Source organism: Exiguobacterium sp. ZWU0009, assembly GCF_000798935.2.
GTDB lineage: Bacteria > Bacillota > Bacilli > Exiguobacteriales > Exiguobacteriaceae > Exiguobacterium_A > Exiguobacterium_A acetylicum.
Genome location: NZ_CP018057.1, coordinates 2043004 through 2100674, shown reverse-complemented (window position 1 = coordinate 2100674; position 57671 = coordinate 2043004). Strand labels below are relative to the sequence as shown.

Below are 57671 nucleotides of genomic sequence, written 5' to 3'. Positions count from 1 at the left end.
TGGATCCGACGAGCTTCGACTACTATGTCATCGAAGTCAATCCACGTGTCTCACGCTCGTCTGCACTCGCGTCAAAAGCAACGGGTTACCCAATCGCAAAACTGGCTGCGAAAATTGCCGTCGGGTATGCCTTATCCGAATTAAAGAACCCGATCACCGAGACAAGTTTTGCTTCCTTTGAACCGGCACTCGATTATGTTGTCGCCAAGATTCCGCGCTGGCCGTTCGATAAATTCGAAACGGCAGATCGGACACTCGGCACACAGATGAAAGCAACTGGTGAGGTCATGGCAATGGGACGGACGATGGAAGAGGCATTACTGAAAGCCGTTCGTTCACTCGAGATTGGTACAGCGGATTTGTATATGCCACGCTTCATCGAAATGGCAGATGATGCCTTACAACAAGCGATTCGCCAAGCGACGGACGATCGACTCTTCGCCTTGTACGCGGGCTTCGTCCGCGGTTACAGCGTCGAACAGATTCATGACTGGACGGCGATTGATCGCCTGTTCCTAGAGAAGTTGCACCATATTTGGCAGCTCGAGCAATCGGTCGCAGCTGGTTTGACACCTGAACTGCTCCTGCATGTGAAGCGGTATGGATTCAGTGACCCGATGCTCGCCCGAATCACCGGACGAACGGAAACGGAAATTCGCCGGATGCGTGAAGCACAAGCGATTCATCCGGTCTATAAGATGGTCGATACGTGTGCGGCAGAGTTCGCGTCCGATACGCCTTACTACTACGGAACATACGAACGTGAAAATGAAGCGATCGCGACGAACCGTTCTTCGATTCTCGTCTTAGGATCAGGTCCGATCCGGATTGGTCAAGGAGTCGAGTTCGATTATGCGACAGTCCATTCGATTCAAGCGATTCGACAAGCCGGATACGAAGCAATCATCGTCAACAACAATCCAGAAACGGTGTCGACCGACTTCTCGATTTCCGATCGGCTTTACTTTGAACCATTGACGACAGAGGATGTGCTAGAAGTCATCCGAAACGAACGTCCACTCGGTGTTATCGTCCAGTTCGGTGGACAGACAGCGATCAACTTAGCCGAGTCATTAGCAGCAGAAGGTGTAAAAATCCTCGGGACATCGCTTGAGGATCTTGACCGAGCTGAGGACCGGAAGCAGTTCGAAGCAGCGTTGACGGCGCTCGACATTCCACAGCCTCCAGGTCAAACGGCCGTCACGGTCGAAGAAGCGGTCACGGCAGCGGCGTCACTCGGTTACCCAGTCCTCGTTCGTCCATCGTATGTCCTCGGCGGTCGGGCAATGGAAATCGTCTATGCTCAAGAAGAACTCGAACATTACATGAAACACGCGGTCATCGCCTCACCGGAACGACCGGTCCTCGTCGACCGCTACCTGACAGGAATCGAACTCGAAGTCGACGCGATCTGTGACGGAACGGATGTCGTCATTCCAGGCATCATGGAGCATATCGAACGTGCCGGTGTTCACTCGGGTGACTCGATCGGTGTCTATCCGCCACAACGTGTGTCCCAAGACATCAAGGATCGGATCGTCGACTACACGACACGGATCGCGAAAGCATTCGGCATCAAAGGCTTACTCAACATCCAGTTCGTCTACGCGGACGGCGCCCTCTATGTCCTTGAAGTTAATCCGCGTGCCAGCCGGACGGTGCCATTCATCTCGAAAGTGACGGGACTTCCGGTCGCGCGTCTCGCAACGGACATCATTCTCGGTGAGACACTCGCTTCTTATGGGTTAACTAGTGGTGTACTACCGGAAGAACCACTCGTCTCGGTCAAAGTACCGGTCTTCTCATTTGCGAAGCTTAAAGAAGTTGATCCGACACTCGGACCGGAGATGAAATCAACCGGTGAAGTCATCGGAACGGACCGGACGCTTGAAAAAGCGCTCTATAAAGGGTTGCTCGCATCAGGGATGGCAATTCCAGAGCACGGTCGTGTCCTCTTGACGGTCGCAGATCCAGATAAAGCAGAAATGACGGATCTTGCACGACGCTTTGCCTCACTGGGATTCACGCTACTTGCAACGGAAGGAACGGCAGCCTACTTGACGGAACAAGGATTACCGGTCCAGACGGTCGGCAAAATCGACTCGTCTTCCGAATCGATGCTCGACGTGATTGAAAAAGGAGAAATCGAATATGTCATCAATACGATGAGTCGGGACTCACAAGTCACAAAAGACGGCTTCATCATTCGCCGGGCAGCAGCCGAGAATCAAGTCGTCTGTCTGACATCACTCGATACAGCGGAAGCAATTCTACGTGTCATCGAAAGTCGCTCGTTTGAAGCCAGTGCAATCCAAGCCTTCACACATGAAAAGAAAGTGGTGATCCAATGAAGCAACTCTTGACGGTCGTCTCTCGACGAACGGTAGCTCAAGGTGCGACAGAACTCGTCTGTCGCCTCGAGCAACCTCAGGACATCGCGCCAGGGCGATTCATGCATCTGCGCGTCGGTCCACTCTTACGCCGACCGATCTCGATTGCCCGGGTCGATCGTGACTTGATCACGTTTCTCTTTAAAGAAATCGGACAAGGAACAGCAGAACTGGCTTCTTTGCGTCCGGATGATACGATCGATGCCCTCGGACCGCTTGGAAACGGGTTTCCGATTGCTGCTATCCATCCCGCTCAACGCGTCGTCCTCGTTGGTGGTGGGATCGGTGTCCCGCCGCTGTATGAGACGATGCGCCAACTTGTCGCCCGGGGCGTGACATGTGAAGCGATTCTAGGATTTGATACGGCAACAAGTGTTTTTTACGAAGCGGAATTCCAAGCACTCGGTAAGACGACGGTTACGACCGTCGATGGAACGCATGGCACGACAGGATTCGTCACGGCAGCCTTACGTCCAGAAAGCTACGACGTCCTACTCGCCTGCGGACCGGAACCGATGTTAAAGTCACTACAGCAACAACCGATCGAGCATAAGTATCTGTCGATTGAAAATCGGATGGGATGCGGCATTGGAGCATGCTTTGCCTGTGTCTGTAAAACACCGACGGGCGGGTACGTTAAGACGTGTTCCGATGGTCCGGTCTTTCGGGCAGAGGAGGTCGTATTATGACGGAACGATTGCGTGTCGAATTACCGGGACTTTCTTTAAAAAATCCGATCATGCCAGCATCCGGATGTTTTGGATTCGGTGAGGAATATGCGAAGTTGTATGATTTATCAGAGCTTGGGGCGATCATGATTAAAGCAGCGACGGGGGAAGAACGCTACGGAAACCCGACGCCGCGTGTCGCAGAGAGTGGCATGGGGATGTTGAATGCGATCGGTCTCCAAAACCCAGGTGTCGATGGCATCCTAACGAATAAATTGCCTTTCCTCGAGACGTTCGATACGGCAATTATTGCCAATGTCGCAGGTTCGACACCGGAAGAATATGAGCTCGTCGCGGAGAAAATGAGTCGGCATCCTGGCATTCATGCACTGGAATTAAATATTTCCTGTCCGAACGTCAAATCGGGTGGGATTCAATTTGGGACGGATCCGTTGCTTGCTGCTGAGTTGACACGACGTGTGAAACGGGTCTCGACTAAACCGGTTTACGTCAAACTATCACCGAACGTCACCTCGATCGTCGAGATGGCTCGTGCCGTCGAGAACGCTGGTGCAGATGGTCTGACGATGATCAATACACTCGTTGGGATGCGAATCGATGTCCGGACGGGGCAGCCAATCCTTGCCAATCGGATTGGTGGATTATCTGGTCCGTCAATCAAACCAGTCGCGATTCGGATGATTCATGATGTTGCACAAGTCGTCTCGATCCCGATCATCGGCATGGGTGGCGTGATGGAGGTCGATGACGTCTTGGAAATGATTTACGCTGGGGCTTCGGCTGTTGCCGTCGGTACTGCAAACTTCGTCAATCCATACATCTGTCAAGAATTGATTCAGCAGTTACCGGAACGCATGGACGAACTGGGTATCGATCATATTTTAGACATTAGGGGGAAAGCATATGAATCAACTTTACATCGCGCTTGATTTTCCGACCGAAGCAGAAGTCTTTTCGTTTCTCGAACGGTTCGAAACGACACGACCGGCCGTAAAAGTCGGGATGGAATTGTTTTATGCAGCAGGCGGAACGTTCGTCCGTAAACTCGTCGAGCGTGGACATGCGGTATTCCTCGATGTCAAAGTCCACGACATTCCAGAAACGGCGCGCCGGACGATGCGTATCATCGGACAGCTAGGCGTCGATCTGACGAACGTCCATGTTGCCGGTGGGAGAGAGATGATGATCGCGGCGCGAGAAGGACTGCGTGAGACGAACGCCGAGACACAACTGATTGGCGTGACTCAGTTGACATCGACGGATGAAGCGATGTTACGCGATTTAAAGATTGAAGGAGCGATGCCGACTGTCGTTCGTGAGTATGCGCAACTCGCAGAAGCAGCGGGACTAGATGGTATCGTTTGTTCAGCACTCGATCTTCCGGAATTAGTTCCAGCCTGTCGAGCAGATTTTCGGTTCGTCACACCCGGCATTCGTCCGACGAACAGTCAAGCGGATGATCAAAAGCGTGTCGCGACCGTTCTTGACGCTCGTCAAAATGGAGCGTCGGATTTAGTGATCGGTCGTCCGATTACACGTGCTGAACATCCCGAACAGGTCTATCAGATGTTACTTGAACAATGGAAGGGGCAATTCTCATGGTAAATCCAATCGCTAGTGCGTTACTCCGTATTGAAGCCGTCACCTTATCGCCAAACGATCCATACACATGGGCGAGTGGACTTCGTTCACCAATCTATTGTGATAATCGTTTGACGCTCTCGTACCCGGAAGTTCGTTCGTTGATTGCGGATGCACTCGCAGAGAAAGTGAAGCGACTTGCAGTCGATGTGATTGCGGGAACCGCGACGGCAGGTATTCCACACGCAGCATTCGTCGCGGAACGATTAGGATTACCGATGGTCTACGTACGTAGTGGCAACAAGAAACACGGTAAAGGGAATCAAATCGAAGGTGTCATTCAGCCTGGACAACGTGTCGTCGTCATCGAAGATTTATTATCGACCGGGATGTCTGCGATCGAGGCAGCGGAAGCCTTGCAAGCGAAAGGGGCAGATGTCGTTCGCATTCAAGCGATCTTCTCATACGGGATGGAGCGCTTGTCAAACAATCTCCGCGACGCAAAAATTGAATCGGATGCATTACTGACGTTTGAAGCGTTACTCGAAACGGCGCAACAACAAGGCGATATTACTATAGAAGAGCAAAAACAGTTGGCGGATTGGTCGAAAGATCCAGTTGCTTGGAGTGAACGTTTTACAGCGAACGTTTAAAATCGATAGATTCCGTCGGACGACCTACGATTTCTCGTGTGAGATTTGGTACACTAGAAAAATAAAGGAGGTCGTCGACTATGGTGACGCATTATCGTGATTATGAACAGTTCAAAAAGGTCGTCCTCCCGTTTTTGCTTGAACGTCCGGATACCGATCAGTTGATTCTTGGCATATTAGAACGTGGGGATGAACCGCTCTTGATGGCAACGGCACAAGAAGGCGATCATCGTCTCGTCATATTGCAAACGATACCCGAGCAAGCCATCGTCGCTGGGGATGTGTTCTCGCAAGAAGGGATCCGAAAGCTTGCGCGAATTCTGGACAGTCCAGGATTCGTCGGAGAACAGGTCATCTTAGCACCGCTTTTACTTCCACATTCCATGTATGAGGTACATATGGAACAGGGGATGTATGCACTGACGAAGGTCAAGATGCCAGATGTTCCGGAAAACGTCGTCTTCCGACCGATTTCGGACGATGAAAGACAACAAGCCTTAGCGTTTGCGTCCGGATTTTTATATGAAGTCGAACCGCGTCCTTCCGAGCGACAGCTTGCACAACTCCATCAGTCGATGACGCGCCACATCCATCAAGGAAGCTTGTTCGGACTGTTTAGTGGAGATATGCTTGTCGCAATGGCGGCAGCGACGCGTCCGACACAAACTGGGATTACGATTTCTTACGTCTATACGCCGAAAGAACTGCGTGGAAATGGGTATGCCTCTTATCTCGTCGCCAAACTATCTGAACATCTACTACAGTCTTATCCGGTCGTGACGCTCTATACCGATTGGTCGAACCAGACAGCGAATAAGATCTATCAGCATGTCGGTTTCGAGTTGGTCGGACGATCCTTACATATCAAGAAACAAGAGCGCTATCGGTGAATATCGAGCCGCCTGTATCTTGGACATGGCTAGACATTGATATGTACAAAAACAGCCGATCATCCTTTTATAAAATAGGATGATCGGCTGTTTCATGTCAAAATGAAATTAATTGAATGTAGCAATGATTTTACCACGGACGTGGCGTTCAGATAGACGTTGCAATCCTTTGACGATGTCTGCTGCTGGAATCTCTTCCGTGACGAGTGGATCGAGTTCTTTTGTTGCGACGAGTTTTAATAACTCGCTTGCCATATGACCGAGGTTTCGGATGGCGCGGTCATTTTCGCTGGCATAAGCAGCCGCGAGTGCCACTTCATGGATTGATGGAGAGAGCGTGAACGGTTTGACGACTGACTGATCAGGACCACCGGCGATGAAGGCAAGTTGTCCTGAGAAAGCAAGACGTCCGAGATCTGCTGTTGCTTCGTCACGACCGACTGTATTGAAAATCAAGTCAGCGCCGCGACCGTTCGTCCAGTCTCGAATGACATCCGTGACATTTTCTTTTTTATAGTCAATGGCAAGATCGGCACCGAGTCGCTTGACCCACTCGTGGTTTTCCGTCGAAGCAGTCGTTGCGACCGAAAGACCAAGGCGTTTCGCGAGTTGAATGCCGATGCCACCAACACCACCTGCACCAGCATGAATGAGGATCGTCTCTTTTCCTGTCGTGTTCATCTTTTGGACGATAGCTTCATAAGCTGTCATACCTGCGCAAAGAATCGCAGCGGCTTCAGCGAATGAGACGTCTTCCGGAATCAGGGCGAGGGCACGTGTATCGACGAGCGCATATTCAGCAAAAGCACCATCGCGTTGCAGGTTCGTATGAATCGCTACACGATCCCCGACTTTTACTTCTGCGCCTGGTCCGATTTGTTCGACGACACCGGCTAGGTCAACGCCCGGAATATGCGGGAACGTCCAAGCTGGATTGTTGGTCGCTTTATAATCGACGGGATTCAACGCGACGGTCTTGACGCGAATCAAAGCTTGTCCTTCTCCTGGCGTTGGCGTTTCGACCTCTTCGAATGTCCATTGATCAATGGCTGTACCTGAGTGATTTAACCATGCTTTCATGTTTAATACGCTCCTTCCGAATACGTGAGTTCATACGAGTGAGAGTAGATTTCGACGAGGTTACCGAATGGATCCTCACAGTAGACCATCCGATACGGCTTGTCTCCAGGGTAGTATTCGCGGATCGGCATCCGTTGTTTGCCGCCGTGGGCGACGATTTTTTCGACGAGTCCTTCGACGTCTGGGTCTTGGATCGCATAATGGAAGATCCCTGTTTTCCAGAATTCGAAATTGTTCTCGGGTTGTTCATTGTTCGGGAACTCGAACAACTCGATTCCGATACGGTCACCTGTCGCCATGTGAGCAATCCGGAATTTGTTCCATCCTGCACCAAAGACATCCGTACACATGACACCGATGGCAGAATCATCTTCGAGGACATCAGATGGTTCCATGATGATATACCAGCCCATCACCTCTTGATAAAAACGGACGGCTTCGTCGAGATTCGGTACAGAAAGACCGATGTGCGAAAAATTACGTGGATACGTCATGCTTAACACTCCTTTTGCAAAATGATTTACGCATACTCTAACTTACGCTACACTCGATTGCATAGTACGCACTTTGAAGTAACTACTCTGGAGGAGAGAACAACATGTCGACAGAACAATTTCCGGTCAATCGGGCGCTCGCCATCATCGGCGGAAAATGGCGTCCACAATTATATTGCACGTTAGAGAACGGTCCGAAACGTTTTTTAGAGTTACAACGTGCCATTCCCGGGATTTCTCGGAAAGTCTTGACTGATCAGTTAAAAGAACTCGAACGTCTCGGAATGATTGAGCGGATTGAGTATGATGAAGCCGTCTTACACGTCGAATACAAATTGACAGAAGCGGCATTTACACTGCAACCAGCCATGAAAGGTTTATGCGCATGGGGGGAAGGGAATCAATTATCCGAATCCTAATCGAGAGGCAGTGAACTAGATGAAGCTAACTTATCATGGACAGTCAACAGTAACGATTGAAACGAATGGTCACCATCTCGTCATCGATCCATTCTTTAGCGGTAATGAAAAAGCGACGACGAATCCAGATGACGTCAAGGCAGATTTTATTTTGCTAACCCATGCCCATGCCGATCATATGCTTGATGCAGAGCGAATCGCGAAAGCCACGGGAGCAACAATCATTGCTACTCATGAACTGGCGACGTATCTAAGTTTCAAAGGGCTCAACGTTCATCCGATGAATCTCGGCGGACAGTTTGAATTTTCGTTTGGTAAGGTGAAGATGACACAGGCATTCCACTCGTCGAGCATCATCGATGAGGAAAAACAGACGATTACGTATATGGGGATGCCGGCTGGATTCTTGCTGACGATCGAAGGGAAAGAAATCTATCATGCAGGCGATACGGCACTGTTCGGGGATTTAGCCCTTTATGGCGCCCATCACGAAATCGATTTAGCCTTCTTACCGATCGGTGATAACTTCACGATGGGTCCGGATGATGCGTTGATCGCTGCAGATATGTTGCAAGCGAAAGCAGTCGTACCGATCCACTACGATACATTTGATTTAATCAAACAAGATGCCAACGCATTCTGTGAAAAGATTGAAGCGCAAGGTCAAACGGGTCATCCACTCGCAATCGGCGAGTCACTCGAATTATAATCCGTTCTTAAGCAAAGGAGAGGAAACGTCAATGTTCCTCTCCTTTTTGTCGATTATTCTTCTGGAATGTCAGTGGTTCATCCGATGACGCTTCCTTCTTCCGCCCGATGGCGAAACGGTGAACTTCTTCTATGATAAGAAGGGGGCTGTTGACAGCCGATTCAGATATTCGGAATAATGGTAGACATGAGATGGAGGGGCTGACATGGAAGAGCATAATAGTAGGAGTGTGCGGAAACGAAAACAATCGTCGTTCACACGCTTGAAAAATAAACAAAAACAAAAGATGGATGCACGGTTGAATCAGATTGGAGAAAAAGGGCCAGTGAAGCGACCGCTTTATTTATACGGTGGTGTCATTCTCGGACTTGTCCTCATCTATTCGATCACATTGCTCGTCTCAACGGAATTGTTATCGCGCGGCGAAACATTCAAAACGACGAATCGCTATAAATCTCTCGCCATCGAGGCGCCGCACGCAACGGTACAATTCGTTCGAAGCACAGACGGAAACGTCCAAATCAAACTCGTCGATAGTGCGTCGAGTGGAAAACGACTGAAAATCAGTACATCGACGAATACGGTGACGGTGACAGGACGAGATGGTTGGCTGTCTCGACTTGGCAATCGTCCGAGCGAAAAAACAGCAGACTACACGATTCAAGTGGGATTACCAAGTTATATGAACCGTGTCGATGTCGATGCCGGTACACTGAAAGGAATGGGCATCTACGCAAAAACGATCGAGATGGACGGAGAAGCGATGAGTCTCGATAAAGTAAAAGGTGATGAGATTACACTGAATGCAACACGTGCGATTACCGTCAAGGAAATGGATGCCGTCCATGCGCAGGTGACAGGCGAGAGTGTCTCTCTATCAGACTACATGGCGAAGTTGAGTCTCGACGTCACAACGATTGACGGCGCGACAAAGCTAAAACCAAACAAAGCAGCCGGTACGATTACGATTGACACGGGAGGCGATGTTAAAGCCTCTGACCGATATACAAAACAAAAGAATAAGGATGAGACGATTTATGAACTGTCGAAACAAGAAAAACCGGAAGTGACAGTCAATAGTGAAGTCGGGCAGGTGACGCTCGAGTGAAATTAAAGTTTCGGATTGGACTTCGGACGATCAAGACCGGTATCGCGGTAGCTCTTGCCCTAAGCATCTCTTGGTATGTCTTCGGTATTTATTCAGGCATGGGAGCCGTCGCGGCAATCGTTGCGATGCAACCGACGATTCATCGGTCGTTCAAAATCGTCTTCAATCGGATTTTCGGAACGGTACTTGGACTGATGTGTGGACTCGCCATCGTTGCGACACTTGGCGCCAATCCACTGACGATCGGACTCGCCGTCGTTGTCTCGCTCGTCCTCAATTCGATGATTGGACGAACGGATATGTCGACGTTCGCCGCTTTTGCAATTGTGTTGATGTTCGAGAGCCCGACCGCCGACTACGTCCACTATGCCTTATCACGGTCGTTGCTGACTGTCGTTGGGGTATTATCTGCTGTCCTCGTCAATTACATCGTCTTCCCACCACATTATGAAGACCGCTTACTGTTACTCGTCAAAAAAACGACGCAACAGTTGATGGAAGATTGGCGCAGCCTTGTGCAAGATGATGGACGCTTGCTTACTGTCCGTAAACAAATTCTCAAGCATGAGGAAATGATGTTGATGCTCCAAGAAGATCAAAAATATCCACTAGTGGCGAGCGGTCAAAGTGAAGCGTTCATTCGACTGAAGGAGCTTGTCGATCTTGAAGACAAGTTGCTCGTCTTGCTTGAAAGCATTGCCAGTCATCGGGATATCCCGATGACAGAAGAACAGGAAAAGACGCTCGGTCAGGAAATTGATTTCTTACTCAGCCATCATTACGATGTCATCTTCTCCCACGAACGAAAACAAGCGATGTTCTCATTCGATCAAGAATTAAGCGAGGCGAAGGATATCATCCATGGGCATTTGCTCGATTACCGGGAACAGTTAGAAAAAATGAAGTAACGATGAAAAAGCGCTGTTTCTCCTAAGTAATATTTAGGAAAAACAGCGCTTTTTTGTGTAGCGTCATTGACGTAAGGATTGGACGACATCTGGATCAGGTGTGACGTAAAGAGTCGTTTGATCCGTATAGATGACGAATCCGGGTTTTGCACCACTCGGTTTTTTGACATAACGTAGTTCCGTGAAGTCGACCGGGACTTGGCTCGACTCACGTGCTTTCGAGAAATAAGCCGCGACAATCGCTGCTTCCTTCAACGTCGTCTCGTCAGGTGTATCACTTTGAATGATGACGTGCGATCCCGGGATATCCTTCGTGTGTAGCCACGTATCGGACCGTCGACCGAACTTGAACGTCGCGTAATCATTTTGTTTATTGTTCTTTCCGACGAAGAATGGAAGACCAGTCGAAGAACGGTATGCTTCGAGTTGTGGGAGCTGTGGTTTCTTTTTCTTCTTTTGTCGTTCGCGCAGATAACCTTCTTCGACGAGTTCCTCGCGCATTTCCCGAATGTCTTCCGGGGACGCGACGTCGAGCTGTGCAAGCAAACCTTCAAAATATGCAATCTCAGCTTGGTTCTTCTCGAGCTGACGCGCGACTTCGACTTTGGCGGTTTTTAATTTGTTATACCGTTTGTAGTAACGTTGCGCGTTCTCATTCGGTGAAAAGCGAGGGTCGAGCGAAATCGTGATCTCAGCGCCGTCTGGGTCATAGTAATCGACGACTGTCGCTTCCTTCATCCCACGTTCGAGCTGATACAGATAGGTCGTCAGTAATTCCCCTTTATGTTTCCACTCATCCATCCGTAGCGTCGCTTCTAAATCTTTTTCGAGTTTCGAGCGTTTTAGAATATTTTTATCATATTCACTCTTGATGAACCGTTCGAGATCAGCTGCTTGTTGTTTGACGCGATCGCGGTTCGCTTTTTGATGGAAGAAGGCATCGAGGACTTGACCACTCGTCTCGAACATCTTTTCATCGATGATGGATCCTTCCGTTAAGCGGACGGGGGCGAAGCGTTCCTTACCACCCTCCATCCGTTGTAAGACATAAGGACCATCGAGTTCCTTCAGGACATCTTGAAAAGCAGATGCAAGATTTGTCCGGTTGGCAAGACCTGCCCGTGTCACGATCTCTTTTGCGATTTGCGGGGATAGACCACTGAACAGACCAAGTAACTGGCGATCGAGTTTCCCGGCGTTCCAGTCGATCCGGTGAAGCGCCTTTTCGATATCTCCTGTAAGCGGATCAACTTTATCCTGTGCTGGTGGAAGTTGATAAGTCATGCCCGGCATGATCGTCCGGAAGGTATTTTGACTGAGGGGCAAGTGTTTGATCGCATCGAGAATCTTATCTTGTCCATCGGTCAAAATGATGTTCGAGTGACGTCCCATCAACTCGACATAGATTTTTTTCGCTTCCTCATCACCGAGTTCGTTCCGTGACCGGACGCGTAAGACGATGATCCGGTCGCGTTCGAGTTGTTCGATTGATTCGATGAATCCGCCTTCGACATGTTTGCGGAGCATCATGCAGAAGAGTGGGGGTTCACTCGGGTTGCTGACTGCTTCCGACGTAATGTGCATCCGTGCATACATGGCATTCGCAGAGGCGAGCAATAGTACGTTTTTTCGCTCGGCCCGGACCTGGAATACTAAATCCAATGTGTAAGGTTGGTATACCTTGTTGATCCGTCCTCCGACGAGCGGTTGGAGTTCTTCGACGACACGTGTCGTCATCAATCCGTCAAAAGCCATACGATTACCTTCTTTCTTGATTTCGTTCTCACTTTCTAAAGGTAACAGAAATGGCATCGTTATGGTATGATAAAGCAGTCGAGCTAAAAAAGATGACTTGCGAACTTCCCGTCTCTACTGCTAATATGAAACAATGTGAAGTTTGTGAGATGGAGGGGTTTTGAAGTGATTTTCAAAGAGCGTGGCTTATTACTCGTATTATCTGGTCCAAGTGGTGTCGGAAAGGGAACGGTCTGTCGTGCCTTGCGCGAAGATCAGGATAATGATCTGCATTACTCGGTATCCTGTACGACGCGCCAACCGCGCGAAGGAGAAGTAGATGGTGTTCACTATTTCTTTAAATCGCGTGAAGAATTCGAAGAGATGATTGCGAACAATCAACTCTTGGAATATGCTGAATTCGTAGGGAATTATTATGGAACACCTGTCGAGTGGGTGAACCAGATCCTAGATGAAGGAAAAGATGTCATTCTCGAAATCGAAGTTCAAGGGGCCATGCAGGTCAAAGAACATTTTCCGGAAGCTGTCTTCTTATTCCTTGCACCTCCAAGCCTCCAAGAATTGCGGAACCGCCTCGTAGGGCGTGGAACGGAATCGGAGGAAGTCATCAAGCAACGTCTTCTCGTCGCTAAGGAAGAGATCGAGATGATGGATGCGTATGACTATGTCGTGACGAACGACGAAATTCATAAAGCCTGTGATCGAATTCAAGCGATCGTCACAGCGGAACATTGCAGTCGGGAACGTGTCGCGTCCCTATATAAAAAAGCCATGGAGGTTAAGTGATATGTTATATCCATCAGTTGATAAGCTTCAAAAGAAAGTACCGTCGAAATATACGATCGTTACAGTTGCCGCTAAGCGTGCACGTCAAATCCAAGACGGGAAACGCGTGAAAGTCACGAACCCAAAATCGCATAAACCGGTCGGGAAAGCTTTAGAAGAGCTTTATTTCGAAGAAGTATCCGTCACGAACCAACCGCAAGACTAATTTTGAAGCAGCCACTTGTCATCGTGGCTGTTTTTTTCAATAAGGAGGACACCTACATGTTAACCAACCGAAACATTCTACTGTGTGTCGGCGGTGGAATCGCTTCCTATAAATCAGCAGCACTCGCTTCAAAACTCGTTCAAGCAGGGGCACACGTCCAAGTTGCAATGACGCGTAATGCACAACAATTCGTCGGTAAGACGACGTTTGAAGCACTGACGCGAAAAGCGGTCTATGATGATGTCTTCATCGAGCATGATCCGTCAAAGATCGCCCATATCGATTTAGCGGACGAAGCGGACTTAATCGTCGTCGCACCAGCGACAGCGAACTTGATCGCAAAACTCGCACACGGGATCGCAGATGACTTCATTACGACAACGATCCTCGCCGCGACGTGTCCCGTCATCGTCGCACCGGCGATGAATGTCAACATGCTCGAACATCCGGCGACAGTCCGCAATATCGAACAACTCAAGCAGGATGGTGTCCAGGTGATTGCACCGGGAGTCGGAAATCTCGCATGTGGTTGGGTCGGGAAAGGTCGTTTACCTGAACCGGAAGACTTAGTCGCAACACTCTCAACGTTCTTTGAAGATAAGTATTTAGCCGGGCGAAAAGTCTTGATCAGTGCAGGTCCGACAGTTGAACGGATTGATCCGGTCCGTTACTTGACGAATGACTCTTCAGGAAAGACGGGAATTGCACTTGCGGAAGCAGCGAGAGACGCAGGAGCAGATGTCACGCTCGTCCATGGACCCCTTCGGATCGGATTACCGACCGGCATATCGACGATTGCCGTTGAGTCGGGAGAAGAGATGCTCGAAGCCATGTTACGTGATTATGAGACGCAAGACATCGTCATCATGTCCGCTGCCGTAGCTGACTATCGACCGTCTGTCCAGTACGATCAGAAGCAAAAGAAAATTCACGGACCATTGCGGATTGAACTCGAGGAGACGACGGATATTCTGAAGACGCTCGGTGAGCAGAAACAACACCAACTATTAGTCGGATTTGCAGCGGAGACGACGGATGTCGAGACGTTCGCGAAACAGAAACTCATCCGAAAGAAGGCGGATTTCATCGTCGCGAATGATGTCTCTCGTTCTGACATCGGATTTGTCAGCGACGAAAACGAGGTTGTCGTCTTCGGGAAGAATGATTCCGTCACGCGATACGATCAACAATTGAAATCGACGCTCGCTAAATCGCTCATGCGCCAATTTGCGGAGGCATTGGCATGATAGCCGAAGTCATCGTCGATGTCGCAGCGGCCACCGTTGATCGTCCGTTTGATTACGCCGTGCCGAAACTCTGGCAAGAGTTGATCGTTCCCGGGATGCGCGTCGAGGTACCATTCGGTCCACGGGCGTTGCTTGGAATCGTCGTTGGAACAAAAGCTACGTCTGATCTGACGAACGTCAAATCAATCGTTCGTGTTCTCGATGAGACCCCGACCTATACGGAAGAATTACTCGAGTTGTCGGCGTATTTATCAGAAACGACCTTGTGTTTTCAGGCGACGGCGTTGCTTGCGATGCTGCCGGCTGCCTTAAAGGTGAGTTATGATAAACTGGTCATAGTCGAGTCGGGCCCACTTCGGGCATATCATGGTAAGAAAATGAGTCAATTACCAACGGAAGTCCAACAAATCATTTTAACAGCGGCGAAACAAGCTGATGTGACGCTTCAACCGGTCATTCGCGAGAAAAAGACGTCTAAAACCGATAAACGGATTCGTCTCCTCGAGGAGCAAGCAACCTTTACAAAACAAGCGAGCCAACAAGCGGCACTTTATGCGTATATCCAAGAATTTCCGAATGCGTTGTGGAGTGAAATCAAGCAGGCGACGGGCGCAACGAGCGCGACGTTGAACGCCCTCGATAAAAAGGGCATCGTTCAAGTCGAGACGATCGATGTGCGGCGAAATCCTTACGAGCATCTCGTCCAAGATATCTTTGTGCCGTCTTCTTTGACGGAAAAGCAACAGGAAGCCGTCTCGGCGATCACGGCTGAAGCGGAGACCGGAACGTTCTTGTTACATGGCGTAACAGGAAGTGGTAAGACGGAAGTCTATCTTGAATCGATTCATGCACAACTCGAACGCGGTAGACAAGCGATCTTGCTCGTTCCTGAAATCAGTCTGACGCCGATGATGGTCAAACGCTTCAAACGTCGTTTCGGAGAACGGGTCGCTGTCTTGCATAGCGGTCTATCGCTTGGAGAAAAGTATGATGAGTGGCGCAAAATCGCCCAAGGCGAGGTTGATGTCGTTGTCGGTGCACGGTCCGCCGTGTTTGCGCCGCTGACGAATATCGGAATCATTATTCTCGATGAAGAACATGAAACAACCTATAAACAAGAAGAGAATCCGCGTTATCATACGCGCGATGTCGCGAAGTGGCGGGCGGCTTATCATCGTTGTCCCGTCGTGCTCGGAAGTGCAACACCGTTACTCGAAACGTATGCGCGGGCACAAAAAGGGGTTTATCATTACTTACCGCTTCGTGAACGATTTGGTGGGGAATTACCGCCTGTCGACATCGTTGATATGCGTAAAGAGCTTGAACGAGGCAATCGTACTCCGTTCAGTCTTGCACTCATCGAAGGCATCAAAGAACGAATCGAGCGCGGCGAACAGACGGTCTTGCTTTTGAACCGTCGTGGGTACACGACATTCGTCTTATGTCGGGATTGCGGTGAGACGTTGCAATGTCCACATTGTGCCGTTAATTTAACGTATCATCAGCACGAAGATCGCTTGAAGTGCCACTATTGTGGATTCGAGGCAGCGATGCCGAAAACTTGTCCGTCCTGTGAATCTACGAAGATTCGTCAGTTCGGAACGGGGACGCAAAAGATCGAGGAAGAGTTGGCGCATTTGATTCCGGAAGCGCGCATTATCCGGATGGATCAGGATACGACGTCTCGTAAAGGTGCACATGAGAAGTTACTCGATGCCTTCGAGCGTAAGGAAGGGAACATTCTTCTCGGGACACAGATGATCGCCAAAGGTCTCGACTTTCCAAATGTCACGCTCGTAGGGGTGCTCGCTGCCGATGCGACGCTCGGTATTCCGGATTTTCGGGCAAGTGAGCGAACGTTCCAGTTGATCACGCAAGTGTCGGGTCGTGCCGGGCGGGGGCAACTCGCCGGACAGTCGATCATCCAGACCTATAATCCGGAGCACTACGTCATTCAGACGGCAAAACAGCATGATTTCGAAACGTTCTATAAGCGCGAGATGCAGTTGCGCAAACTCGGGGGACACCCTCCATTCTGGTTCCTTGGTTTAATCACGGTCTCAGCGACACATCCACTCGAAGCACAAGCAGAAGCGCAACAGATTGCTTCCGAGCTGCGGGCTTTCGAGTCAGAGGACTTAGTCGTCAATGGACCGTTCGATGCGCCACTTGCTCGACTGAAGAATATGTACCGACAACAGGTCTTAATTAAACATAAAGGGCAGGAAGATGTCCGGACACATCTCCGTGATATCTTAGCCCGTCGTCAAAAGTCAAAAACACAAGTCGCGATCGACTTGAATCCATTTGTATTCATGTGAGGTGTCTGTATGTATAAAGTAGTAGAAGTACCTAATGACGTATTACGACAGGTGTGTGAACCTGTCACGAAGTTCGATAAAAAACTTGGTAAGATGATCGACCGGATGTTCGATACGATGTATGAATATGATGGTGTCGGCTTAGCGGCACCGCAAATCAATCAACCGATCCGTGTAGCGGTCGTCCATACGGATGATGAGACAGGACCGATTGAGCTGATCAATCCGGAAATCATCGAAGCCGATGGTTCACAGATTGATGACGAAGGATGTCTCAGCATGCCAGGTGTTTTCGGACCGGTCGAACGGTTCGACCGCATCGTCGTCAAGTCGCAAGATCGTCTTGGACGGACGGTCAAAATCAAAGCAAACGGCTTTTTTGCACGTGCGATCCAGCACGAGATGGATCATTTAGACGGTGTCCTGTTCACGGATAAACTCGTCGAGCAAGAAAAGCCGCGCGTCGTCTTCATGGGGACGCCTGAATTTGCGGCAGGAACGCTACGTGAAGTCATCGATGCCGGGTATGACGTCGTCGGTGTCGTCTCACAACCAGATAAGCCGGTCGGACGAAAACGAGAAGTCAAACCGACACCAGTGAAACTCGTCGCGATGGAACACGATATTCCCGTGTTGCAACCGAAACGGATTCGTGAAGACTATCAGGACGTCCTTGATTTAAAACCAGATCTTATTATCACGGCAGCTTACGGTCAGATTGTACCGACAGCTATTTTGGAAGCACCACGTTTTGGGGCAATCAATGTCCATGCGTCACTCTTACCGAAATATCGTGGCGGTGCCCCGATTCATCAAGCAATCATTGATGGCGAAAAAGAGACGGGCGTGACGATCATGTATATGGTCGATCGACTTGACGCCGGTGATATGTTGTCAAAAATCATCGTTCCGATCGAAGAGAACGATACAGTCGGAACGATGTTCGAAAAATTAGCGGACGCAGGAGCGCGGCTGTTGCTTGAAACGTTGCCGCGTCTGTTAGCAGGTGAATTGACACCGGAAGCGCAAGTCGAGGCAGAAGCGACGTTTGCGCCGAATATCTCACGGGAACGGGAACGGCTTGATTTTACGTTACCGGGTGAGACACTCTATGATCAAATCCGAGGAATGAATCCTTTCCCGAGTACGTATACGATGCTTGGAAATGATCGTTTAAAAGTCTTTTTCGCAACGAAAGTCAAAGGAACGGGACGACCGGGTGAAATCATCGCTTTAGAAGCAGATGGTCCCGTCATCGCAACGGGTTCTGAAACAGCGTTGAAGCTGATCGACTTACAACCGTCCGGTAAAAAACGAATGGATGGTGCCACGTTCATGCGCGGGATCGGTCAATCGCTTGAACTCGGACAACAAGTAGGTGAGAACGCATGAATGTACGCGACGCAGCAGTAACGACACTGATGAAAATCGGTCAAGGTGGTGCCTTCTCGACAATCACCGTTCACCAGATGCTTGAAAAGCGTGCTATCTCAGCGTCAGATGTCGGTTTGTTCACGGAACTCGTCTACGGGACACTTAGTCGTGAGTTGACGCTTGATTACATTTTGGAGCCATATTTAGCAAAACAGAAAAAACTTGATCCGTTCATGCGTCCGTTGTTACGGATGAGTGTGTATCAGTTGTTTTATCTTGATCGTGTACCGGATCATGCCGTCATCCATGAAGCTGTTGAGATTGCTAAAAAACGTGGAAAAGTCCATGTCTCGAAAGTCGTCAACGGAGTGCTCCGGAATGTATTACGGGCGGGAATGCCTCATTTCGCTGAGATTGAGCCTGTTGCAAAACGGATCAGTATCGAAACGAGTCACCCGCAGTGGCTCGTCGAACGCTGGCTTGAACTGTTTGGTCCGGAAGAAACGCTTCAGATCTGTCAATTGAATAACACGCCTGCACCGGTCACGGTTCGTATCAATCGGACGAAGACGACGCGAGAGGAAGCGATCGAGCTTCTACTCGACCAAGGTGTGACGGCAAAACCATCTACGGTAGCGCCAGACGGTCTCGAAATCGAACGAGGAAGCGTTCAAAAAACCGATTTGATCAATCGCGGATACCTATCTTTGCAGGATGAGAGCTCGATGCTTGTCGCTCGTGCACTTGGTGCAGAAGCATCTGATCATGTACTCGACAGCTGTGCTGCACCTGGTGGGAAAGCGATGCACATTGCTGAAGGTTTGACGACGGGTACACTACAGGCACTTGATCTTCATCCACATAAGATTAAACTGATTGAACAGCAAGCGACACGATTAGGTCTTACGACTGTTCAAGCAGAAGCGTTAGATGCACGTAAAGCAGGGGAACGCTTTGAAGTAGAATCTTTTGATCGAATTCTTGTTGACGCACCTTGTTCAGGACTCGGTGTCATTCGGAGAAAACCAGATATCAAATGGACGAAACGTCCGGAACAGCTCGAGCAACTGCCGAAAATCCAACGAGATATTCTGACAGCTGTCTTACCACTCGTTAAAAAGGGTGGAACCTTCGTCTATTCGACTTGTACGATTGATCCGACAGAAAACGAGGAGCAGACAGCGTTCATTCTCGATCAAGGGTTCGATTTTGACACATCCTTCGCGGCACGCATGCCAGAATCCGTGCGACATCTGATCGGGGATCGAGCAGAACTCAAGTTGTTACCGACGACAGTTGGAACGGACGGCTTCTATATTGCCGCGTTTAAAAAACGAGAAGATTGACACGAACGGAGGACTGTCATGGAGTTAGCTCACCTTTCGACTACTGGGAAAGTCAGGACTAAAAATGAGGATACGGTATTACTCGTCGGGAACGCCGAACGTGGTCTTGCCGTCGTTGCGGATGGTATGGGAGGTCATGCTGCTGGCGATATCGCAAGTGCGATCGTTCGCGAGGTATTTGAAGCATCCTTTTCACTCATGCCAAATCGTCCGATGGAATTGTCTGAATGGATAGAACAACGTGTAGCCGAGGCGAATGCCCGGATTCTTCAGTTTTCAAAAGAAGAGCAACTTGCGATCGTCGGAACGACCATTGCCTGTGTCTGCTGGGTCGAGGATTTGCTCGTCATCGGTCATGTTGGAGATAGTAGAGTCTATGCCCTTGAAGGTACGGCGTTAAAACAATTGACGGACGATCATTCTTACGTCAACATGTTACGACAAATGGGGGAGCTTTCGGATGAGGAAGTCGAAAATCATCCACGTAAGAATGTCATCACACGGTCGGTCGGCTCGAACGAAACGGTCGAAGTCGACATTCAAGTCAGAGATGCTCCAGACTATGACCTCGTCCTCGTTTGTAGTGACGGATTGACCGATGAAGTACCAGATGATGTCATCGAACAGATCATCTTACAGGATGAGCCGCTTAATGAGATTGTCGGACGATTGGTGAAAGAAGCGAACGCTCGAGGAGGCGCGGATAATATTACGATTGCCGCCATCCGGTTCAAAGAAAGAAAGAGGGTCTGAATATGCGATACGGAGATCGATTAAATGACCGCTACCGCATAGAACGGCTAGTTGGAAGTGGCGGGATGGCGAATGTCTATCAAGCCTATGATGAGATTTTAAAGCGTCATGTTGCCATTAAGATTTTACGAACTGAATTTTCGCATGACGAACAATTCATTCGTCGATTCGAACGTGAAGCACATGCTGCTACCAGCTTGAATCATCCAAACATCGTTGCCGTCTATGATGTAGGCGAAGAAGATGCCATCTATTACATCGTCATGGAGTATATCGATGGTATGACATTAAAAACATTTTGTGAAAATCAAGCATTACCTGTGCCGCAGGCAGTTGATATCATCGCTCAAATTTGTGATGCAATCGATCACGCCCATGCACACCGGATTATCCATCGCGATATTAAACCGCAAAACATGTTGATTCGAGAAGATGGTACCGTCAAAGTAACGGATTTCGGAATTGCTGTGGCGATGTCGAATGCGACGCTGACGCATACGATGTCCGTTCTTGGGTCCGTGCATTACTTTTCACCGGAACAAGCAAAAGGTAAATTTGCGGATGAGAAGTCGGATATCTATTCACTTGGTGCTGTCTTATACGAACTTGTTACAGGACAAGTGCCGTTCGAAGGGGATTCACCGGTCGCGATTGCGCTGAAGCATCTGCAAGATACACCGTGTCGCCCATCCGTCTTGAATCCGAAAGTGCCACAAGCGCTTGAGAACTGTATCATGCAGGCGCTCGCGAAAGCACCGCATGACCGCCAACAGTCCGTCGCAGCCTTTAAGGCAGATATGGTGACGGCGTTGTCTGACGAACGGGCAAGTGAAGGCATTCGAGGTGCAGAAGAGGATGAGATGGAAAAGACGATGGTCTTGTCACCCGTCCAAGTGCCAGAAGAATCAAAAGCGGAACCAGAATCACCCGCCGTCACGACTGTTCAACCGAAAACACCGGAAAAGAAAAAGAAAAAACGCTGGTGGATCGTTCTCTTATTGCTCGTTTTACTCGGTGGAGCGGCTACGACGTTTGCGATGTGGCCGGATCCAACGGTCACCGTACCATCTGTCGTCAAGACAGATGGAGACGATGCGGAAACGAAGCTTGAGAAACTTGGATTCGTCGTCGAGACGACAGAACGAAATAGCGATACAGTCGATGAAGGCGATGTCATTAGTCAGACACCGCGTGAAAATGCACAAGTCAAAAAGGGTTCGACGGTCAACTTGGTCGTCTCTACAGGTAGTGCTCCGGTCGAAGTACCAGATGTGACAGATGACGCTGAAAAAGAGGCGATTGCAACATTAAAAGAGGCTGGATTCGCAAAAGTCGAGGTCGAACGTGAAAAGTCGGATGAAATTGCGCGAGGTAATGTTATCCGGCAATCGATCTCTGCTGGAACGGAAGTGATTGCAAAAGAACAGACGATTACGATCACTGTCTCGGAAGGAACGTCATCCTTTGAATTGAAAGACTTGACGAACTTATCGAGTGATGAAGCGAAAGCGTATCTCGATGAAATGGGTCTCGACGGTACGTTTGAACAAGAATTCTCGAGTGATGTCAAGCTCGATCAAGTCATCCGTCAATTCCCACAAGCAGGGGCACAAGTCGAACCAAACGACTCTGTGACCGTCTTCATCTCAAAAGGTGAGGAAGAAAAAACGGTGACGGCAACGTTCCCTGAAAAGGTCGTCTATGATGCGGTCAGCGAGAACGAGGACGAGGAACCACCGAAACAAGTCATACGGATTGAGACGGAAGACGCGAAAGGGAAGCGGACCGTCATCGAGGAATCGATTGATCAAGATGAGACATTCGACGTGCCGGTGACGATTGATCCAGGAGAAGAAGGAAAAATTACGATCTATAAAGACGATACGGTGTATCGTTCAAAAACCATCACGTACAATCAAGCAAAAGACGCACAATGAATGTGATGAAAAAGGAGTGCATAGGATGACGGAACAACGCATCGAAGAGAATCGAGAAGGAACGATCATACGTCTGCAGGGTGGCTTTTATGATGTCATGACACCAGAAGGAGAGGTCCGTTCACGGGCAAGAGGGAATTTCCGAAAACGCGGCATCAGTCCAGTCGTCGGAGACGAGGTCGTTCTTCATATCGAAAGTGAGACAGGATATATTCTCGAAGTGAAGGAGCGGGACAACTTTTTAGTACGCCCTCCAGTCGCGAATATCGACCAGGCATTGCTCGTCGTCTCGGCGGCAGAACCTGATTTTTCAGCGCACTTGCTCGACCGATTTCTCGTTTTGATCGAAGCGAAGGAAATTCAACCCGTCATCCTATTGACGAAGATGGATTTGCTGGACGATGTCAAAGGACCGGCTGTCCGAGAGGCGATTGCCGCTTACCGGAAGATTGGGTATACGGTCATCGAGACATCAAGTGAGACGTTGGCAGGTATTGAGCAAGTCCGTCCGTTACTTGCTGGAAAAACAAGCGTTCTCGCCGGACAATCCGGTGTCGGGAAAAGTTCATTGCTCAATGCACTGGAGCCCTCTCTTGATTTAGAAACAAGTGCCATCTCGAAATCACTCGGACGCGGACGTCATACGACTCGCCACGTCACATTGATGCCGCTTGCCGAAGGATTGATTGCCGATACGCCAGGTTTCTCGAACCTCGATTTTCCGTATGATATGGAAATCGAGGATGTACGGTGGAGTTTCCCTGAATTCGTGGCTGTACAAGATGATTGCAAATACCGAGGTTGCTTGCATTTGAATGAACCCGGTTGTGCCGTCAAGGAAGCCGTCGAAGCCCAAGAAATCATGTCCTCTCGTTATGAGAACTATGGTATGTTTATAGACGAAATCAAGAATCGAGCCCGGAGGTATTAAAGATGATTAAAATTGCACCATCTATTTTATCAGCAGATTTTGCGAATCTCGAACGCGATGTTAAAGCAGTCGAAGCAGCAGGCGCGGACTATATCCATTTTGATGTCATGGACGGTCAGTTCGTACCGAACATCTCATTTGGATTACCTGTGCTTAGCAGCTTACGTCAAAAGACGGATATGATTCTCGATGTCCATTTGATGATCGACCAGCCAGAACGTTTCGTCGAGGATTTCGTCAAAGCAGGGGCGGACATCGTGACGTTCCACGTCGAAGCGACGAATCATGTCCATCGTGTCTTGCAACAAATCAAAGCAGCGGGCGCAAAGGCAGGGGTCGTCTTGAATCCCCATACGCCATTATCAACGATTGAACACGTCCTTGAGGATGTCGATATGGTTTTATTGATGACGGTCAATCCGGGCTTCGGTGGACAAGCCTTTATCGAGCGTGTCATGCCGAAACTCGCAGCACTCGCGCAAATGAAAGCAGATCGTGGTCTGACATTTGAAATCGAGATTGACGGTGGCGTCAATCCGGAAACGGCAAAGCTTTGCATCGATAACGGTGCGAACGTTCTCGTCGCAGGATCAGCAATCTACAATGCACCAGATTATGCGGAAGCGATCACTAGCATTCGTCAAGAGGCTGCCGTATAATAAGAACGAGAAAACGAAATATGATGACCGCAAGGGGTGTCGCTTGAAAAGCGGCTGAGAGGAGTCTTTTAGACTTTAACCCTTCGAACCTGTTCCGTTCAAACGGACGTAGGGATGTGGCGCACGCAGGCAGTACGGCGTTCGTCGTACTGCCTTTTTGCGTCCTCTCGTACAATGAAGGAGGAAAAACAGCATGAAACGGTTACAAATGATGATGGAAATTGCCATCTTCGCCAGTCTCGGAGTCGTCTTTGATTTACTGATTCCATTCAAAATGCCACAAGGAGGCTCAATCAGCTTAGCGATGCTACCGATCTTCGTCATGGCATTTCGCCACGGTGTCGTCGGAGGGGTCGTCACGGGAGCGCTTGTCGGTACGATTCAATTGATGTTCGCTCCACAAGTTTTGACGATCGTTCAACCGATACTTGACTATACGATTGCGTATGGTGTCGTCGGATTAAGTGGTCTGTTCGCGCGTCAAGTCAGACTAGCCGCGCGCAATGGACAAAAGAAAAGCTTGATGGCGTTCGTTCTCCTTGCGACGTTATTAGGCGCAGGACTCCGTTATATCTGTCATGTCATCAGTGGAATCGTCTTTTTTGCCGAGTATGCAAAAGGTCCAGTCGTGGAGTACTCTTTTGTCTATAACGCAACGTATATGGTTCCTTCGTACATCTTATGTGGAATCGTAGCAGGAATTCTATTTACGACTGCGCCACGCTTACTCCGTTATTCGGCACGAGGCGTCTGAGATGCGGGCGATTCTCGTCTGTGCCGGTCCGCGAGAAGAAGCGCCGGATTTACGGACGTTTTGTCAGCCAGGTGACTTTATCGTCGGTGTCGACGGTGGTGTTCAGACGATTGAATCGTTTGGGCTGACATGCGACCTGACGATTGGTGATTTTGATTCGCTTGGTTATGTACCAGAAGGGGCAATCGTTCATCCGGCCGAGAAAGATGAAACGGATCTCGAACTGGCACTTCGTACAGTCTCAGAGAAGAAACAGTTTGAGGATACCTTCATTATCGGGGCGACAGGTGGGCGGCTCGACATGACCGTCCAAAATGTCTATTTGTTGAAGCGATACCCAGAGGCACGACTCGTGACGAAACGAGAAGAGGTACGATACTTGGCTGAGGGAACGTATGCAGTCGAAGCAGGGAGCTATCATTATCTTTCGTTCATTCCACTCGTACCGTCGACTTTAAGCTTATCCGGAGTCAAATATCCACTTGATGCACATCCAGTACCGGTCGGAGATTCCTTGACCGTCAGTAATGAATGGTGTGCGTCAGAAGCGAAGGTAGAGCTCCATCAAGGAGAACTATTGATGATGCGGACGCTTAAGGAATAGCACAATCATAGGAAAGAGGCCGTGGATGACTCCGCGGCCTCTTTTTAGATGAAATTATTCTTCGAGTTGAGAAGGGGCGACACGGATGTCGCTTTGAGCGGATAGATGTTTTCCTTTGACGAAGAGATGATAACTTCCCCACATGACAAGGAAGAAAGGAACACCGATGTATAGAGCGATTCGTTGATCCGCTTGAAACGCAAGACTGACGAGGACGACGACGTTAAGTGTCAACGAAATCAGTGGTAACACCGGATAGAGTGGTGTCTTGAATTTCAGTTCGGATACATCGTGTCCGTTTCGGACGAACTGACGACGAAATGCAAGCTGAGAAGCAGAGATTGAAATCCAGCCGACTTGAGCCCCGAGTCCGGCTAAGGACAAGAGCCAAATGAAGACGGTATCTTCTGCGAAAAATGCGGTCAGAAGCGATAACATCGCGAACATCATCGTAAAGAGCAACGCCCGCATCGGCACACCATGTGCATTGACGTAAGATAATTTCTTTGAAATCATCCCTTCTTGCGCCATTGCCCATAACATCCGAGTCGCCGCATATAATCCGGAGTTTCCGACGGACAATAGTGCCGTCAAGACGACGATGTTCATCAAATCAGCAGCGTACGGAATACCGATCGCATCAAAGACCATGATGAACGGACTGCTGACTCCGCCAGCTGTTTCATACGGAATTAATGCACCAACGATCGTAATCGATAAGACGAAGAAGATGAACGTCCGCCAGACTGTATTGCGGATGGCTTTTGGAATCGATTTTTCTGGCGTGTCGGACTCCCCAGCCGCAACACCGATCAATTCCGTTCCTTGGAAGGCGAAGTTGACAGCAATCATCGTCGTCAAGACGCCAAGAATCCCGTTTGGAAACCAACCGCTTGCCGTAAAGTTCGCGAATAACGAGGTTGGACGATCTGCTTCCATCGGTAACCAGCCGAACCAAGCAGCGCCACCTAGAATGATGAAGAAAAGGATCGCGAGGACCTTCAAACTCGAGAACCAGAATTCGGCTTCACCGAATGCTTTGGCTGAGACGGCATTCAGACCGAACAGTAAGACCGTAAAGACGGTACACCAGACGACGACGGGTACATTCGGAAACCAGCGGTCCATCAAACTGCCAGCTGCCGTGATTTCGAGTGCGACCGTCACGGCCCAGCCGAGCCAATAAATCCAACCGACGGCAAAGCCAATTCCTGGTCCAATGAAGCGGGTCGTATAGGTCTGGAAGGACCCCGAGACCGGCATATAGACCGCTAATTCCCCTAGACATAACATCGTCAGATACATGATGGTCCCACCCACGATGTAACTGAGGACCGCCCCGAGAGGTCCTGCTTGTGAAATAGTTAATCCTGACCCTAAAAATAAGCCTGTCCCGATGATTCCCCCGAGTGAGATCATGAACAGGTGTCGACTCGTCATCTCTCGTTTGAGTTGCATGATGACTTCCCCCAATTCTGACAAAATAAAGTACGTTCCTATTGTAAGCGTTTTCAATAAAAGCGACAATTAGTTTATGAGAAAAATAAATGAGGGTATAAAAAAACCGGAAGGGAAGATTCCCATCCGGTGGTTGCGCCTTATACGCGTTCGACTTTACCTGATTTAAGAGCTCGAGCTGAAACCCAAACCTTTTTCGGCTTACCGTCGACGAGGATACGTACTTTTTGTACGTTGACTCCCCAAGTACGTTTTGTTTTGTTCAATGCGTGTGAACGGTTGTTACCCGACTTTGGCGATTTCCCAGTAACGTAGCATTTACGTGCCATGCGTTCCGCCTCCTTTTATGTTGTTTTGCGTTCGTCCTAATAGACACTTTGCTATCTTAGCATGGTGTCAGGGCGGTTGCAACATAAAAAAAGTAGCTGACAAGAAAAAAACTTGACAGACAACCTCGAAATTTAAAATAATGGATGAGGATGATGGTAAAAGTTCATTTGACCGCTACTATTTTTCACTTATTCATTGTATAGTCAGTACGGCGACTTTTCAATAGTAGGTCCTTATAGTAGAATTATGAGAAGAATACAATATTCAAAGGGGGCTACTCAGGTGGCGATCGAGATGAAAACGACCTATGGAAAGATTGATGTAGATAATGATGTCGTTGCGCAACTTGCGGGCGGCGCAGCAATGGAATGTTTTGGTGTCGTTGGTATGGCATCCCAGTCTCAAATCAAGGATGGTCTTGCAGAACTCTTAAAACGCGAGAACTTTGCACGCGGTGTCATCGTTCGACAGGCTTCAGAGCAGGTCCATATCGATATGCATATCATCGTAAGTTATGGAACGAAAATCTCAGAGGTGGCGAATAACGTACAGAGTCGCGTGAAATACACGCTCAGTCAGGCACTAGGTCTTGACGTGACATCTGTGAACATCTTTGTCCAAGGAGTCCGCTTGACGAATGTCTAAGGCGGGAATAGAGGAGGAAACTTTAGTGAGTGTAGATCGTTTAACAGGAGCGCAGTTAGTCAAGATGATTCAAAATGGCGCGGCGAATCTCTATCAAAACGCAGATTTCGTCGATTCATTGAACGTCTTCCCTGTGCCAGATGGTGATACGGGAACGAACATGAATTTGACGATGACTTCAGGTGCAAAAGAAGCAGGTAAATCAACTTCGGATTCTGTATCGGAAGTCGCGAACGTCTTCGCACGTGGATTATTGATGGGAGCACGCGGAAACTCTGGCGTCATCTTAAGCCAATTGTTCCGTGGATTCTCGAAATCAATCGAAGGTAAGACAACGATTGATACGAAGGAATTCGCAGATGCGTTGCAAAAAGGTGTCGATACAGCATACAAAGCAGTCATGAAACCGGTCGAAGGAACAATCTTGACGGTTGCCCGTGAAACAGCTGTCGCTGCTATCGCACAATCTGAGACGACGACGGATTTCTTAGAGTTGATGCGTCAACTCGTCGAAGCGTCGAAAGTATCGCTCGACGGTACACCAGAACTTCTTCCGGTATTAAAAGAAGTAGGCGTCGTTGACTCTGGTGGTCAAGGTCTCGTCTGTATCTATGAAGGATTCCTCGCAACGCTCGAAGGAAAAGAACTCGACAAGCCGCATGCGCCTGTCATGGAAGCACTCGTCGAAGCAGAGCATCACAAAACGGCTCAAAGCTTCATGTCGACGGAAGAAATCCATTACGGTTACTGCACGGAAATCATGGTTCGTTTCCAGGATGACAAACTTGCGAATGCACCGTTCAGCGAAGAAGACTTCCGTAACGAATTAGCGGAATTCGGTGATTCGTTGCTTGTCGTCGCGGATGAAGAACTCCTTAAAGTTCACGTCCACGTCGAAACACCAGGAGAAGTCATCACAAAAGGACAACGTTTCGGTGAACTCGTCGCTGTTAAGATTGAAAACATGCGTCAACAACACTCAACAATCCTTGAAGAAGAAGGCGCGAACCAAGTCACTCCAGTTGCTGCACCGAAGGCAAAAGCGAAAGCAGCCCTCGTGACAGTCGCAATGGGTGAAGGAATCAGTGAACTCTTCAAATCACTCGGTGTCAGTGTCGTCATCGAAGGCGGACAAACGATGAACCCATCAACGGAAGATATCGTTAAGGCGATCGAGGATGCACACGCGGAACACGTTTATGTCTACCCGAACAACTCGAACATCATCATGGCGGCTGAACAAGCAGCATCTGTCGCGAATTGTGGTGTGACGGTCGTGAAATCAAAAACAGTCCCACAAGGTTTAGCAGCAACAATCGTTTATAACCCGGAAGCGACTGTCGAAGAGAACGAAGCGCATATGGCGGATGCGATTGCAGCTGTTAAGTCGGGTCAAGTCACATATGCTGTACGTGATACGAACATCGATGGTGTTGAAATCAAGAAGGACGACCATATGGCGATTGCTGAAAAACAAATCGTCGCTACAGACGGATCAAGTCTTGGTGCTGTCAAGAAACTCGTCGATACACTCGTCACGGAAGATGATGAGATCATCACGGTTCTTTACGGTGAAGGCGTCTCAACAGAAGAAGTTGACGCACTCGTCGCGTACATCGAATCGGTTAATCCGGATGCTGAAGTGGAAGTCCACGACGGTAAACAACCACTTTATTCGTACATTTTAAGCGTCGAATAAAACCATCATACTGAAAAAGGGCGACTAGCCTTTTCACGAATCCCACCATCTGCGATAATAGAGGTGGGATTTCGTTTGTTTCATAGAGAGGGGAAAAGAGATGAAATATCGTAGCGTCTTTGACATCATCGGACCAGTCATGGTTGGTCCATCAAGCTCGCATACAGCGGGAGCTGCACGGATTGGATTGATGGCGGGTAAATTATTCGGGGAAACACCTACTGTCATCCACATCACGTTTTATGGGTCATTTGCTGATACGTATCGCGGACATGGAACGGATGTGGCGATCATTGGCGGGGTTCTCGGATACGACACGTTCGACGACCGGATTCCACAATCGATCGATATCGCGAAGTCGAAAGGGATTGAGATTCATTTCGAGACGAGTGAGGCGTTGACGGATCATCCGAATACGGCACGTGTCCACTTGTCGAATGGATTAGAAGAGTTTGAATTGGTTGGTATTTCAATCGGTGGGGGAACGATTGAGATCACGGAACTAAATGGTGTACCGCTTCGTTTGTCCGGTGGGGGACCGGCACTCGTCGTCTTACACCATGACCGCTTTGGTGCGATTGCAGCCGTGACGAGCATTTTGGCTGATTACGAAATCAACATTGGGCATATGGAAGTGTCACGGCACGAAAAAGGAAAACAAGCACTCATGGCAATTGAGATTGATGACCGGATAACGGCAGAAGTGTTGGAAGAAATCGATCGGTTACCTCAAGTCGAGCGTGCCGTCATGATGGGAGAGTGAAAACATGTTTAAATCCGTAAAAGAACTCGTCGCCATCGCGACGGAACGAAACATTCCGATTTCGGAAGTCATGATCGAGCAAGAGATGACGGTTCGTCACTTAGAGCGGGATGAAGTTTACGCGATGATGGAGCGAAACCTACAAGTCATGGAAGAAGCAGTCGCTCGTTCACTTGATGGTGATGGTGTCCAGTCGGTGACAGGACTAACCGGTGGGGATGCTGTTTTGCTTCAACGGTACCGTGCTTCAGGTAAAGGTTTATCCGGTGATTTATTACTGGACGCCGTTAGTAAGGCAATCGGAACGAATGAAGTCAATGCTGCGATGGGAAAAATTTGTGCGACACCAACGGCAGGGAGTGCCGGCGTCGTGCCAGGTACGTTATTTGCGGTCAAAGATCGCTTAAACCCAACGCGTGAGCAGATGTTACGCTTCTTGTTCACATCCGGTGCGTTCGGCTTCGTCGTCGCGAATAATGCGTCGATTTCCGGAGCAGCTGGTGGCTGTCAGGCAGAAGTTGGTTCAGCAACAGCGATGGCAGCAGCTGCGATCGTTGAGATGGCAGGCGGGACGCCGGATCAGTCAGCGCATGCTTTTGCGATCGCGCTGAAGAACATGCTCGGACTCGTCTGCGATCCTGTTGCAGGACTCGTCGAAGTACCGTGCGTCAAACGAAATGCAATGGGTGGAGCGAATGCCGTCGTCGCTGCCGATATGGCACTCGCTGGAATCACGTCACGGATTCCGTGTGATGAAGTCATCTCAGCCATGCATGAGATTGGTCAGATGATGCCATCTGCGCTTCGCGAGACAGCAAAAGGCGGACTCGCGAATACGCCGACGGGTCGCTGGCTCGAAGCGAAAATCTTCGGAGAGTTATCGAATGAATCCATCACGTGACGTCAAGACGCTAAAAGGTGTCGGACGGGATTTGGCGAAAAAACTAGAAGAGATGAATATTCTCACCGTTGCGGACGTGCTCGAGCACGTCCCGTTTCGTTATGACGACTTCGTGACGGGAAGTCTAACGGAAGCGATTCATGAGGATAAAGTCAAGTTCACGGGTCAAGTCCAGTCTGAACCACTTGTGCGCTATTACGGTAAAGGAAAGAATCGTTTAACGTTCCGACTGCTCGTTGAAGAACGATATAGTGTGACGGTGACGATGTTCAACCGAGCATTCTACAAAGACCAACTACAACTCGGGGCAGAAGTGACGGTCAGTGGCAAATGGGATTTGCACCGAATGACGATCTCTGCGACGGAACTACAATTCGGAGCAATCGAAGGTGAATTGACACCGGTCTATTCGTTACGTGGCGACATGCGGATGAAGACGTTTCGACGCGTCGTCGACTTGGCGTTCAAGGAGACTGAGGCATTGGCTGAACGGATACCGGATAGCATCCGGAAGACATACCGGTTACAAGATCGGATGACGATGCTAAAGGCACTTCATTTCCCGACGAATCGAAAAGAGTTAACGGCAGCTCGTCGGAGCTATGTCTATGAGGAGTGTCTTTATTTTCAGCTGAAGTTACAGGCATTACGTCTTGGACGAAGAAAAGGTCAAGGGATTGCCTTGCCTCTGCACGAAGCGGATATAGCGAATTTCATCAAGAGTCTACCGTTTCCACTGACAGGAGCGCAACAGCGCGTGACAAAAGAAATCCTAGACGACATCAGTCGCGGCGAACGAATGAATCGGTTGTTGCAAGGGGACGTTGGAAGCGGGAAGACCGTCATCGCTGCCATCGCCTTGTTCGCGACGGTTCGTGCCGGAAGACAAGGCGCCTTAATGGTGCCGACCGAAATTTTAGCGGAACAGCATGCAGCGTCGCTCGCCCCATTGCTTGAACCACTTGGGATTCGGGTCGGTCTACTGACGAGTTCGGTTAAAGGGAAAGCACGGGTGCATTTACTAGAAGCCCTCGTGACAGGAGAGATTGACGTCTTGGTCGGAACACATGCGCTGATTCAAGATACCGTCCAGTTCAAGGCATTACACCTCGTCATCACCGATGAACAACATCGCTTCGGTGTCGAACAACGGAAACGACTGCGCGCGAAAGCCGAACAGGCAGATGTATTATATATGACAGCGACACCGATTCCGCGTACGCTTGCGATATCGGTCTTTGGAGATATGGATGTTTCGATCATCGATGAGATGCCGGCGGGACGAAAGGAAATCGAGACCTACTGGGCGAAACCACAACAGATGGAACGCGTTTTCGGGTTCGTCGAGAAAGAATTGTCGCAAGGAAGACAAGCCTACGTCATCACGCCATTGATCGAGGAATCCGAATCACTTGAAGTTCAAAATGCGATTGAATTACATGCGATATTGACCGAGAGGTTCAAGCCCTATCATGTCGGTTTGATGCATGGGCGCTTGACTTCTTCCGAAAAAGACGAAGTCATGCAGGCGTTCAAGGAGAATACCGTTCAAATCCTTGTTTCAACGACTGTCGTCGAGGTCGGCGTGAACGTTCCGAACGCGTCGATCATCGTCATTCATGATGCAGAACGCTTCGGTCTTGCGCAATTACACCAATTAAGAGGACGCGTCGGTCGAGGTGATGCCCAGTCTTATTGTATTCTAATCGCCAATCCCTCTTCCGATACGGGAAAAGAACGGATCAAGACGATGACGGAGACGAACGATGGCTTCAAGCTAGCGGAAAAGGATTTGAAACTGCGCGGAGCCGGAAATTTCTTTGGTACCGAACAAAGTGGTTTACCGCGATTCGTCTTGACTGATCCTGCGCTCGATATACAAGTCATGGAAACTGCGCGACAAGATGCAGTCCGTTTACTGCGATCGGACGCCTTTTGGCAAGCGCCGGAATATGATGTTTTACGTGACTATATCGAACGACAAGGACTACTTGAAGGAGAAAGAATCGAATAATACTTGAAAGTGAACAACAAGGGATATATACTACTGTTAGTACCAGGTAATAATAGTGGTCATCCTTCTTGTGGGAGGAACATACATGCGGGTACCTAAAAAAGAGAGACAACAAGAATTATTACAGACGATCGAGCAAAATCCGTTCATCACGGATGAAGCGCTGGCGACACGATTCCGTGTCAGTATCCAGACGATTCGTCTCGACCGGATGGAATTAAAAATTCCGGAATTACGGGAGCGAATTAAACACGTCGCGACCGAACGGCTGGATGATGTGCGTACGTTGACTGAAAATGAAGTCATTGGTGATATGATTGACCTGAAACTCGATACATCTGCGATCTCGATCCTTGAGATTTTGCCGGAACATGCGTTTAGTCGGAATGCGATCGCCCGCGGACATATTTTGTTTGCGCAGGCAAACTCGCTTGCGATTGCGCTCATCGACGATGAACTCGCGTTGACGACACGTGCGAACGTTCAGTTCACACGCTCCGTTCATGTCGGAGAACGCGTCGTTGCGAAGGCGTTCGTCAGTTCCCATCGTCAAGATGGGCGTTCTGACATCACGGTGGAGAGTTATGTCGGTGAAGAATGTGTCTTCATCGGTGAGTTCACGGTGTATCGAAGTAGTAAGGAGGAATCGAAATGATTTTAGCAGTTGACGCTATGGGGGGCGACCACGCACCCCGTGCCATCGTAGAAGGGGTCGTTGCCTATTTGGCAGAACGTCCAAACGAAGACATCGATATCCGACTAGTCGGAGATGAGTTGAAATTACGCTCATACACAATCGAGGATCCGCGCGTGACGATCGTCCACGCGGCATCCGTCATCACCGGAGAAGATGAACCGGTACGTGCGATTCGCCGCAAGAAAGATAGCTCACTCGTTGTGGCTGCAAACCTGGTGAAATCAGGAGAAGCAGATGCCTTGATTTCAGCAGGAAACACGGGAGCGCTCATGACTGCCGGATTGTTCGTCATCGGTCGAATCGAAGGAGTTGACCGTCCTGCACTGGCCCCGACTTTCCCGACACGTAATGGGAAAGGTGTCGTCATCTTAGATGTTGGCGCCAACCCGGATGCGAAGGCAGAGCATTTGCTCGATTATGCCATCATGGGGTCTGTCTACGCAGAACAAGTTCGCGGCATCACACGTCCGAAAGTCGGACTCCTGAATATCGGATCAGAAGCCGGTAAAGGGAATGCACTGACGAAGGAAACGTATCCGCTACTTGAGACAGCACCGATTCATTTCGTTGGGAACGTCGAGGCGAGAGAAGCGATGAGCGGTGACGTCGATGTCATCGTCACGGAAGGTTTTGCCGGCAATACGTTACTTAAGAGTACAGAAGGGGCTGCCAGTATGATCATGGGTGTCATGAAGGAACAGTTCATGAGCTCGTGGACATCAAAGCTTGCCGCTCTCGTACTGAAACCGAAGTTGAAAAAAATGAAGCAGTTGCTCGCTTATGAAGAATATGGCGGTGCCGGACTATTCGGCATTGCGGCTCCGGTCATCAAGGCGCATGGTTCAAGTAATGCCTACGCATTCAGCCGAGCGCTCGTTCAAGCGGAAAAGATGGTCGAACAAGAAGTCGTTGCCAAAATCGTTCAAGCGAAGGCAACAGAAGCACGTTAAGAAGGAGTGAGACGAGATGGGGAAAACAGTTTGGATGTTTCCAGGACAAGGGTCACAGACGCCTGGAATGGGACAGACGCTTATCACGCAAGACGAGACACGCCAAGCACTCGCTGACCTCGGAACGCGAATTGGTCTGGATCTGACGACGCTGATGACGACAGGGACGAAGGATGAATTGAAAGCGACGGACATCGCTCAACCAGCCATCGTCGCACATAGTGCATTACTCGCACAGCAGTACGCAGCACAAGGACACACACCTGATTTCGTACTCGGACACAGTGTTGGAGAATATAGCGCGCTCGTCGCAGCTTCTGTCATCACACCGTCTGAAGCCGTCTATCTCGTCCGCGAACGCGGAAAACTTATGAATCAAGTCACGGGTGGAACGATGGCGGCAGTCATCGGTATGAATGATGTCGAGGCAGCCCATCACGCGGTCGAATCGATTGCGGCAACGGGAGAGATTGTCCAGATAGCGAACTACAACTGTCCTGGGCAATTCGTCATCTCCGGACAAATTGCAGCGGTCGAATCCGCTACAGCGAAGTTAAAAGAGCTCGGAGCAAAACGTGTCTTACCGCTTGATGTTTCAGGTGCGTTCCATTCGTCACTCATGACACCATTCGCACCACGATTCGAAGACATTCTCGTCTCGTCACCGTTTGAAGCAGCGAAGACGAAATTCATCTCGAACGTCGACAGTGCGTTCCACGATCAACCAGACGAATTGATTCGTTTGCTCGTTCAACAGCTCTATTCACCGGTCCGGTTCGAAGCATGTGTCGAGCGTCTGATTGAAGAGGGTGCAGATACATTCATCGAGTTCGGTCCATCATCTCCATTGAGCGGTCTCGTGAAACGAATCAAAAAAGATGCGAAAATCATCAGCATCACGACACTTGAGCAATTGGAAGCGGAGGGAATTCGTTGAGTAAAGTAGCACTCGTCACTGGCGCGTCACGCGGCATCGGAGCTGCCATCGCGAAGCGATTGGCAACAGATGGTTTCCGTGTCGTCGTCAACTATGCAGGAAGCACGGACAAGGCGGAAGCTGTTGTCCGTGAAATCAAGGAAGCAGGCGGAGAGGCACTCGCGATTCAAGCGAATGTCGCTGAAGCGGATGCTGTCAAACAGATGATCAAACAGACAATCGACACGTTCGGTCAACTGGATTGTGTCGTTAATAATGCCGGCATCACGCGCGATGGTTTGCTAATGCGCATGAAGGAAGCGGATTTCGATGCTGTCATCGATACGAACCTCAAGGGAGCGTTTCTTGTCACGCAAGCTGCGACACGTCCATTGTTAAAAACAAGCGGTCGTATCATCAACATCGCATCAGTCGTCGGTATTTCCGGAAATCCAGGGCAAGCGAACTATGTCGCTGCGAAAGCGGGTCTGATCGGGCTGACGAAATCCGTCGCACGTGAACTCGCTAGTAAAAGCGTCACAGTCAATGCCATCTGTCCAGGCTTTATCGAGACGGACATGACGGATGAATTGACGGAAGAACAGCGGAACCTGTCACTCGGGCAAATTCCGTTGAAACGCTTCGGTCAAACGGACGATATCGCTTCACTCGTCAGTTTCATCGCTTCAGATGAAGCGCGATATATCACAGGACAAACTCTTGCCGTCGATGGCGGCATGACGATGTAACACAACTAACGGTAGTACTTTGCCAAATCGGCAATCATCTTATATACTCAACTCATGGAGGGATTTTAAAATGACAAAAGAACAAATCTTAGTAGACGTACAAGAAGCAATCGCAGAAAAATTAGGTAAAGAACAAAGTGAAATCACACTTGATAAATCGTTCAAAGACGACCTCGGTGCTGACTCTCTAGAAGTCATGGAACTCGTCATGGACTTAGAAGACAAGTTCGAAATCACGATCGAAGATGAGCAAGCAGAAAACTTGAAGACTGTCGGCGATGTCGTCAACTACATCGAAACACAAGTCTGATCATTGAAGCTGACCCACCGCATTTTGCGGTGGGCTTTAGCTGTTTAGGAGGAACTATGACGAATCAAAAAGGACGTCGTGTCCGAAAAGGACCCTATGTAAAACGACGCAAGGATGCTCGGACGCTCGCTCAAATCGAGCAGAAATTCGAAGCGTTACAAGAGCGTCTGAATATCACGTTTTCTAATGTCGAGCTATTAAAACAAGCCTTCACGCACTCTTCGTTCGTCAATGAACAACGCGAGTCAGAAGGGGATAATGAACGCCTAGAATTTTTAGGGGACGCTGTCTTAGAGTTGACGGTGTCACGCTATCTATTCGAACACTACCCGGAACGTTCCGAGGGGGAATTAACGAAATTGCGAGCGGCGATTGTCTGTGAACCGTCACTCGTCCAATTTGCGAATCACTATCAGTTTTCCGATATGATTCTGTTAGGTAAGGGGGAAGAACTGACCGGTGGTCGGAATCGTCCAGCCTTACTTGCGGATGTCTTCGAATCCTTCATTGGCGCCTTGTATCTTGACCAAGGCATCGAAGCAGCCGAACGATTCCTCGCCGAAGCGGTTTTTCCGAAAGTGGCGACAGGCTTTTTTGAAGAACAGACAGATTTCAAGAGTCAATTACAGGAAGCGATTCAACGTGTCGGTTTAGGTGTCATCGAGTATGAAATCATCGAGGAGCGCGGTCCGGCGCATAGTCGGGAATTTATCTCGCGTGTCCAAGTCGCGGATGAGCTTGAAGGGATCGGGACAGGCCGATCGAAAAAAGAGGCAGAACAACAGGCGGCAAAACAAGCCTTACTTGAATTAAAGAAACAGTTTTAAGCAACAAAAGGCCGACCATCTCTCGAATGCGTGAGAGATGATCGGCCTTTATCGTGTGAAGTTCGCTTGATTAGACAGTCTTGAGGGATTTCAGTTCGTCGACGATCGCATCGACCTCTGCAAGTGATAACGAGTCGCGCATCATGACGAACTCATAAATCTCTTTTAAGTCCTCATTTTTTGAGCCGTCGAACTGGTCTGCTTTAATGACCCCTTTGTTGATGATGTTCAATTTATCTAAGATTGCTTCAATCATTTGTTCAATCGTCATCGTGTTATTCGCTCCTCTTCTTCTTGTTTCGCATGATACTACCTTAAAACCTATCATGTTGCTAGCGTTTCGGCTATGGTAAACTGAAAGAAATTCAAAAGAAATTTAAACATACGGGTGATCAAGATGTACTTAAAACGAATTGAAATCAATGGCTTCAAATCATTTGCCAGTCGAACTGAACTAGAATTCCTTCCGGGTGTCACGGCAGTCGTCGGACCGAACGGAAGTGGGAAATCAAATATATCGGACGCTGTCCGTTGGGTGCTCGGAGAACAATCTGCGAAGTCCCTGCGCGGGGCGAAGATGGAAGACGTCATTTTTGCCGGCAGTCTGTCTGAACACCGGAAACAATTTGCTGAAGTGACACTCGTCTTAGACAACGAGTCGGGAACGGTTGCTTTACCGTATCAGGAAATCAGCGTCACGCGTCGTGTCAGCCGCAATGGAGACAGCGATTATTTTTTAAATAAAAAACCATGTCGTCTGAAGGATGTCCTTGATCTGTTCATGGACACAGGCTTGTCACGTGACGCCTTTGCGATCATCGGACAAGGGCGAGTTGAACAAGTCATCTCCGGTAAACCGGAAGAACGTCGTGCTGTCATTGAGGAAGCAGCAGGCGTTTTGAAGTATCGTCATCGCAAGAAGCAAGCAGAGCGGAAATTAAGTGATACGGAAGCGAATCTATCGCGTGTCGATGATATTTTATATGAACTGGGCGGACGAATCGAGCCGTTACGTGAACAAGCGGCGCTCGCGAAAGAGTATCTCGTCGCTCGAGAACGGCATGATGTACTGGAACGTGGCATCTTGGCGCATGAAATCACGACGTATCAGACGGAGCTCGAAACATTGGCGCGTGACATCGCCCAATGTGAAGAACGCCTTGAGTTTCAAAAGGCGACCTACGAAGAGACCGTCGTGTCACGAGAGAAACAAGAATCGATGCTTGAAGAAGAACGACAACAAGAAAACACTTTGCAGGAGCAACTTCGACATGTCTCGACGCGACTTGTTGAGATCCAAGGTGCCCTTAACCTAGCGAAAGAGCGTGAAAAGCACGGAACCGAGACGAAAGAGCGACTCGAACAAGAGGTTGCCGTCGTCGAAGAACGCGTCAAGGAACTGGAACGCGAATTGACGGCTTTACAAGAACGCCAAGCAGAAGTCGATCAGGACGCAAAACGGATCACGGCTGAACGAGAACGAGCCGATCAAGCGCTGACACAAACCGATCGTGATTTTGATAAGGAAGCTGAAACATTACGTTCGGAAGCTTTTGATGTGGCGAGTCGATTAGCTGCGACGAATAATGCCTATAACCGGGCGAAGCAAGATCTCATGCAGGCAGAAGAACAACAACGTTCTTTTACGGCGGATAGCGGTACGAAACAATCGACACGTCGTCAACTCGAGGAAGATGTCGCTCGACTAGAAGCGGATGTTGCTTCGATCCGGACGAAGTTGGACCAAGCAACAGACGAAGAAACAAAGGCACTTGTTGCACGAAATGAACAACAACATGCGTTACGCCAAGTCGAACAGTCCGTTGCGGATTTAGAGCGACGTCGTCATAAAACGGAAGACCGGATTGAATTCCTTGAATCTGTCAAAGCCGACTATAGCGGTTATTTCGGTGCCGTTAAGACGATTTTAAAACAACGAGATCATCACCCAGGTATTCACGGGGCGGTCGCAGAGTTGATTTCGGTTCCGGCGCGGTTTGAAGCGGCAATCGAGACAGCGCTCGGTGGGGCGATGCAAAACATCGTTGTTGATACCGATGCGACTGGACGTCGTCTGATTCAGGAACTCCGACGATTAAATGCCGGTCGAGCGACGTTCATGCCGCTCGCCTCACTCCAAGCACGTGAAGTTAACCGTTCAGTGCGAGAACAAGTCGGGGGGATGTCTGGATTCGTCGGGATCGCAAGTGATCTCGTGACGACGGATGAGTCGTTGACGAAATTAAAGATGAACCTGCTCGGTACGACACTCGTCGTCGACTCACTTGAACAGGCGAACCAAATTGCCCGTTCGACAGGACATCGCTATCGTCTCGTCACGCTCGAAGGAGATGTCGTCAACGTTGGCGGTACGATGACTGGCGGAAGTCGGAAGAAGGGTACCCCATTGTTCAGTCAATCGCGTGAGCTCGACGAGTTAAAAGAGGGACTGACACGCGGGCAAGCGGTCATTCGGGAGCAGATGCGCCGCTTGGAAGATCTGAGAGCGGCGATTCAGACGCTTGATGCTACTGCTCGGACGCGGACAGAAACGATTCAAACATTACAAGGACAACTCGAACAATCGCGCGATACGTTAGCAGATGCGAACCGTCATCTTGCTGTCATGACGTCTGAATTATCGGTTGAAGATCGACAGATGGCACGTGTACTCGAACAAGAACAAGAAGCACGTCGGATCATCGAGACGTCGGAAGTTGAGATCGCAAAATGGACGGAGCGTCAAACAGAGCTCAGACAAGCCTTAGATCGTCTCAAGGATGCTCAAGCCCGTGGCGCCGTTACGATGGACGAACTGAAGAAGGAACAAGCAGAAGCAGTTCTCGAAGAGCGGACGATTCAAATGAAACAAGCGCAACTCACGCAAGATATCGAACGCCTGACGGAACAGGTCAGTCACGCGAAGCTTGAGCGTAGTCATAAACGCCGTGACTTGCGTCATGTCCTTGAAGGATTCGATGAAGCGAAAATCGATGCCTTGCATGCGGAACAGCGTGAACAGGAACAGGAACAACAACGGGTCGAGACCGAACTCGTCGCGATCGGACAACGGATTCAAGTACAAGCAGAATCCTTGCGCTTGATCCGGATCCGCGAAGCGAAGACAAAGGACGATCAACAAACGACGAAACAGACACTCGAGCAACTTCGACTTTCTCAAGGGAAAACAAGTACACGTCTTGAGACAAGACAAGAAATGCTTGAAGAGATGGGATTACTGCTCGAACTGATTGCACCACTCGATCTATCGTATGATGAGGCGAAAGAGGAAATTCATCTGCTCAAACGCCAACTCGAAGAAATCGGCATCGTCAATATCGGTGCGATTGAGGAATTCGCGGAGGTCGATGAACGGTTTACGTTCCTGTCAGCGCAACGGGATGATCTCGTCGCTGCTAAAACGGATCTCTATGGCGTCATCGAAGAGATGGACCGAGAAGTCATTCGGTTGTTCCGTCAAACGTATGATGCTGTCCGTGAACACTTCCGGGAAACATTCCGAGAGCTATTCGGGGGCGGTGAAGCCGATCTAGTCCTCGTTGACCCGAGTGATCTGTTGACGAGTGGAATTGATATTGTCGCGAAACCGCCTGGTAAGAAGCTGCAAAATTTGTCGCTCTTGTCTGGTGGAGAGCGTGCTTTGACGGCAATCGCCTTATTATTTGCGATTCTTAAGACACGTCCCGTTCCATTCTGTGTCCTCGATGAGGTCGAAGCAGCGCTTGATGAAGCGAACGTCGCGCGATTCGGCGAGTTCGTCCATCAGCTAGCACGCGAGACACAGTTCGTCATCATCACTCATCGTAAAGGGACGATGGAGGCAGCAGACGTCCTTTACGGCGTCACGATGCAGCAAAACGGGATATCAGAAGTGTTATCCGTTAAACTAGAAGAGGCACGGCGTACATTAAGTGAAGAACCAAAGGAGATTAAACAATGAGTTTCTTTAAAAAACTGAAAGACCGCTTGACGACTTCGACACAAGAAGTCACGACTAAATTCACGGAAGGCTTGACGAAGACACGTGACGGATTAGCGAGTGCCGTCAATGATCTCGTCTACCGCTTCCGAGAAGTTGATGAAGACTTCTTCGAAGAGTTAGAAGAAGTGTTGATCCAAGCCGACGTCGGTATGACGACGACGATGGATTTGGTCGAGGAATTAAAGACAGAAGTCAAACGACGTAACGTCAAGGATCCAAAACAAGTCCGAGACGTCCTCGTTGAAGTCGTTGCGAAGATGTTAGTCGAAGAAGAAGAGACAGCTCTCGATCTCGATCATGAGCTGAATGTCATCCTGTTCGTTGGTGTCAATGGCGTTGGGAAGACGACGACAATCGGGAAACTTGCGAACCGATTAAAACAAGAAGGCAAGAGCGTGATGTTAGCAGCGGGGGATACGTTCCGGGCGGGTGCGATCGATCAATTGCAAGTCTGGGGTGAACGCTCCGGTGTACCGGTCATCCGCCAAGGCGAAGGGTCCGACCCGGCTGCTGTCGTCTATGACGCCGTCCAAGCAGCAAAAGCACGTAAGGTTGATGTCCTGATTTGTGATACGGCAGGACGTCTTCAAAACAAGGTCAACCTGATGAACGAACTTGAAAAGGTCAAGCGTGTCATCGAACGTGAAATTCCAGGTGCACCCCATGAAGTGTTACTAGCACTTGACGCAACAACAGGGCAAAACGCGATGGTGCAGGCAAAAGCCTTCAAACAAGCGACGAACGTCAGCGGGATCGTCTTGACGAAGCTTGATGGAACGGCAAAAGGCGGGATTGTTCTTGCGATTAAGAATGAGCTGAATCTGCCGGTTAAGTTCGTGGGTCTCGGTGAAAAAATCGATGATTTACAACCGTTTGACGCAGAACAATTCGTATATGGCCTGTTTGGCGATGTCTTTGAAGAAAAAGAAAACGTCGACACGGAAGAAAGCGCTGAATAAGCGACGTTTCATGTAAAGAAAAAAACTTGACAACACACTGTGAGGGCTGTACTATACTATCTGTAAAGGAATTTCACTTAACATTGCGGAGGTGCTCGGATGACACTTGATAAAACGAACCGGATGAATTATCTGATTGACTTTTATCAGGAGCTTTTGACGCCAAAACAACGGAATTACATGTCACTCTATTACTTAGATGACTTTTCCTTAGGTGAGATCGCCGATGAGTTTGAAGTCAGCCGACAAGCAGTCTACGACAACATAAAACGCACGGAAGCCATGCTCGAGCAGTATGAAGAACGACTATCCCTGTTCAAGAAACACGAACGGCGAAAGCAGTTACTCGATCAGCTGAAGCAATGCGACCTTCCGGGTGAAGCCCTAGTGATCATTGAGACATTGGAGCAATTAGAGTAGGAGGCATTCTTAATGGCATTCGAAGGATTATCGGAACGGCTTCAAGCCAGTCTCGCTAAAATGCGAGGTAAGGGTAAGATTTCTGAAGCAGACGTCAAAGAGATGATGCGCGAAGTTCGCTTAGCGCTACTCGAAGCCGACGTCAACTTCAAAGTCGTCAAACAATTCGTAAATGATGTAAAGGAACGCGCCGTCGGACAGGATGTCATGACGTCTTTGACGCCAGGGCAACAAGTCGTCAAAATCGTCCATGATGAATTGACGAATCTGATGGGTGCAGAAGTGTCACCATTGACGCTTGCGAACCGTCCTCCGACCGTCATCATGATGACGGGTCTGCAAGGGGCAGGTAAAACAACGACAACTGGTAAACTTGCCAATCATTTACGTAAAAAACATAATCGTAGTCCTTTGCTTGTTGCAGCGGATATTTATCGTCCGGCAGCAATCAAACAATTAGAGACACTCGGAAAACAATTGGAGTTACCGGTCTTCTCGATGGGAGATCATGTCAGTCCGCAAGAAATCGTTACCGGTGCACTCGATTATGCAAAAGAGCATCATCACGATATCGTGTTGATCGATACGGCAGGTCGCTTACACGTCGATGAGGAACTGATGCAGGAACTCGTTGATGTGAAGGAGATCGCCAAACCGCATGAAATCTTCCTTGTCGTCGATTCGATGACGGGTCAGGATGCTGTCAACGTCGCAGAGAGCTTCAACGAGAAGCTTGGCGTAACGGGAGTCGTTCTGACGAAGCTCGACGGAGATACGCGAGGTGGTGCAGCACTCTCCATCAAGGCAGTCACCGGAGCACCGATTAAGTTCGTCGGTCTTGGAGAGAAGCTCGATGCCATCGAACCATTCTATCCCGAGCGGATGGCGTCTCGGATTCTAGGCATGGGAGACATGCTGACACTGATTGAAAAAGCAGAGTCACAAATGGACGCTACGCGTGCCAAAGAGTTAGAAAGCAAAATGCGCGATGCATCGTTTACATTCGATGATTTCATCGAGCAGTTGCAGCAAGTGAAACAGATGGGTCCACTCGACGAACTGTTGGGAATGATCCCTGGGGCAGGTAAAGGGAAGATGAAGGGGTTGAAAAACGCCCAAATCGATGAGAAGCAACTCGTGTATGTCGAAGCGATCATCCAATCGATGACGAAACGAGAGCGGACTGAACCTGAAATCTTGAATGCGAGTCGCCGGAAGCGGATTGCCCGCGGTAGCGGACGCAGTATCCAAGAAGTCAACCGTCTCATTAAACAGTTTGAAGACATGCGGAAAATGATGAAACAATTTTCCGGACAGATGGGCAAAGGGAAAAAGAAAGGCTTTGGCCTTCCATTCTTTTAAAAGTCTTTTCTCTTTCGCTGTAACGTTGTATACTAATGAAGTTGTCAATTTGACTAAACGAAAAAATTATTTATTATTTGGAGGGACTTACGAATGGCAGTTAAAATTCGTCTTAAGCGCATGGGCGCAAAAAAATCACCTTTCTACCGTGTGGTAGTAGCAGACTCACGTGCACCACGTGATGGTCGTTTCATCGAGCAAATCGGATACTACAATCCAGTTGCTAAACCAGAAGCAGAAGTTAAAATCAACGAAGAGCTAGCTCTTAAATGGCTCTCTGAAGGTGCTAAACCTTCGGACACAGTTCGTAACCTCTTCTCACAAGCTGGTATCATGGAGAAATTCCACAACGCGAAACTCGCGAAGTAAGACATTAGGAGGTGAGCGAAAGCTTACCTCCTTTTTTTAATTCAAGAAAGGAAGTGAAACGAATGGAATGGTTGGAAATTGCGAAAATCGCTAATACGCACGGTCTAAAAGGGGAATTGAAATTACTTGCAAGCACGGATTTTCCGGAAGAACGCTTTAAGATCGGAAAAGAAGTCTTTCTCGGCTCTGAAGGTACGTATACACCGGTAACAATCAGTGGCTACCGGAAGCATAAACAATTCATCATGGTGACGTTCAAAGGGATGCATCATATCAATGATGTCGAGAAGTATAAAGGATTGAAACTCTATGTCCACGCAGAAGACTTGCAGGACTTAGACGAGCATGAATTTTACTATCATGAAATCATCGGTTGTACGGTTTACGACGGTGAGACAAAAATTGGTGTCGTATCCGATATTCTCGAGACAGGAGCGAACGATGTCTGGACGATCAAACGTGACGGGAAAAAGGATGTCTTGATTCCGTATATTGAACAAGTCGTTGCTTCCGTTGACGTCGAACAGAAACGCATCCAAATCACGCCGCTTCCGGGACTGATCGAAGAATGAACATCCGTGTGTTGACGCTGTTTCCAGAAATGTTTTCAGCGCTCGATCATTCGATCGTCAAGCGAGCGCAAGACGATGAACGCGTCATGCTCGAAACAATCAATTTTCGGGACTTTTCAACGAATCGGCATGGTAAGGTCGATGATTATCCATATGGTGGAGGAGCTGGCATGCTGTTGACACCTCAACCCGTCTTCGATGCGATGGCGAGCCTGCCGGAACGAAAACGACGAATCATCGTCATGACACCGACCGGTAAACGTTTTTCGCAACGGATGGCAGAAGAGTGGGCAAACGAAGAAGAACTAGTCTTCTTATGTGGTCACTATGAGGGGTTTGATCAGCGAATTCATGATCAGTTGGTGACGGATGAGGTCTCGCTCGGAGACTTTGTCTTGACGGGAGGAGAACTTGCTGCGATGACGATGATCGATGCTGTCGTCCGACTTTTACCGGACGTCCTCGGTGCATCTGCGAGTCACGAAGATGATTCCTTCTCGACGGGGCTACTTGAATATCCGCATTATACACGTCCGGCAGAATATAAAGGGCACCGAGTACCCGATGTCTTGTTATCAGGCAACCATGCCCGGATTGAAAAATGGCGACGGGAACAGTCGCTAAAACGGACATATGAGCGTCGTCCCGATCTCCTCGTTGATGCACCGTTAACAGAAGAAGATCAGCATTATTTAGACTCGATTTCAGGATTGTCAAACGACTGAATCTATGATAAGTTAAAACATGTGGCAAAAGCCACCCATTAACGATGTTCCGCTGTCGGATGCTTGAAGCAAATGAAGATAAGAACATTGGTGAAAAAAGGAGAAATCATTCATGAACACACAACAATTGTTCCGTGAACTTACACAAGAACAAATCAAGTCAGACGTCCCTGCGTTCCGTCCTGGGGATACAGTCCGTGTACACGTTAAAGTCGTCGAGGGTACGCGTGAGCGTATTCAGCTCTTCGAAGGCGTAGTCATCAAACGTCACGGTGGCGGCATCAGTGAAACATTCACAGTCCGTAAAATTTCTTACGGAGTTGGCGTTGAGCGTGCATTCCCGCTCCACTCACCACGTGTTGCACAAATCGAAGTCGTTCGCTACGGTAAAGTCCGTCGTGCGAAACTTTACTACCTCCGTAACCTTCGTGGTAAAGCGGCGCGTATTAAAGAAATTCGTCGTTAATCATGTGAAAAAGTGGCTTGTCTCCGGACAAGCTTCTTTTTTTTGCCGTTTATGCGTATACTAGTCCTTAGGAAGAAATTGCGTTAATCAAGGGAGTGGAATTCGTGAAGGAGTTATTCAGTTGGGTAAAGGCGCTCGTCGTAGCGCTCGTCATCGCGTTTATCATTCGAACGTTCCTGTTCGTACCCGTCATCGTTGATGGGGAATCGATGATGCCAACCTTACACAATGCGGATCGAATGATCGTTAATAAGGTCCCGTACTATTTTAATGAACCAGAAAGAGGCGATATCGTCGTCTTCCATGCAACGGAAACTCGAGATTACATCAAACGGGTCATCGCTGTTCCAGGAGATACGATGTATTACAAAGACGATACGTTGTATGTCAACGATAAGAAAGTAGCTGAACCGTATTTGAAAGAATACAAAGCCCAGATGAGTGGTGTTCCATTGACGGAAGACTTCACGCTTGAAGAGCGAACAGGTGAAACGACTGTTCCGAAAGGGAAAGTATTCGTCATGGGAGACAACCGTCAAAATTCAAAAGATAGTCGTGATATCGGTTTCGTGGATGAAGAACAAATCGTCGGAACGACGAACTTCGTCTTCTATCCATTCAATGATGTACGTTCTGTCGATTAAAACGAAAGAAGATGAGACGCTTGCCGTTAAAAGTAAGCAGCTCATCTTCTTTTCTCGTCTTAAGTTGCGTATACTAGGGAGTGGATGTTTTTTCATGTATCGTATGATCAGCAAGAAGTCCAGGAATATATGAACGAGGTGAAGGATATGACGATTCAATGGTTCCCCGGTCACATGGCCAAAGCACGTCGGGAAGTCACAGAAAAATTAAAGTTGATCGATGTGGTGATCGAACTCGTCGACGCACGTCTTCCGATGTCGAGCCGTAATCCGATGGTCGAACAGATCACGGCAGGTAAGCCGCGATTGATTGTCCTCAACAAAGCGGATATGGCAGACAAACGAGTGACGGAACAATGGATGCAGGCATTACGAGCAGATGGTGTCGATGTCGTCGCGGTCGACGCGAAGCACAATAAAGGATTGAATCAAATCCATGAGGGCGCTTTACGACTAATGAAAGAAAAACATGCACGGATGCGGGAGAAGGGTCGGAATCCGAGCGCGATTCGTGCCTTGATCATTGGTATTCCAAACGTCGGGAAATCGACGCTCATCAATCGACTTGCCGGCCGAAATATCGCCATCACCGGTGACCGTCCAGGTGTGACGAAACGCCAGCAGTGGATCAAGATGAAAACAGGTGAGATGGAATTACTCGATACACCAGGTATTCTCTGGCCGAAGTTCGACGATCAAGTCGTCGGCTATCGTCTAGCAGCAACAGGAGCGATCAAAGATGATATCTTAAACATCGACGATATCGCGCTATTTGCCCTTCGTGAGCTAAAGACACGGTATCCGGAGCAGTTACGTGAGCGTTATCGACTCGACGAAGTATCGGGAGAAGCGGTCGATGTACTCGAAGCAATCGGTAAAAAACGTGGTTTCGTCTCAGGGGGTTATGTCGATTTCGAGCGGACGAGCGAAATGCTCCTGCATGAATTGCGAACGGAAAAGCTCGGTCGGGTGACGCTTGAAACAGTCGAAGAGTGGGAAACGAATGCATAACGGACTTGGACATCCTTTGATGTCCAAGTTTTTTTCAAAGGAGCAGGGTGTATGAAAATAGCCGAATTAAAAGAACGATTGCAAAAAGCAACACTAGAAGAATTTATTCAACTGAAGCAGGAACTGGCGACAGATGCGCGAAAAGGGGTGCATACACTGTTTCGTCAGACAGAGCGACGATTTGCGCTCGAAGAGCAGCAACGGATCGATTTCAAGGAACGACTCGCATTTGAAGACGAATATCGTCAACAAGGGTACGTTCGAATTGCAGGAGTGGACGAAGTCGGACGAGGTCCACTAGCTGGTCCTGTCGTCGCAGCAGCTGTCATCTTACCAGACGGTTTCTATCATCCGGGACTAACGGATTCAAAACAGATGAGTAAAGTACAGCGACAAGCGGCACTTAAGCATTTGCAAGACGTCGCAGAGATTGCGATCGGCATCATCGAACCGGCTGAAATCGACGAAATCAATATCTATCAAGCATCGAAACAGGCGATGCAAAATGCTCTACGTCAATTGCAACCGGATGCCTTACTCGTCGATGCGATGACACTCGACGACGATATACCACAACTCTCTCTCATCAAAGGAGATGCGCGAAGTGTCTCAATTGCTGCTGCAAGTGTCGTTGCGAAAGAGACACGAGATGCGATGATGGAACAATACGCGATCGAGTATCCGGGATACGGATTTGAAACACACGCAGGTTACGGAACACCGATACATTTACAAGCGCTCGATACACTGGGCGTCACACCGATTCACCGGAAAACATTCCGTCCTGTCAAAGAACGTCTCTAGGAGGGATCGAGCATGCAAATCGAACATCGTGCCTTACTTCCATTTAAAATCATCGATCATGCGAACCTGCCGTTACGGGAAGGAGCAAACATCGTCGGTAAAGTATTGAAACTGTTGCCGGACGGATTGATGGAACTCCAAGTCGGTCAACGCGTCTTGACGGCTGGGACAACGGCTGAACTAAAAGAAGGGAACATGTATCGCTTTCAAGTCGTTTCAGCAGAGGGACAACCGGTCTTAAAAATCATCTCGACCGAGTCTGTTCCGCAAAAGTCGGCTCTACCGCAGTTACTCGATTCCTTTTTACAACGCCAGACGGTACCGACTGCGGAAACACGAGAACTCCTAAGGCAAATTGGTCAACCAGTAACAGGAGGAGAAGCGAAGCAGTTAAAGCACGCTCTTACCGAACTCGTTCAACTGGCAAAGGGCGACGAGACAGGTCGAACGCTTGATCGAAAGACAAGTGATCAGATTTTAGCGCAACAACTCGTTCAAGCGACAAACGAAGCAGGGAAAGGAGTCTATTTATTTCAATTACCTCAATTTGGACCTTTCGAAGATGTCGATCTCATGATGGAAGCACCGTTCGAACGGACGTTTGATCCAAATCATGCCCGCGTCGTGTTATATCTTCAATTACCGGCGCTTGGTGAGGTCGCTGTTGACGTCTTGATCGCAGACCGGAATGTTTCGATTTCCGTCTTTCATCCGAATGTACACGTCAATACGTTCATGCAAGCCTACACACCGCAAATCCAGACTCGTCTTGAGGAGCAAGGCTATGTATTGACGCGATTCGATTGGGTCGAACAGACGAAAGAGCGCGTACCGCATGATATCTCGACGCGTAATGGAAGGGTGGATCTTCATATATGAAAAAAGCAATAGCTCTATCATACGAAGAACAGATGCACGCTCCAAAAGTCGTCGCTAAGGGATCGGAACATATCGCGGAACGGATTTTAGAAGAGGCATTGAAACATGATATTCCCATCCGACAGGACGAAACGTTGATGACGTTACTAGACGCTGTCCAAGTATCGGAACAGATTCCAGAAGAATTGTACGGTGTCATCGCTGAGTTATTCGCCTTTTTATATCGTCTCGATCAAGATGAAATTCTGAAAAAATAAAGCTTTCGGTCGATAACGATAGACAGCGCTTCCAATTTTAACTACAATGAAAGAGCCGAAACTAAAGGGGTTAAGGGGGATTTTTTCATGAATGTACATGAGTATCAGGCAAAAGAATTACTTCGTTCGTACGGTGTACCCGTACCAAACGGAATCGCAGCCTTCACCGTCGAAGAGGCGGTCGATGCATCAGAACAATTGTCAGGCCCGATTAAAGTCGTCAAAGCTCAAATTCACGCGGGGGGACGCGGTAAAGCAGGTGGCGTCAAGCTTGCAAAATCGCAAGAAGAAGTGAAGGAATATGCGACGGAGTTACTCGGCAAAACGCTCGTCACGCACCAAACAGGTCCAGAAGGAAAAGTCGTTCAACGTCTTCTCGTCGAAGAAGGTTGTGCGATTGACAAAGAATACTATCTTGGAATCGTACTTGATCGTGTGACAGGACGTGTTGTCATCATGGGATCAAGCGAAGGTGGTATGGACATCGAAGAGGTGGCGGAAGCGACACCAGAAAAAATCATCAAAGAAGTCGTTGATCCTGCGGTTGGTCTTCAAGGATTCCAAGCGCGTAAACTTGCGTTCGCAATGGGTGTTCCAGTGAAGCTCGTCAACAAGTTCGTCGGTATGGTCACAAAACTCTACAACTTCTTCGTCGACAAGGATTGTTCGATCGCAGAAATCAACCCACTCGTTACGACGAAGGATGGCGAAGTCCTTGCATTAGATGCAAAGTTGAACTTCGATTCAAACGCGTTGTATCGTCATGCGGATATCGTAGCGTTACGTGATGAAACAGAAGAAGATCCACGTGAAGTCGAAGCGTCGAAAAGTGATTTGAACTACATCGCGCTCGATGGAAACATCGGTTGCCTCGTCAATGGTGCGGGTCTTGCCATGGCAACGATGGATATCATCAAACACTTCAGTGGTGATCCTGCAAACTTCCTCGATGTCGGTGGTGGTGCGACAAAAGAGAAAGTTACAGAAGCATTCAAACTGATCTTATCAGATGAGAACGTCAAAGGGATTTTCGTCAACATCTTCGGTGGAATCATGAAATGTGACGTCATCGCAGAAGGTATCGTTGCGGCGACAAAAGAAGTCGGTCTCGAATTGCCACTCGTCGTTCGTCTTGAAGGAACGAACGTTGATGCAGGGAAACAAATTCTCAAAGATTCAGGTCTAGCGATTACAGCAGCTACATCAATGGCAGACGGCGCAGAAAAAATCGCTGCGCTCGTGAAGTAAGGGGGAGCTAAAGATGAGTATTTGGGTGAACGAATCGACGAAAGTCATTATTCAAGGGATTACTGGTAACCAAGGGATGTTCCACGGTGAACAGATGATCGACTACGGCACAAACCTCGTAGGAGGTGTCACACCAGGAAAAGGCGGTACGGAAGTACTCGGTGGTGTTCCTGTTTTTGATACGGTCGCACAAGCGGTCGAAAAAACGGGTGCGAACGCATCGATCATCTACGTTCCACCAGCATTCGCAGCGGATGCAATCATGGAAGCAGCAGATGCGAACATCGCGTTGATCATCTGTATCACGGAAGGTATTCCAGTTCTTGATATGGTCAAAGTAAAACGTTACCTCGAAGGCAAACCAGTTCGTCTTATTGGACCGAACTGCCCTGGCGTCATCACTCCAGGTGTCGCGAAGCTTGGTATCATGCCAGGATATATCCATACACCAGGTCATGTCGGTATCGTCTCACGTTCTGGGACTTTGACATATGAAGCTGTCCATCAATTGACGACAGCAGGCATCGGTCAATCGACAGCTGTTGGTATCGGGGGCGACCCGGTCAATGGAACGGACTTCATCGATACGCTCAAAGCGTTCAATGAAGATCCAGAAACAAAAGCTGTCATCATGTTAGGGGAAATCGGTGGAACAGCTGAAGAAGAAGCGGCTGAGTGGGTCAAAGCGAACATGACGAAACCAGTCATTGGTTTCATCGGTGGTCAAACAGCTCCTGCCGGCAAACGGATGGGTCACGCAGGTGCGATCATCTCTGGCGGTAAAGGAACAGCTGCTGAAAAAATCAAGACACTCCGTGCAAACGGAATCGAAGTAGCAGAAACACCAGCTGTCATTGGTGAGACGTTAATCCGTGTCATCAAAGAAGCAGGGATCTATGACGAGTGCGTGACGAACAGCACAGTCAAATAAATCAAAAAAAGAAGCTGTCCTGATCAAATCAGGACGGCTTTCTTCTATATAAATAAGAAGCTTAAATAAGGAGCGCTGATCTCATGAAACGTGAACTGTATGTCCGCTTCGCCATGTGTCAGGTACCCTACACGATCGTCCGATTGATTGAGCAATTCGGAATCGTTCCAAGTCATGAATTACCCGTTTCGACGCGTCTTCGAAAACGGTATGAACAAGCACTACAGCTTGATTGGATCGAAGAGTCGATTCTAGTCAAAGGAGATCGGCTGTTTCCGACTGTGTTACTGACGATCCCTCAACCTGTCTATGCCCTCTTTTACCGCGGTGACCCGTCCCGCCTAACTCTTCCACGCGTCAGTATCATCGGTAGTCGAACCCCTTCACCGCAACACCTTTCCCGCATGCGTTTCCTGCAACCCTTCTTTCACCCCGATCTCGCCACCGTTTCCGGAGGTGCCTATGGCATCGATGCCCTCGTTCATCGTCTATCCTTAAAACATCAGCAAACAACGATTGCGGTTCTTGCTGGCGGACTTGATCGTCTATATCCCACTTCCCATGCTACTCTTTTTGAACGGATCCTCTCAAACGGTCTTCTTCTCTCCGAATATCCATCCGGAACTCCTATTCAAAAATTTCAATTTCTAGAACGGAATCGCATCATCGCCGGATTGTCCTCCTCGTTGATCATCGTCGAAGCGGCGAAACGAAGCGGTACGATGAATACTGCAAGTCACGCACTTGATCAAGGAAAAGATGTCTATTGTTTGCCGGGTTGTCCAACTGAATCGTTCTTTACCGGAACGAATCAATTGATCGCAGAAGGAGCGATTCCACTCCTTAATCCGGAAGAAGTTTCAAAAAGTATTCGGCTGAACGTTGACAAATGGGAATCGAGACTACTATGATAAGTGAGATTAAAATACGAGTACGCCTCTAATAGGGAGCGATTGCAATGGCAAAATATCTAGTAATCGTCGAGTCACCCGCTAAGGCAAAAACCATCAAACGTTATCTCGGATCCAACTATACCGTGAAAGCGTCGATGGGGCACGTCATTGACTTGCCGAAAAGCCAAATGGGAGTCGACGTCGAACATGACTATGAACCGAAATATATCACGATCCGTGGTAAAGGTCCGGTCTTAAAAGAACTCAAGACAGCTGCGAAAAAAGCACAAAAAATCTATCTCGCAGCCGACCCCGACCGTGAAGGGGAAGCGATCGCATGGCATTTAGCCAAAGCATTAGGCGTTGATGAATCAACGGAGTGCCGCGTCGTCTTCAATGAAATCACGAAAGATGCCATCAAGGATTCGTTCAAGCGACCACGCAAGCTCAACTATGATCTTGTCGATGCACAGCAAGCCCGTCGTATCTTGGACCGCCTTGTTGGTTACAGCATGAGTCCGTTATTATGGAAGAAGATTAAAAAAGGGTTATCTGCGGGACGCGTTCAATCCGTTGCCGTCAAGATGATCATTGATCGGGAACAAGAAATCAACGCGTTCATGCCTGAAGAATACTGGACGATCAAACTCGAACTCGATGCAAACGGTGAAAAGCTCGAAGCGAACTTCTATGGAGTCGATGGCAAGAAGCGTGAACTTCATTCGCAAGAAGAAGTCGATCAAATCTTGAATCAACTCTCGGAAGACTTCACAGTTGATTCCGTCACGAAAAAAGAGCGGAAACGGAATCCGGCGTTACCGTTTACGACGAGTTCCCTGCAACAGGAAGCAGCACGTAAGCTGAACTTCCGAGCAAAGAAGACGATGATGATCGCACAACAGCTATACGAAGGAATCGAGATTGGAAAAGAAGGTACAGTCGGTTTGATCACGTATATGCGTACCGATTCGACACGGACGTCAGATTCGGCGAACCTTGAAGCACACGGGTTCATTGAGCAGGCGTACGGAAAAGAATACATCGCAAGCGAGAAACGCAAAGAAAAAAAATCAGCGAACTCACAAGATGCGCACGAAGCAGTTCGTCCGACTTCGACGATGCGCGAGCCACAACTCGTCAAATCGTATTTATCGCGTGATCAGTTCCGCTTATATAAACTAATTTGGGAACGGTTCGTCGCAAGTCAGATGGCGCCAGCGATTCTCGATACCGTCAAGATCGATCTCGTCTCGAACGACGTCACTTTCCGTGCCAACGGGTCGACCGTTAAATTCCCAGGCTTCATGAAGGTCTACATCGAAGATACGGACGATGAGGCGGTTTCAGACGTCAAGGAAGGATTACTTCCTCCACTCGATGAAGGGGAAGAGTTAAAACAATCAGCAATCGAACCGAAACAACACTTCACCCAACCACCGCCACGTTATACGGAAGCACGTCTTGTCCGGGCGATGGAAGAACTCGGCATCGGTCGTCCGTCGACGTATGCGCCGACGCTCGATACGATTCAAAAACGGGGTTACGTGACGCTTGAAGAGAAGAAATTCTTACCAACGGAACTTGGTGAACTCGTCATCGATATGATCAGCGACTATTTCCAAGAGTTCATCACTGTCCAGTTCACTGCAGACATGGAAGCTTTACTCGATGCGATCGAAAAAGGTGACATGCAGTGGACGGAAGTCGTCGATCCAATCTACAAGTCCTTTGCAAAGCGTCTGACACGAGCAGAAGCAGAAATCGAGAAGATTGAAATCAAAGATGAACCGGCTGGAGAAGATTGTGAAGTCTGTGGTCATCCGATGGTCATCAAGATGGGACGTTATGGCAAGTTCATGGCGTGCTCGAACTTCCCAGAGTGTCGTAACACAAAACCGATCCAAGTCGAGATCGGTGTGAAGTGTCCGACATGTGGAACGGGCGACATCGTCGAACGTCGTAGTAAAAAAGGACGTTTGTTCTACGGTTGTTCGAACTATCCGGAATGTGAGTTCGTCTCATGGGATAAACCGGTCGAAGAACCATGTCCGGTATGTAGCAGTATGATGGTACAAAAGAAAATCAAGAACGGTGTGAAAGTAGAATGTACATCTTGTGGACATCATGAAACACGCATCGATCAGGAGCAAGAGGAGGAATGACCGTTGAAACGTGTAACGGTAATCGGCGCGGGACTTGCAGGTTCTGAAGCAGCATGGCAACTTGCAAAACGCGGCGTACAAGTAGACTTATATGAAATGCGGCCTGTCAAGCAGACACCCGCGCACCATACAGACCAATTCGCTGAACTCGTCTGTTCGAACTCACTTCGAGCGAACCAGTTAACGAACGCAGTCGGTGTTTTAAAGGAAGAGATGCGTCAGCTCGATTCCTTGATCATGAAAGCAGCAGACTTAGCGAGCGTTCCAGCAGGTGGAGCACTTGCTGTCGATCGGCACGACTTCGCAGGATATGTGACGGAAACGTTGAAAAACCATCCGAACGTTACAGTCCATCATGAAGAAATCGAAGCGATTCCAGATGGTCCGACGATCGTCGCGACGGGTCCGTTGACGAGTGCGGCATTATCGGAATCACTTAAACAATTCACAGGTGAAGATTATCTATACTTCTTCGATGCAGCGGCACCGATTCTCGATGGAGACACAATCGATCGTGAGAAGGTTTATCTGAAATCACGATATGATAAAGGCGAAGCTGCCTACTTGAATTGTCCAATGACGGAAGAAGAATTCCAGCTCTTCTATGATGAGCTGATCAATGCGGAAGTTGTTCCACTGAAGGAATTTGAAAAAGAGATTTACTTCGAGGGCTGTATGCCATTTGAAGTTCTCGCTTCTCGCGGACCGAAAACACTCTTGTTCGGACCAATGAAGCCAGTCGGACTTGAAGATCCGAAGACAGGCAAACGGCCATATGCTGTCGTTCAATTGCGTCAAGATAACTCAGCTGGAACATTGTTCAACCTTGTCGGCTTCCAGACACATTTGAAATGGGGCGAACAAAAGCGGATCATTCGCTTGATTCCTGGTCTTGAGAATGCAGAAATCGTCCGTTATGGTGTCATGCACCGTAACACGTTCGTCAACTCACCGAATTTGTTAAAGCCAACGTATCAGACACGTACACGTGACGACTTGTTCTTTGCTGGTCAAATGACAGGTGTCGAAGGGTACGTCGAGTCAGCAGCGTCCGGCTTAACGGCAGGAATTAACGCGGCACGTCTCGTCAATGAGGCGGAACCGGTTACGTTCCCGCAGGAAACGATGATGGGTGCGATGTCGCACTATATCACGACGACGGAAGGGAAGAACTTCCAGCCAATGAATGCCAACTTCGGATTGGTACCAGCACTCGTTGGTCATCCGGTTCGGATGAAAAAACCTGAGAAGTATGCGCTCTACGCAGAGCGAGCACTTGAAGCAATCAAAGATTTCACGGATATGTGATTTTTGATGGGGAGAAAGGCGTGATTCAGCGCTCTTTCTCCCCATTTCTTAATTTGTCATAAAAGCGCGATAATTTCGTTAATTTTTCGGTTTTTGGTCTATTGTCAGACTACTTGGTCTGTGCTATGCTAAGGGCGATTCGAGAATGAAATGGTCAGAAGGGGGCGCATTCATGGGGATAGACACTGCTTTTGAGCGACTGCTAGAAGATTTTATGCGGTATGTTCATATTGAACGTCAATTATCTCCGAATACAGGTCGCTCTTATGATCAAACACTTCGACAATACGCCGCTTTTTGCCGCGATCATCAGTTACGATCGATTGAATTGGCAAGTGCACGGCGTTATTTGTATGCTCTTTACGATCAGGAGCTGGCGCGGGCGACGATTGCACAAAAAGTTTCCTGCCTCAAACAATTTGGTCGTTTTTTGACACGTGACACCGATGAGCCTAATCCATTCGATGGATTAAAAGCACCAAAACGACAACAAGGACTTCCGACATTCCTCGTTCCAACGGAATATGAACGTTTCCTCGATGCCTTTCGATCGAGTGATACGCTTGGCAACCGGAATGTGGCGTTAGTAGAACTTTTATATGCGACGGGTATGCGGGTCAGCGAGGTCGTTCAACTTGATCTTCGTGATCTCGCGACTGATCACTCCTACGTCCATGTGTATGGAAAAGGTGGGAAAGAACGCATCGCACCAATTGGAACCTTTGCTAAAGATGCATTAGAACTGTACTTACCATCACGAGATCCAGTCGCAGGTCATGAGCAAGCGTTATTCTTGTCTCATTCAG

The 57671-nt window shown here is 48.8% G+C and carries 58 protein-coding genes and 1 riboswitch (2 of these 59 only partly in view); of the genes, 52 read left to right on the top strand and 6 right to left on the bottom strand.

The genetic code is table 11. The features are described 5' to 3' along the window. The 6 genes from carB to L985_RS11075 all read left to right on the top strand — a co-directional run. On the top strand, window positions 1-2351 hold the 3' portion of the coding sequence (gene carB, locus L985_RS11100; protein WP_047393739.1) for a carbamoyl-phosphate synthase large subunit. The gene continues 859 nt to the left of window position 1, outside the view; 2351 of the gene's 3210 nt are visible here — the last part of the coding sequence; the start codon falls outside the window, past its left edge; it ends in the stop codon at window positions 2349-2351. Beyond that, window positions 2348-3079, top strand: a complete 732-nt coding sequence (locus L985_RS11095; RefSeq protein WP_047393742.1) for an iron-sulfur cluster-binding protein — start codon at window positions 2348-2350, stop codon at window positions 3077-3079. The genes carB and L985_RS11095 overlap by 4 nt, the downstream gene beginning before the upstream one ends. Further along, window positions 3076-4008 (top strand): dihydroorotate dehydrogenase, encoded by a 933-nt coding sequence (locus L985_RS11090; protein ID WP_029342122.1) that lies wholly within the window; start codon window positions 3076-3078, stop codon window positions 4006-4008. The genes L985_RS11095 and L985_RS11090 overlap by 4 nt, the downstream gene beginning before the upstream one ends. Next, complete coding sequence (gene pyrF, locus L985_RS11085; RefSeq protein ID WP_029342121.1) at window positions 3983-4684, top strand: orotidine-5'-phosphate decarboxylase; 702 nt, start codon at window positions 3983-3985, stop codon at window positions 4682-4684. Before L985_RS11090 ends, pyrF begins: the two co-directional genes overlap by 26 nt. After that, window positions 4672-5313, top strand: a complete 642-nt coding sequence (gene pyrE / locus L985_RS11080; RefSeq protein WP_371742151.1) for an orotate phosphoribosyltransferase — start codon at window positions 4672-4674, stop codon at window positions 5311-5313. The genes pyrF and pyrE overlap by 13 nt, the downstream gene beginning before the upstream one ends. Window positions 5314-5393: 80 nt before the next feature. Further along, window positions 5394-6203, top strand: coding sequence for a GNAT family N-acetyltransferase (locus L985_RS11075; RefSeq protein ID WP_047393747.1), 810 nt, complete (start codon window positions 5394-5396; stop codon window positions 6201-6203). A 108-nt stretch (window positions 6204-6311) separates the two neighbouring features. Here the strand turns inward: L985_RS11075 and L985_RS11070 are convergent, their stop codons facing one another. Together L985_RS11070 and L985_RS11065 are read right to left on the bottom strand one after the other, a co-directional pair. Continuing rightward, window positions 6312-7283 carry a zinc-binding dehydrogenase gene (locus tag L985_RS11070; protein WP_047393750.1) on the bottom strand — a complete coding sequence of 324 codons (972 nt, stop codon included), beginning with the start codon at window positions 7281-7283 and terminating at the stop codon, window positions 6312-6314. Between the two features lie 2 nt (window positions 7284-7285). After that, window positions 7286-7777, bottom strand: coding sequence for a lactoylglutathione lyase family protein (locus L985_RS11065; protein WP_023468778.1), 492 nt, complete (start codon window positions 7775-7777; stop codon window positions 7286-7288). A 104-nt stretch (window positions 7778-7881) separates the two neighbouring features. Between L985_RS11065 and L985_RS11060 the strand changes: the two genes are divergently transcribed. From L985_RS11060 to L985_RS11045, 4 genes are all read left to right on the top strand, one after another. Beyond that, the gene (locus tag L985_RS11060) at window positions 7882-8196 is read left to right on the top strand and encodes a winged helix-turn-helix transcriptional regulator (protein ID WP_023468777.1); all 315 of its coding nucleotides are present in this window, start codon (window positions 7882-7884) and stop codon (window positions 8194-8196) included. A 19-nt stretch (window positions 8197-8215) separates the two neighbouring features. Then, window positions 8216-8905: a metal-dependent hydrolase gene (locus L985_RS11055; RefSeq protein WP_029342118.1), complete on the top strand. Its 690-nt coding sequence runs from the start codon at window positions 8216-8218 to the stop codon at window positions 8903-8905. Window positions 8906-9110: 205 nt separating this feature from the next. Then, entirely contained in the window at window positions 9111-10013 is a 903-nt protein-coding gene (locus L985_RS11050) for a DUF4097 family beta strand repeat-containing protein (protein WP_047393754.1), read from the top strand. After that, on the top strand, window positions 10010-10921 hold the full coding sequence (locus tag L985_RS11045; protein WP_029342116.1) for an FUSC family protein: 912 nt from the start codon (window positions 10010-10012) through the stop codon (window positions 10919-10921). Before L985_RS11050 ends, L985_RS11045 begins: the two co-directional genes overlap by 4 nt. 63 nt (window positions 10922-10984) lie before the next feature. Here the strand turns inward: L985_RS11045 and L985_RS11040 are convergent, their stop codons facing one another. Next, entirely contained in the window at window positions 10985-12676 is a 1692-nt protein-coding gene (locus L985_RS11040) for an Rqc2 family fibronectin-binding protein (RefSeq protein WP_029342115.1), read from the bottom strand. Between the two features lie 168 nt (window positions 12677-12844). On the opposite strand from L985_RS11040, the gene gmk reads away from it, so the two are divergent. The 12 genes from gmk to L985_RS10980 all read left to right on the top strand — a co-directional run bounded on the left by gmk (window position 12845) and on the right by L985_RS10980 (window position 25593). Beyond that, window positions 12845-13462: a guanylate kinase gene (gmk, locus tag L985_RS11035; protein WP_174316772.1), complete on the top strand. Its 618-nt coding sequence runs from the start codon at window positions 12845-12847 to the stop codon at window positions 13460-13462. Between the two features lies 1 nt (window position 13463). Then, the gene (gene rpoZ, locus L985_RS11030) at window positions 13464-13667 is read left to right on the top strand and encodes a DNA-directed RNA polymerase subunit omega (RefSeq protein WP_029342114.1); all 204 of its coding nucleotides are present in this window, start codon (window positions 13464-13466) and stop codon (window positions 13665-13667) included. 56 nt (window positions 13668-13723) lie between these two features. Then, window positions 13724-14914, top strand: coding sequence for a bifunctional phosphopantothenoylcysteine decarboxylase/phosphopantothenate--cysteine ligase CoaBC (gene coaBC / locus L985_RS11025; RefSeq protein WP_029342113.1), 1191 nt, complete (start codon window positions 13724-13726; stop codon window positions 14912-14914). Continuing rightward, window positions 14911-17235, top strand: coding sequence for a primosomal protein N' (gene priA / locus L985_RS11020; RefSeq protein ID WP_047393757.1), 2325 nt, complete (start codon window positions 14911-14913; stop codon window positions 17233-17235). The genes coaBC and priA overlap by 4 nt, the downstream gene beginning before the upstream one ends. A gap of 9 nt (window positions 17236-17244) precedes the next feature. Continuing rightward, the gene (fmt, locus tag L985_RS11015; RefSeq protein ID WP_029342111.1) at window positions 17245-18627 is read left to right on the top strand and encodes a methionyl-tRNA formyltransferase; all 1383 of its coding nucleotides are present in this window, start codon (window positions 17245-17247) and stop codon (window positions 18625-18627) included. Beyond that, window positions 18624-19955 carry a 16S rRNA (cytosine(967)-C(5))-methyltransferase RsmB gene (rsmB, locus tag L985_RS11010; RefSeq protein WP_029342110.1) on the top strand — a complete coding sequence of 444 codons (1332 nt, stop codon included), beginning with the start codon at window positions 18624-18626 and terminating at the stop codon, window positions 19953-19955. The genes fmt and rsmB overlap by 4 nt, the downstream gene beginning before the upstream one ends. Window positions 19956-19973: 18 nt before the next feature. Continuing rightward, the gene (locus tag L985_RS11005) at window positions 19974-20708 is read left to right on the top strand and encodes a Stp1/IreP family PP2C-type Ser/Thr phosphatase (RefSeq protein ID WP_047393760.1); all 735 of its coding nucleotides are present in this window, start codon (window positions 19974-19976) and stop codon (window positions 20706-20708) included. Window positions 20709-20710: 2 nt separating this feature from the next. After that, window positions 20711-22645, top strand: coding sequence for a Stk1 family PASTA domain-containing Ser/Thr kinase (gene pknB, locus L985_RS11000; protein ID WP_047393764.1), 1935 nt, complete (start codon window positions 20711-20713; stop codon window positions 22643-22645). A 25-nt stretch (window positions 22646-22670) separates the two neighbouring features. Further along, a complete protein-coding gene (gene rsgA / locus L985_RS10995; protein WP_029342107.1) occupies window positions 22671-23576 on the top strand; it encodes a ribosome small subunit-dependent GTPase A in 906 nt (301 codons plus the stop codon). Between the two features lie 2 nt (window positions 23577-23578). After that, window positions 23579-24235, top strand: coding sequence for a ribulose-phosphate 3-epimerase (gene rpe, locus L985_RS10990; RefSeq protein WP_047393766.1), 657 nt, complete (start codon window positions 23579-23581; stop codon window positions 24233-24235). 22 nt (window positions 24236-24257) lie between these two features. Continuing rightward, window positions 24258-24367, top strand: a riboswitch (TPP riboswitch). A 61-nt stretch (window positions 24368-24428) separates the two neighbouring features. Continuing rightward, window positions 24429-24989, top strand: coding sequence for an energy-coupled thiamine transporter ThiT (gene thiT / locus L985_RS10985; protein WP_047393769.1), 561 nt, complete (start codon window positions 24429-24431; stop codon window positions 24987-24989). A gap of 1 nt (window position 24990) precedes the next feature. Beyond that, complete coding sequence (locus L985_RS10980; RefSeq protein ID WP_047393771.1) at window positions 24991-25593, top strand: thiamine diphosphokinase; 603 nt, start codon at window positions 24991-24993, stop codon at window positions 25591-25593. Between the two features lie 54 nt (window positions 25594-25647). Here the strand turns inward: L985_RS10980 and L985_RS10975 are convergent, their stop codons facing one another. Next, complete coding sequence (locus L985_RS10975; RefSeq protein WP_029342103.1) at window positions 25648-27051, bottom strand: amino acid permease; 1404 nt, start codon at window positions 27049-27051, stop codon at window positions 25648-25650. Window positions 27052-27191: 140 nt separating this feature from the next. Next, window positions 27192-27380: a 50S ribosomal protein L28 gene (gene rpmB / locus L985_RS10970; protein WP_023468758.1), complete on the bottom strand. Its 189-nt coding sequence runs from the start codon at window positions 27378-27380 to the stop codon at window positions 27192-27194. A 283-nt stretch (window positions 27381-27663) separates the two neighbouring features. On the opposite strand from rpmB, the gene L985_RS10965 reads away from it, so the two are divergent. The 11 genes from L985_RS10965 (at window position 27664) to rnc (ending at window position 37852) form a co-directional block, all read left to right on the top strand. After that, on the top strand, window positions 27664-28026 hold the full coding sequence (locus L985_RS10965) for an Asp23/Gls24 family envelope stress response protein (RefSeq protein WP_023468757.1): 363 nt from the start codon (window positions 27664-27666) through the stop codon (window positions 28024-28026). Between the two features lie 25 nt (window positions 28027-28051). Then, the gene (locus tag L985_RS10960) at window positions 28052-29725 is read left to right on the top strand and encodes a DAK2 domain-containing protein (protein ID WP_029342102.1); all 1674 of its coding nucleotides are present in this window, start codon (window positions 28052-28054) and stop codon (window positions 29723-29725) included. A 100-nt stretch (window positions 29726-29825) separates the two neighbouring features. Further along, complete coding sequence (gene sdaAB, locus L985_RS10955) at window positions 29826-30488, top strand: L-serine ammonia-lyase, iron-sulfur-dependent subunit beta (protein ID WP_047393774.1); 663 nt, start codon at window positions 29826-29828, stop codon at window positions 30486-30488. 4 nt (window positions 30489-30492) lie between these two features. Continuing rightward, window positions 30493-31389 carry an L-serine ammonia-lyase, iron-sulfur-dependent, subunit alpha gene (sdaAA, locus tag L985_RS10950; protein ID WP_023468754.1) on the top strand — a complete coding sequence of 299 codons (897 nt, stop codon included), beginning with the start codon at window positions 30493-30495 and terminating at the stop codon, window positions 31387-31389. Continuing rightward, window positions 31373-33403: an ATP-dependent DNA helicase RecG gene (gene recG / locus L985_RS10945; protein ID WP_047393776.1), complete on the top strand. Its 2031-nt coding sequence runs from the start codon at window positions 31373-31375 to the stop codon at window positions 33401-33403. The genes sdaAA and recG overlap by 17 nt, the downstream gene beginning before the upstream one ends. Before the next feature lie 85 nt (window positions 33404-33488). Further along, on the top strand, window positions 33489-34058 hold the full coding sequence (gene fapR, locus L985_RS10940) for a transcription factor FapR (RefSeq protein WP_023468752.1): 570 nt from the start codon (window positions 33489-33491) through the stop codon (window positions 34056-34058). Next, window positions 34055-35050: a phosphate acyltransferase PlsX gene (gene plsX / locus L985_RS10935; protein ID WP_029342098.1), complete on the top strand. Its 996-nt coding sequence runs from the start codon at window positions 34055-34057 to the stop codon at window positions 35048-35050. The genes fapR and plsX overlap by 4 nt, the downstream gene beginning before the upstream one ends. Window positions 35051-35066: 16 nt before the next feature. Continuing rightward, window positions 35067-35987: an ACP S-malonyltransferase gene (gene fabD / locus L985_RS10930; protein WP_047393780.1), complete on the top strand. Its 921-nt coding sequence runs from the start codon at window positions 35067-35069 to the stop codon at window positions 35985-35987. Next, window positions 35984-36715, top strand: a complete 732-nt coding sequence (fabG, locus tag L985_RS10925) for a 3-oxoacyl-[acyl-carrier-protein] reductase (protein ID WP_047393782.1) — start codon at window positions 35984-35986, stop codon at window positions 36713-36715. Before fabD ends, fabG begins: the two co-directional genes overlap by 4 nt. Before the next feature lie 70 nt (window positions 36716-36785). Continuing rightward, entirely contained in the window at window positions 36786-37025 is a 240-nt protein-coding gene (gene acpP / locus L985_RS10920) for an acyl carrier protein (protein ID WP_029342095.1), read from the top strand. A gap of 56 nt (window positions 37026-37081) precedes the next feature. Continuing rightward, the gene (gene rnc / locus L985_RS10915) at window positions 37082-37852 is read left to right on the top strand and encodes a ribonuclease III (protein ID WP_023468747.1); all 771 of its coding nucleotides are present in this window, start codon (window positions 37082-37084) and stop codon (window positions 37850-37852) included. A gap of 70 nt (window positions 37853-37922) precedes the next feature. On the opposite strand, the gene L985_RS10910 is transcribed toward rnc, so the two are convergent. Next, complete coding sequence (locus tag L985_RS10910) at window positions 37923-38123, bottom strand: DUF1128 family protein (protein ID WP_029342093.1); 201 nt, start codon at window positions 38121-38123, stop codon at window positions 37923-37925. Window positions 38124-38249: 126 nt separating this feature from the next. Here L985_RS10910 and smc point away from each other — a divergent pair, with 126 nt between their 5' ends. The 19 genes from smc to L985_RS10815 form a co-directional block, all read left to right on the top strand. Beyond that, window positions 38250-41813: a chromosome segregation protein SMC gene (smc, locus tag L985_RS10905; RefSeq protein WP_047393786.1), complete on the top strand. Its 3564-nt coding sequence runs from the start codon at window positions 38250-38252 to the stop codon at window positions 41811-41813. Continuing rightward, complete coding sequence (gene ftsY, locus L985_RS10900; RefSeq protein ID WP_047393789.1) at window positions 41810-42814, top strand: signal recognition particle-docking protein FtsY; 1005 nt, start codon at window positions 41810-41812, stop codon at window positions 42812-42814. Before smc ends, ftsY begins: the two co-directional genes overlap by 4 nt. 99 nt (window positions 42815-42913) lie before the next feature. Further along, window positions 42914-43234, top strand: coding sequence for a putative DNA-binding protein (locus L985_RS10895; protein ID WP_023468743.1), 321 nt, complete (start codon window positions 42914-42916; stop codon window positions 43232-43234). A gap of 12 nt (window positions 43235-43246) precedes the next feature. Continuing rightward, window positions 43247-44596, top strand: a complete 1350-nt coding sequence (gene ffh / locus L985_RS10890) for a signal recognition particle protein (protein ID WP_047393792.1) — start codon at window positions 43247-43249, stop codon at window positions 44594-44596. A 93-nt stretch (window positions 44597-44689) separates the two neighbouring features. Then, complete coding sequence (gene rpsP / locus L985_RS10885; protein WP_023468741.1) at window positions 44690-44965, top strand: 30S ribosomal protein S16; 276 nt, start codon at window positions 44690-44692, stop codon at window positions 44963-44965. Window positions 44966-45027: 62 nt separating this feature from the next. Continuing rightward, window positions 45028-45537: a ribosome maturation factor RimM gene (gene rimM / locus L985_RS10880; RefSeq protein ID WP_047393795.1), complete on the top strand. Its 510-nt coding sequence runs from the start codon at window positions 45028-45030 to the stop codon at window positions 45535-45537. Further along, window positions 45534-46262, top strand: a complete 729-nt coding sequence (trmD, locus tag L985_RS10875) for a tRNA (guanosine(37)-N1)-methyltransferase TrmD (protein WP_029342089.1) — start codon at window positions 45534-45536, stop codon at window positions 46260-46262. Before rimM ends, trmD begins: the two co-directional genes overlap by 4 nt. Window positions 46263-46374: 112 nt before the next feature. After that, complete coding sequence (gene rplS, locus L985_RS10870) at window positions 46375-46728, top strand: 50S ribosomal protein L19 (protein ID WP_023468738.1); 354 nt, start codon at window positions 46375-46377, stop codon at window positions 46726-46728. A gap of 104 nt (window positions 46729-46832) precedes the next feature. Beyond that, the gene (lepB, locus tag L985_RS10865; protein ID WP_034786034.1) at window positions 46833-47372 is read left to right on the top strand and encodes a signal peptidase I; all 540 of its coding nucleotides are present in this window, start codon (window positions 46833-46835) and stop codon (window positions 47370-47372) included. 147 nt (window positions 47373-47519) lie between these two features. Continuing rightward, entirely contained in the window at window positions 47520-48383 is an 864-nt protein-coding gene (ylqF, locus tag L985_RS10860) for a ribosome biogenesis GTPase YlqF (RefSeq protein WP_029342087.1), read from the top strand. Between the two features lie 51 nt (window positions 48384-48434). Then, complete coding sequence (locus tag L985_RS10855) at window positions 48435-49187, top strand: ribonuclease HII (protein WP_047393798.1); 753 nt, start codon at window positions 48435-48437, stop codon at window positions 49185-49187. A gap of 12 nt (window positions 49188-49199) precedes the next feature. Beyond that, entirely contained in the window at window positions 49200-50066 is an 867-nt protein-coding gene (locus L985_RS10850; RefSeq protein ID WP_047393799.1) for a flagellar hook-length control protein FliK, read from the top strand. Beyond that, on the top strand, window positions 50063-50323 hold the full coding sequence (locus tag L985_RS10845; protein ID WP_023468733.1) for an EscU/YscU/HrcU family type III secretion system export apparatus switch protein: 261 nt from the start codon (window positions 50063-50065) through the stop codon (window positions 50321-50323). Before L985_RS10850 ends, L985_RS10845 begins: the two co-directional genes overlap by 4 nt. Window positions 50324-50410: 87 nt before the next feature. Next, on the top strand, window positions 50411-51571 hold the full coding sequence (sucC, locus tag L985_RS10840) for an ADP-forming succinate--CoA ligase subunit beta (protein ID WP_023468732.1): 1161 nt from the start codon (window positions 50411-50413) through the stop codon (window positions 51569-51571). A gap of 13 nt (window positions 51572-51584) precedes the next feature. After that, on the top strand, window positions 51585-52502 hold the full coding sequence (sucD, locus tag L985_RS10835; RefSeq protein ID WP_023468731.1) for a succinate--CoA ligase subunit alpha: 918 nt from the start codon (window positions 51585-51587) through the stop codon (window positions 52500-52502). A gap of 83 nt (window positions 52503-52585) precedes the next feature. Continuing rightward, complete coding sequence (gene dprA, locus L985_RS10830) at window positions 52586-53413, top strand: DNA-processing protein DprA (protein WP_029342083.1); 828 nt, start codon at window positions 52586-52588, stop codon at window positions 53411-53413. 47 nt (window positions 53414-53460) lie between these two features. Beyond that, entirely contained in the window at window positions 53461-55557 is a 2097-nt protein-coding gene (gene topA / locus L985_RS10825) for a type I DNA topoisomerase (protein WP_029342082.1), read from the top strand. A 3-nt stretch (window positions 55558-55560) separates the two neighbouring features. Further along, window positions 55561-56865, top strand: coding sequence for an FADH(2)-oxidizing methylenetetrahydrofolate--tRNA-(uracil(54)-C(5))-methyltransferase TrmFO (gene trmFO / locus L985_RS10820; RefSeq protein WP_023468729.1), 1305 nt, complete (start codon window positions 55561-55563; stop codon window positions 56863-56865). Window positions 56866-57037: 172 nt separating this feature from the next. Beyond that, a protein-coding gene (locus L985_RS10815; RefSeq protein ID WP_023468728.1) for a tyrosine recombinase XerC crosses the window boundary here: on the top strand, window positions 57038-57671 show its 5' portion. Its footprint extends 245 nt past the window's final position; only the first 634 of its 879 coding nucleotides appear in the window; its start codon is at window positions 57038-57040; the stop codon falls past the right edge of the window.

What these genes read in the sequence shown, in the direction of transcription:
- rpsP (WP_023468741.1), top strand. Translation starts at nt 44,690, where the DNA reads ATGGCAGTTAAAATTCGTCTTAAGCGCATGGGCGCAAAAAAATCACCT.
- sdaAB (WP_047393774.1), top strand. Translation starts at nt 29,826, where the DNA reads ATGAAATATCGTAGCGTCTTTGACATCATCGGACCAGTCATGGTTGGT.
- rplS (WP_023468738.1), top strand. Translation starts at nt 46,375, where the DNA reads ATGAACACACAACAATTGTTCCGTGAACTTACACAAGAACAAATCAAG.
- L985_RS11050 (WP_047393754.1), top strand. Translation starts at nt 9,111, where the DNA reads ATGGAAGAGCATAATAGTAGGAGTGTGCGGAAACGAAAACAATCGTCG.
- dprA (WP_029342083.1), top strand. Translation starts at nt 52,586, where the DNA reads ATGAAACGTGAACTGTATGTCCGCTTCGCCATGTGTCAGGTACCCTAC.
- L985_RS11065 (WP_023468778.1), bottom strand. Translation starts at nt 7,777, where the DNA reads ATGACGTATCCACGTAATTTTTCGCACATCGGTCTTTCTGTACCGAAT.
- rpoZ (WP_029342114.1), top strand. Translation starts at nt 13,464, where the DNA reads ATGTTATATCCATCAGTTGATAAGCTTCAAAAGAAAGTACCGTCGAAA.
- L985_RS10845 (WP_023468733.1), top strand. Translation starts at nt 50,063, where the DNA reads ATGAAAAAAGCAATAGCTCTATCATACGAAGAACAGATGCACGCTCCA.
- L985_RS10910 (WP_029342093.1), bottom strand. Translation starts at nt 38,123, where the DNA reads ATGACGATTGAACAAATGATTGAAGCAATCTTAGATAAATTGAACATC.
- recG (WP_047393776.1), top strand. Translation starts at nt 31,373, where the DNA reads ATGAATCCATCACGTGACGTCAAGACGCTAAAAGGTGTCGGACGGGAT.
- ylqF (WP_029342087.1), top strand. Translation starts at nt 47,520, where the DNA reads ATGACGATTCAATGGTTCCCCGGTCACATGGCCAAAGCACGTCGGGAA.
- plsX (WP_029342098.1), top strand. Translation starts at nt 34,055, where the DNA reads ATGATTTTAGCAGTTGACGCTATGGGGGGCGACCACGCACCCCGTGCC.
- sucC (WP_023468732.1), top strand. Translation starts at nt 50,411, where the DNA reads ATGAATGTACATGAGTATCAGGCAAAAGAATTACTTCGTTCGTACGGT.
- L985_RS10980 (WP_047393771.1), top strand. Translation starts at nt 24,991, where the DNA reads ATGCGGGCGATTCTCGTCTGTGCCGGTCCGCGAGAAGAAGCGCCGGAT.
- fabD (WP_047393780.1), top strand. Translation starts at nt 35,067, where the DNA reads ATGGGGAAAACAGTTTGGATGTTTCCAGGACAAGGGTCACAGACGCCT.
- ftsY (WP_047393789.1), top strand. Translation starts at nt 41,810, where the DNA reads ATGAGTTTCTTTAAAAAACTGAAAGACCGCTTGACGACTTCGACACAA.
- smc (WP_047393786.1), top strand. Translation starts at nt 38,250, where the DNA reads ATGTACTTAAAACGAATTGAAATCAATGGCTTCAAATCATTTGCCAGT.
- ffh (WP_047393792.1), top strand. Translation starts at nt 43,247, where the DNA reads ATGGCATTCGAAGGATTATCGGAACGGCTTCAAGCCAGTCTCGCTAAA.
- rsmB (WP_029342110.1), top strand. Translation starts at nt 18,624, where the DNA reads ATGAATGTACGCGACGCAGCAGTAACGACACTGATGAAAATCGGTCAA.
- pknB (WP_047393764.1), top strand. Translation starts at nt 20,711, where the DNA reads ATGCGATACGGAGATCGATTAAATGACCGCTACCGCATAGAACGGCTA.
- L985_RS11055 (WP_029342118.1), top strand. Translation starts at nt 8,216, where the DNA reads ATGAAGCTAACTTATCATGGACAGTCAACAGTAACGATTGAAACGAAT.
- rimM (WP_047393795.1), top strand. Translation starts at nt 45,028, where the DNA reads ATGGAATGGTTGGAAATTGCGAAAATCGCTAATACGCACGGTCTAAAA.
- pyrF (WP_029342121.1), top strand. Translation starts at nt 3,983, where the DNA reads ATGAATCAACTTTACATCGCGCTTGATTTTCCGACCGAAGCAGAAGTC.
- thiT (WP_047393769.1), top strand. Translation starts at nt 24,429, where the DNA reads ATGAAACGGTTACAAATGATGATGGAAATTGCCATCTTCGCCAGTCTC.
- L985_RS10850 (WP_047393799.1), top strand. Translation starts at nt 49,200, where the DNA reads ATGCAAATCGAACATCGTGCCTTACTTCCATTTAAAATCATCGATCAT.
- L985_RS10975 (WP_029342103.1), bottom strand. Translation starts at nt 27,051, where the DNA reads ATGCAACTCAAACGAGAGATGACGAGTCGACACCTGTTCATGATCTCA.
- L985_RS11090 (WP_029342122.1), top strand. Translation starts at nt 3,076, where the DNA reads ATGACGGAACGATTGCGTGTCGAATTACCGGGACTTTCTTTAAAAAAT.
- priA (WP_047393757.1), top strand. Translation starts at nt 14,911, where the DNA reads ATGATAGCCGAAGTCATCGTCGATGTCGCAGCGGCCACCGTTGATCGT.
- L985_RS11075 (WP_047393747.1), top strand. Translation starts at nt 5,394, where the DNA reads ATGGTGACGCATTATCGTGATTATGAACAGTTCAAAAAGGTCGTCCTC.
- acpP (WP_029342095.1), top strand. Translation starts at nt 36,786, where the DNA reads ATGACAAAAGAACAAATCTTAGTAGACGTACAAGAAGCAATCGCAGAA.
- topA (WP_029342082.1), top strand. Translation starts at nt 53,461, where the DNA reads ATGGCAAAATATCTAGTAATCGTCGAGTCACCCGCTAAGGCAAAAACC.
- coaBC (WP_029342113.1), top strand. Translation starts at nt 13,724, where the DNA reads ATGTTAACCAACCGAAACATTCTACTGTGTGTCGGCGGTGGAATCGCT.
- rnc (WP_023468747.1), top strand. Translation starts at nt 37,082, where the DNA reads ATGACGAATCAAAAAGGACGTCGTGTCCGAAAAGGACCCTATGTAAAA.
- L985_RS11070 (WP_047393750.1), bottom strand. Translation starts at nt 7,283, where the DNA reads ATGAAAGCATGGTTAAATCACTCAGGTACAGCCATTGATCAATGGACA.
- rsgA (WP_029342107.1), top strand. Translation starts at nt 22,671, where the DNA reads ATGACGGAACAACGCATCGAAGAGAATCGAGAAGGAACGATCATACGT.
- L985_RS11005 (WP_047393760.1), top strand. Translation starts at nt 19,974, where the DNA reads ATGGAGTTAGCTCACCTTTCGACTACTGGGAAAGTCAGGACTAAAAAT.
- L985_RS11095 (WP_047393742.1), top strand. Translation starts at nt 2,348, where the DNA reads ATGAAGCAACTCTTGACGGTCGTCTCTCGACGAACGGTAGCTCAAGGT.
- sucD (WP_023468731.1), top strand. Translation starts at nt 51,585, where the DNA reads ATGAGTATTTGGGTGAACGAATCGACGAAAGTCATTATTCAAGGGATT.
- rpe (WP_047393766.1), top strand. Translation starts at nt 23,579, where the DNA reads ATGATTAAAATTGCACCATCTATTTTATCAGCAGATTTTGCGAATCTC.
- L985_RS10895 (WP_023468743.1), top strand. Translation starts at nt 42,914, where the DNA reads ATGACACTTGATAAAACGAACCGGATGAATTATCTGATTGACTTTTAT.
- L985_RS11060 (WP_023468777.1), top strand. Translation starts at nt 7,882, where the DNA reads ATGTCGACAGAACAATTTCCGGTCAATCGGGCGCTCGCCATCATCGGC.
- L985_RS11040 (WP_029342115.1), bottom strand. Translation starts at nt 12,676, where the DNA reads ATGGCTTTTGACGGATTGATGACGACACGTGTCGTCGAAGAACTCCAA.
- sdaAA (WP_023468754.1), top strand. Translation starts at nt 30,493, where the DNA reads ATGTTTAAATCCGTAAAAGAACTCGTCGCCATCGCGACGGAACGAAAC.
- fmt (WP_029342111.1), top strand. Translation starts at nt 17,245, where the DNA reads ATGTATAAAGTAGTAGAAGTACCTAATGACGTATTACGACAGGTGTGT.
- rpmB (WP_023468758.1), bottom strand. Translation starts at nt 27,380, where the DNA reads ATGGCACGTAAATGCTACGTTACTGGGAAATCGCCAAAGTCGGGTAAC.
- fapR (WP_023468752.1), top strand. Translation starts at nt 33,489, where the DNA reads ATGCGGGTACCTAAAAAAGAGAGACAACAAGAATTATTACAGACGATC.
- trmD (WP_029342089.1), top strand. Translation starts at nt 45,534, where the DNA reads ATGAACATCCGTGTGTTGACGCTGTTTCCAGAAATGTTTTCAGCGCTC.
- L985_RS10855 (WP_047393798.1), top strand. Translation starts at nt 48,435, where the DNA reads ATGAAAATAGCCGAATTAAAAGAACGATTGCAAAAAGCAACACTAGAA.